We start from the raw sequence: 56,446 nt of genomic DNA, 5'->3' as shown, positions 1-56,446 counted from the left end.
CGCTAACCTGCCAGCGCCTGCTCCGGCTCCCCGCTCGCCCGCGGCTCCGTGACCTTCACCTCCGGGATGTCCCGGTGGGCCGGGTCCGTGACCTCGCCGACCAGGAGTTCCAGTACGTCCTCCAGGGCCACCAGGCCAAGGACCTTGCCGGAGGCGTCGGCGACCTGGGCCAGGTGGGTGGCGGCGCGGCGCATCACCGTCAGGGCGTCGTCCAGGGGGAGTTCGGAGCGCAGTGTCGTCATCGGCCGCCACAGCTGCTGCGGCACCGCGCGCTCCGAGTCCTCCAGGTCCAGTACGTCCTTGACATGCAGATAGCCCATGAAGGCGCCGTTCTCGGCCGCTATGGGGAAGCGGGAGTACCCGGTGCGCGCGGTGAGTTCGACGATGCGGCCCGGGGTGACCGACGGGGGCACCGTCACCAATGACTCACGCCGCAGGAGCACGTCCGTCACCGGGCGGGAGCCCAGTTCCAGGGCGTCCTCGAGGCGTTCCTGCTCCTCGGGGTCGAGCAGGCCCGCCTGGCCGGAGTCCTCCACCAGGCGGTTGAGCTGCTCGCTGGTGAAGACGGCCTCGACCTCGTCCTTCGGCTCGACCCTGAAGAGCCGCAGGATCGCCTGGGCGACGGCACCGAGGGCGACGGTGATCGGCTTGCAGACGCGGGCGAAGGCGACCAGGCCCGGGGCGAGCCACAGTGCGGCCTTCTCCGGGGCCGCCATCGCGAGGTTCTTCGGGACCATCTCGCCGATGACGAGGTGGAAGAAGACCACCGCGGCGAGCGCGATGACGTAACCCAGCGGGTGGATCATCCCGTCCGGGAGGTGGATCCACTCGAAGACCGGCTCCAGCAGGTGCGCGACGGTCGGTTCGGCGACCGCGCCCAGGGTCAGCGAGCAGACGGTGATGCCGAACTGGGCCGCGGCCATCATCTGCGGCAGCCGCTCCAGGCCGTAGAGGACCTGGCGGGCGCGGGCCGTGCCGAGCGGTTCGATCTGGCTGCGGCGTACGGACACGAGGGCGAACTCGGCGCCGACGAAGAAGCCGTTGGCGAGCACCAGCAGGCCGGCGAACAGGAGTTGGAGCACGCTCATCGGGCGACCTCCACGACCTGGCCGGTCCGTACCAGCCGGACCCGCTCGGCGCGGTAGTGGCCGACGCGGCGCACGGTCAGCCGCCAGCCGGGCAGTTCGGCCCTGTCGCCGACGGCCGGGATCCGGCCGAGGCGGTCGGCGACCAGGCCGGCGACGGTCTCGTACGGCCCCTCGGGCACGTCGAGTCCTATGCGCTGCAGGATGTCGACGCGGCAGCTGCCGTCGGCGTCCCAGGCGGGCCTGCCGTCCTCCGGCGGGGCGGCGGCGAGCTCGGGCACGTCCTGCCCGTCGTGCTCGTCGCGGACCTCGCCGACGATCTCCTCGACGATGTCCTCCAGCGTCACGACGCCCGCCGTGCCGCCGTACTCGTCGACGACGACGGCGATGGGCTGTTCTTTGCGCAGCTGGGCGAGGAGCGGCTGCACGGGCAGGGTCTCGGGGACGAGCAGCGCGGGACGGGCGATACGGCCCACGGGGGTGCGCAGGCGCTCGTGCACCGGGACCGCGAGGGCGTCCTTCAGATGGACCATGCCGACGATTTCGTCGATCCGCTCCTTGTAGACGGGGAAACGGGACAGGCCGGTGGCGCGGGTCAGGTTCACCACGTCCTCGGCGGTCGCCGTCGACTGCAGCGCGCTCACCTTCACCCGCGGGGTCATGACGTGCTGCGCGGTCAGCTCGGCGAGCGACAGGGTCCGTACGAAGAGGTCGGCCGTGTCCTGTTCCAGGGCACCGGCCTGTGCGGAGTGCCGGGCCAGGGACACCAGTTCGCCGGGGGTGCGGGCGGAGGCCAGCTCCTCGGCGGGTTCGACGCCCAGGGCGCGGACGAGGCGGTTGGCCACCGCGTTCAGCGCGGCGATCACCGGGCGGAACAGCCGGGCGAACCTGTGCTGCGGGCCGGCGACGAAGCGCGCGACCTGCATCGGCTTGGACACCGCCCAGTTCTTGGGCACCAGCTCGCCGATCACCATCTGCACGGCGGAGGCCAGCAGCATGCCGACGACCACCGCGACACCGGAGACGGCGCCTTCGGGGATGCCGATCGCGGTGAACGGGCCGTGCAGCAGCTGGGCGAGCGCGGGCTCGGCGAGCATGCCGACGACGAGGGAGGTGATGGTGATGCCGAGCTGGGTGCCGGAGAGCTGGAAGGACAGCTCCCTGAGCGACTCGGCGACCCTTCGGGCCCGTTTGTCGCCTTCGGCGGCGGCCTTCTCGGCGTCCGTCGACTCGACCGTGACCAGGCCGAACTCGGCGGCCACGAAGAAGCCGTTGGCCAGGATCAGCAGGAGGGCCGCTCCGAGGAGCAGCAGGGGGGTGGTCATGATGCCGCCGCCTCGGTATGTCGTGAGGTGGCGGCGCAGGTACTACAGGACGATCCGTCCATCGCTGGAGGGAGTCACTCCTCGGGTAGCAGGGGGCCTCTGAAGCCCGTCGGGAACTTCAGCGGCGGAGGCGCAACGAAAAACGCCTCCGCCAACAGATTAATCAAGACAGGGGCCGTTACGGCAGATCCCTTGTCGAGCGGGCCTCGGCGAGTGCCCGCAGGGTGCGCGCATCGGCGATGGCGCGCTCCTTGGCGATGCCCGGCTGGATGCCGAGCGCGGGCAGACTGGTGCCGTCGCTGAGGTTGAGGAAGACCCAGGGGTCGCCCGGGCGCAGGTTCACATGGAGGATCTCCGCCCACTCCAGGTGGCGCCGGCTGGCGATGTTGACGACGGTGACGCCTGTCTCGTCGGCGACGACCTTCACCCGGGCGAGCAGGGCAAGGACACCGAAGAGGACCGCTCCGGTGAAGACGAAGCTGAGCTTCTCGCCGGGGCTGAGCTGCTCCAGGAGCAGTGCGACGGCCGTGATCACCACGAAGATCACCGCGCCGGAGGTGAGCAGGACGGCCCGGGTGCGGCCCGGCCGGAACGTGACGGGGAGAGCGGGCAGGTCGGACATCTCTGTGTGCCTCTTCTTGTGCTCTCAGAGACGGCAGGCGTGGATGGCCGTGGTCAGGATGGCCCGGGCACCGATCGCGTACAGGTCGTCCATGATCCGCTGGGCGTCCTTGGCGGGCACCATGGCGCGGACGGCGACCCAGCCCTCGTTGTGCAGCGGCGAGACGGTCGGACCCTCCAGGCCGGGGGTGATGGCGACCGCTTCCTCCAGGTGCTCGGCGCGGCAGTCGTAGTCCATCATCACGTACGTCCGGGCCACCAGGACGCCCTGCAGCCGGCGCAGGAACTGCTGGACCTTGGGCTCCTCGCCGTTCTCGCCGGTGCGGCGGATGACGACGGCCTCGGACTTCATGATCGGCTCGCCGATGACCTCCAGGCCCGCGTTGCGCAGGCTGGTGCCGGTCTCGACGACGTCCGCGATGACCTCGGCGACGCCCAGCTCGATGGCGGTCTCGACGGCGCCGTCGAGGTGCACGACCGAGGCATCCACGCCGTTGTCGGCGAGGTGCTTGGCGACGATGCCCTCGTAGGAGGTGGCGACCGTCATGCCGCTGAGGTCCTCGACGCCGTTCGCCGTGCCCGGCTTGGTGGCGTAGCGGAAGGTGGAGCGGGCGAAGCCGAGCGGGAGGATCTCCTCGGCGTTGGCGCCGGAGTCGATCAGCAGGTCGCGGCCGGTGATGCCGATGTCGAGGCGGCCGGAGGAGACGTAGATCGCGATGTCGCGCGGGCGCAGGTAGAAGAACTCGACCTCGTTGGCCGGGTCGACGATCCTGAGCTCCTTGGACTCCCGGCGCTGCTGGTAGCCGGCCTCATGCAGCATCTCCGCCGCAGGGCCTGACAGGGAACCCTTGTTGGGGACGGCGATGCGCAGCATGAGGTCGGCTTCCTTTGTTCGTGCGTACGGGCGTGTGTGCGGGGTGTGGTGCGGCTGTGACGGCTCAGAGGTGGGCGTAGACCTCGTCCAGGGAGATGCCGCGGGCGACCATCATCACCTGGACGTGGTACAGCAGCTGCGAGATCTCCTCGGCGGCCGCTTCCTTGCCCTCGTACTCGGCGGCCATCCAGACCTCGGCGGCCTCCTCGACGACCTTCTTGCCGATGGCATGGACACCCTTGCCGACGAGTTCCGCGGTGCGGGAAGTGGCGGGGTCGCCGTGGGCGGCCTTGTGCTGGAGCTCGGTGAAGAGCTCCTCGAACGTCTTATTGGACATGGTGACGCTCAGCCTATGCCAAACCCCGTATACATCAGTGCCACGGTTCAGATACTGAGCGGAGGGTCGCCGCGGTCGCCACGGCCGCGGTCACCGCCTCGTGCCCCTTGTCCTCGTTGGAGCCCTCGATGCCGGCCCGGTCCAGGGCCTGCTCCTCGGTGTCGCAGGTGAGGACGCCGAAGCCGACGGGGACGCCGGTCTCGACGGAGACCTGGGTGAGGCCCTGGGTCACGCCCTGGCACACGTACTCGAAGTGCGGGGTGCCGCCGCGGATGACGACACCGAGGGCGACGATCGCGTCGTAGCCGCGGCCCGCGAGGACCTTGGCGACGACCGGGAGCTCCCAGCTGCCGGGGACCCTGAGCAGGGTCGGCTCGTCGATGCCCAGGTCGTGCAGGGCGCGCAGGGCGCCGTCCACCAGGCCGTCCATCACCTTTTCGTGCCACTGCGCCGCGATGACGGCGACCCGCAGGTCTCCGACGCCTCGTACGGACAGTTCCGGTGCGCCCTTGCCGCTCACGTTCTCTTGTCTCCTCGGTGTGCTCTGGTCTTACTGGGTGCTGCAGGTGGACACGGGGGCCGTGTCCAGCCAGGGCAGGTCGTGTCCCATCCGGTCCCGCTTGGTGCGCAGGTAGCGGAGGTTGTGCTCGCCCGCCTGTACGGGCATCGGCTCGCGGCCGGTGACCTTGAGACCGTGGCGGACGAGCGCGTCGGTCTTGTCGGGGTTGTTGGTCATCAGGCGGACGCTGCGGACACCGAGATCCTCGAGGATCTGGGCGCCTGCGCCGTAGTCCCGGGCGTCGGCGGGCAGGCCGAGCTCCAGGTTGGCGTCCAGGGTGTCGCGGCCGCGCTCCTGGAGCTCGTACGCCCGCAGCTTGGACAGCAACCCGATGCCGCGGCCCTCGTGGCCGCGCAGATAGACGACCACTCCCCTGCCCTCGGACTGGATGCGCTGCAGGGAGGCGTCCAGCTGGGGGCCGCAGTCGCAGCGCAGGGAGGAGAAGATGTCGCCGGTCAGGCATTCGGAGTGGACGCGGACCAGGACGTCCTCGCCGTCGCCGATCTCGCCGTGGACGAGGGCGACGTGCTCGACGCCGTCGACGGTGGAGCGGTAGCCGTAGGCCGTGAAATCGCCGTGGGCGGTGGGCAGTTGGGTCTCCGCCTCGCGACGGACGGTGGGCTCGGAGCTGCGGCGGTAGGCGATCAGGTCCTCGATGGAGATGATCGTCAGGCCGTGCTTGCGGGCGAAGGGGATCAGCTCGGGCAGGCGCAGCATGCGGCCGTCCTCGCCGGCGATCTCGACGATCGCGCCGGCCGGGCGCAGCCCCGCGAGGCGGGCGAGGTCGACGGCGGCCTCGGTGTGGCCGTCGCGCACGAGCACACCGCCGGACCTGGCGCGCAGCGGGAAGATATGGCCCGGGCGGACGAAGTCGTCGGCGTGGGTCTCTCCGCTCGCCAGCAGCTGGAGGGTGGTGGCGCGGTCGGAGGCGGAGATGCCGGTGGTCACGCCGTGCGCGGCGGAGGCGTCCACGGAGACCGTGAACGCGGTCTTCATCGACTCGGTGTTGTCCTCGACCATCTGCGGGAGCCTCAGCCGCTCCAGCTCCTCGGCCTCCATGGGCGCGCAGATCAGGCCGCGGCACTCGCTCATCATGAAGGCGACGATCTCGGGGGTGGCCTTCTCGGCCGCGATGACGAGGTCGCCCTCGTTCTCGCGGTCCTCGTCGTCGACGACCACGACCGGCCGGCCGGCCGCGATGTCGGCGATGGCCTGCTCGACCGGGTCGAGCGACCAGTCCTCGATGCCGTCGGTGCTGTACAGAACAGGTGCCGTGGTCATGCCGGCGCTCCTTCCAGGACGGGCTGCGACGCCTGACGGGAGCGCAGCCACCAGTCGCGCATGCCCCACAGGACGAGTGCGCCGTAGATGACGTAGACGAAGCCGGAGAAGGCGTAGCCGTTGGCGAAGTTGAGGGGGACGCCGACCAGGTCGACGAGGAGCCAGGCGATCCAGAACTCGGTCATGCCGCGGGCCTGGGCGTACATGGCGACGACGGTGCCGACGAAGATGTAGGCGTCCGGCCAGGGGTCCCAGGACAGGGACGGGTAGGCCTTGAAGAGCAGGGCGACGGCGACCGTGCCGACGGCCGCGGCGGCGACCATCGCGCCGCGCTCGCGCCAGGTGGCGAAGCGTGGGGCTATGTGACCGTCCGCCGCCTGCCCCTTGTTGCGGTTCCACTGCCACCAGCCGTACAGCGCCACGACCATGACGACGACCTGCTTGCCGGCGCTGCCGGCGAGATGGCCGTAGAAGGCGATGAACAGGATGAGGCCGGAGAGGAACTGCACCGGCCAGGTCAGCAGGGAGCGGCGCCAGCCGAGGGCCAGGGTGATCAGGCCGAGGATGTTGCCGATCATGTCCGACCAGATGATGCGCTGGCCGAGGAGGGTGAAGGCCTGCGAGTTCAGCCAGTTCACCGGTCCGCCCCCTGACCGGCCCCGAGCAGGCGCTCGACGTACTTGGCGACGACGTCCACCTCGAGGTTGACCGGGTCGCCGGGCTGCTTGATGCCCAGCGTGGTCAGGGCGAGGGTGGTGGGGATGAGGCTGACCGTGAAGTAGTCCGGTCCTGCGTCGACCACGGTGAGGCTGATGCCGTCGACCGTGATGGAGCCCTTCTCCACGACGTAGCGGGTCAGGTCCGCGGGCAGCGAGATCTTGATGATCTCCCAGTGCTCGGAGGGCTTGCGCTCCAACACCTGGCCGGTGCCGTCGACATGGCCCTGGACGATGTGGCCGCCGAGGCGGGCGCCCACGGCCATGGGGCGTTCCAGATTGACGCGGGAGCCGACGCCGAGGGCGCCGAGGCTGGAGCGGTCGAGGGTCTCCGCCATGACGTCGGCGGTGAACTCGTCGCCCTCGTGCTCGACGACGGTGAGACAGACACCGTTCACGGCGATGGAGTCGCCGTGCTTTGCGCCCTCGGTGACGACGGGGCCGCGCAGCCGGAAGCGGGAGGCGTCGCCGAGGTTTTCGACGGCCGTGATCTCGCCCAGCTCTTCGACGATTCCGGTGAACACTTCCCGGGTCCTCCTGCCTCTTCGGGCACGGACTCCGGGGCCTGTCGATGACGACAGAATGAACGAGCGAGGACACCGGGGGCGACGCCGGACGGGACCGCCCCGAGGACGAGCCCAGATACGGCGGCGCGCATACGTGGATGCCCGCCCGCCGCGCACTGCCTCCCATCCGGACTTTAACCGTCGGTCCAGGAATTTCACCTGGTCAACCGGCCGCTGGAAGCGGTCGGGTCGCGGACTGTAACCGCCGGTTCGGACTTTCACCGACCCCGGAGTGCGCTGCTTCTGGTACACGGTCAGTGTGCCACGCCTGATCGAGGTCCATACGGGCGAACGGTGTGGGTTGGCTCACAGGCACTGTCGATGGACTTCTCAACCCGGCCCCACTGGTGGACCCTTTGGTCTAGTCCTTTTCGGATCTTCGCGGACCGGCCTGGCGGTGGTGACGACGGCCCTTGCCCACCGCCGGGCCTCACAACTCCCCCGTGCACGGGCTCTGGCAGGGTGGTCCGCATGAGCAGCGCGACCGCCGACGAGTTCGAGACGCACCGCCCGCGGCTGTTCGGCCTGGCCTACCGCATGCTGGGCTCGGCCGAGGAGGCGGAGGACGCGGTGCAGGACGCCTATCTGCGCTTCAGCGGGGCCGACCGCACGGGCATCGAGTATCCGGCGGCCTGGCTGGCGAAGGTCGTCACCAACCTGTGCCTGTCCCGTCTGACCTCGGCCCGCGCCCGGCGCGAGCACTACGTCGGAACGTGGCTGCCGGAGCCCGTGATCACCTCGGACGGCACGCTCGGACCGTTGGAGTCGGCCGAGCAGCGCGATGCCGTGTCGATGGCGATGCTGATCCTGCTGGAGCGGCTCAGTCCGACCGAGCGTGCGGTGTACGTCCTGCGGGAGGCGTTCGGGTACGGCCACCGCGAGATCGCCGGCGTGCTCCACCTGAGCGAGGCGAACTGCCGGCAGCTGTACCGCCGGGCGGTGCAGCGGGTGGGCGAGGAGCGGTCCCGTTTCGAGGCGGTGCCCGAGCGGCAGGAGGAGCTCGTCGTGTCGTTCCTGACGGCGGCCCGGGACGGTGATCTGGCCGGGCTCGAGAAGCTGCTGACGGCGGACGTGGTCTGGTCGAGCGACGGCGGCGGCAAGGTCAGTGCGGCCCGGCGGCCGGTCGAGGGACTGGACAAGGTGGCGCGGCTCTCGGTGGGCGGCGCCGAGCGGTTCGCGGCCGGGCTGGACTTCACGGCGGCCGAGGTCAACGGCGAGACGGGGCTGGCCGCGTGGGCGGGCGACACGCTGGTCGGCATGGTGGCGTTCGAGGTGCGGGACGGTCGGATCGCCCACATCCGGGTCGTGGTGAACCCGGACAAGCTGGGCTTCGTACGGCGGCAGCTCACGCGGGCGGCCTAGTGGCTGTCACATTCCACGCGGCTGCTCCGTCTCAGCTGACGTAGGGCGCTCCACCTGGGAGCGCCCGGCGTCCGAAGGGGCTGAACAGCATGACCACGATCCTGGTGACCGGCGGCACCGGAACCCTCGGCCGGCTCGTCGCCGAGCGGCTGCGCGCGGATGGGCACGAGGTGCGGGTGCTCAGTCGGCACAGCCGGCCGTACGCCGTCGATCTGCGCGAGGGGGGCGCCGGGCTGGAGGCGGCGGTCGCGGGCGTGGACACCATCGTGCACTGTGCGACGACGCAGACCGGCGGTGACGACAAGGCGGCCGGGAACCTCGTCGCGGCGGCGCGGCGGGCCGGGGTGGGGCATCTGGTCTACATCTCGATCGTCGGCGTCGACCAGGTGCCGTTTCCGTACTACCGGACCAAGCTCGCCGTCGAGAAGCTGATCGAGGAGTCGGGTCTCGGCTGGACCGTGCTGCGCACGACCCAGTTCCACGACCTGCTCGTGATGGTGTTCAAGGCAATGGCCAAACTGCCGGTCATGCTGCTGCCGGCGCGGGCGAGCGACCAGCCGGTCGAGGTGGCGGAGGTCGCGGCGCGGCTTGCGGAACTGGCCGTCGGTGCTCCCGCGGGACGGGTCGAGGACATGGGCGGGCCGGAGATCCGGACGTTCGAGTCGCTGGCGCGGACCTATCTGAAGGCGACCGGGCGTCGGCGGGCAGTGGTGAACGTGCCGCTGTGGGGCAAGGCGTACCGGGGGTTCCTCGGCGGTGGACACCTCGCGCCCGAACACGCCGTCGGCAAGGGCACGTTCGAGGAGTACCTCGCCGGGCGACGCGGATGAGCCGGCTCGACGGGGTGCACCCCGGGCTCGGGGCGGGGGTGGTGCCGGCGGCACTGCCGTGGCCATCGGCCTGAGCGGCACCGGAGCCGCCGCACACCTCTCGGGAAGCGCGCACTACCGCCCGGGCGGCGCGAACAACTCCTCCTGAGCACGGTCCCGCGCGGTGAGCAGGGCTCCGCGGAGTACGGCACTGCCGCCGAGGGCGCCGGCCCGGACCTCGGTGGGGAGCGGAGACATACGGCGGACCCGTTCGGCCACGCGGGCGGCGAGTTCGGCGCCACCGGCCTGGCCGACCTCGCCGCCCAGGACGAGGCAGCCGGGGTCGAGGATCGCCACCACGGAGGCGACACCCACGGCAAGCCGATCGGCGAGGGCGTCGAGGAAACGGTCGGCGCACCGGGCATCGGGGACGCGCACCCCCTCGCGCGTCGGCGCTGCGCCCCTGGTGTCACCGGTCTCCCCGGCACGCTCGACGCCTCCGGCCGAAGCGGGCCCGGCCGCCCCTGCTTCGCCGCCGCGTACCGGCACCGCAGCGGCCTCCTCCGGCCCACCCACCCGGGCGTCGCCGCCACGCGACTCCGCCCCGGCACTCCCGTGCGATTGCCCGGATGCTGCCACCGCGCCATTCCCCGAAACCAGGGCAGCCGCCGTCCGCACCACCCCCGCAGCCACCGGTTCATGCAGCGCCCCCTCCGCCGTCAGACCGTGCTCCCGTGCCAACTGCACGATCGCTGCAGAACCCGCCAGGGAGTGGAAACCCCCCTCGCAGTCCGTCGCCGAAGGGAGGGCGGTCGTGCCCGGTACGGGCAGGAAGCCGATCTCGCCGGTGCCGCCGGAGGCCCCGCGGCGCAGGGCGCCGTCCAGGACCACGGCCGCGCCGGTGCCGTGGCCGAGCCACAGCAGGACGAAGGTGTCGCGGTCCTGGGCGGCGCCGTCGCGCTGTTCGGCGAGTGCCGCGAGGTTGGTCTCGTTCTCGACGCTGACGCGGGCCTCGGGGAGGCGCTCCTGGAGCGCGGCGACCAGGCGGCGGTGCCACTCGGGCAGGCCCGAGGAGTTGCGGAGTTCGCCGGTGGACGGGTCGATCAGACCGGGGGCGCCGATCCCGACGGTGTGGAGGCGGTCGGCGCCGGCCTCCTTCGCCACGCGTTCGACCAGCGCGACCGCCTGCTCCACCGCCGGGCCCGTCCCCGTGTCGCCGCCGATCGGCAGGGACGCCTCGGCGAGCACCCGGCCGAGCAGGTCGGAGACGACCACGGACACACCCTCGGTACGGACGTCCAGGGCGGCGAGATGCGCGCGGTCCGCGACGATCCCGTAGAGCTTCGCGTTCGGTCCGCGCCGCTGCTCCCCCGCCTCCCCGACCACGGTGATCAGGCCGGACGCGGTGAGGCGCTCCACCAGATCGGCGACCGTCGGCCGGGACAGGCCGGTCAGCTGCTTCAACTGGCCTGCCGTCAACGGGCCCTGCTGCTGCAGCAGACGCAGGGCGAGCCGGTCGTTGATGGCCCGGGCGGTGCTGGGGGATGCGGGCATGCCGGGATCCTTCCAGATCGGCGGGACCGGACCGAGGCGGGCGTGCGCCCGGGCGGCCGTAAATCCCCTATCTATCAGGCAGGGTTCCTGATAGTTTACGCGACGCCGAGGGGAACCGTGTGGGAGAGGGGTGGGGCCGAGAATGGGCGACGTGGTCTACGACCTGCGCGAGGTGAGGCACAGCCGGTACGCCGTGGCCGCCGTGTTCGCCGTGCACGGCGCCGTCACCGGTTCGTTCGCGACCCGTGTGCCATGGGTCCAGGACCATGCCTCGCTGAGTGCGGGACAGCTCGGCTTCGCCCTGGCCTTCACCGCGCTCGGCGCGTCCTGCGCCATGCCGCTGGCCGGGCGGATCAGTCACCGCTTCGGCAGCCGTACGGCCCTGCGCGGCCTGATCGCGCTGTGGACGCTGGCGCTCGTCCTGCCGTCGCTCGCGCCGAACATGCTCACGCTGTGTCTGGCGATGTTCCTGTACGGGGCGAGCGCGGGCATGGCCGACGTCGCGATGAACGCGCTCGGTGTCGAGGTGGAGCGGCTGCTCGACAGGTCGATCATGTCGAGCCTGCACGGCATGTGGAGCGCGGGTGCACTGATCGGCTCGGCGGCGGGCACACTCGCCGCGCACCTGGGTTCGGACGCGCGTCTGCACTTCGCGCTGGCGGCGGCCGCTCTCACCCTGCTCGGCGTACTGGCCTGCCGCTGGGTGCTCGACGTGCAGGCCGCCGAGGACGAGGAGCCGCCGCCGCGGTTCACACTGCCGCCGAAGTCAGCGCTGCTGATCGGCACCGTCGGCTTCTGCGCGGTCTTCGCCGAGGGCGCCAGTCTCGACTGGTCGGCGGTCTATCTGCGCGACCAGCTCGACACCTCGGCGGGCCTGGCGGCCGCGTGCACGACCGGTTTCATGCTGACCATGGCGGTGGCCCGGCTCGTGGGCGACGTGGTGGTCGACCGCTTCGGCGCGGTTCGCACCGTGCGGGCGGGCGGGGCGCTGGCGGTCCTGGGCGGGCTGCTCATCGTCGTCGCGGGCAGTCCGGCCGTGGCGATGGGCGGTTTCGCGCTGCTCGGCCTCGGTATCGCGGTCGTCGTGCCGCTGTGCTTCGCGGCGGCCGGCCGCAGCGGCCCGAACCCGAGTCAGGCCATCGCGGGCGTCGCGACCATCACGTACACCTCGGGCCTGATCGCACCCGGCCTCATCGGCGGGGTGGCGCAGGCGACGAGCCTGCTGGTGTCGTTCGTGCTGGTGACGGTCCTGGCGTGCGGTCTTGCGGCCTTCGCGGGCGTTCTGCGCACCGGCGACCGCAGCCGCGCGGAGGTCAGCCGTCGGAGCGCAGCAGTTCCCGACCCGCGACCCTGAACCGCTCGCTCCACGGCGCGGGCCGCATCGTCTCCGGGTCCAGCCGGACCAGCACCCGGAAGCCGTGCGCGTAGGTCACCGAGCCGTCCGGGGAGCAGAACCGGAAGCCGTAGGTCAGTCCGGTGGTGCCGAGCCTTTCCAGCCAGAGGTGGACGGCGTAGGCGCCCGGCCGGGTGACCGGGGCCTCGTAGCTGATCCGGAGTTCCTTGACCGCGTTGCAGGCGTCCCCCGCCGCGGCCCAGTCGCCCTCGAAGCCGAAGCCGTACTCCTGGAACAGTTCGGACCAGGCCCGTTCGACCATCAGCGGGTAGCGGGCGTTGTGAAGCAGGCCGAGGGCGTCCAGGTCGTCGAAGTGGACGGTGACGGGGATCAGCCGGCCGTAGGACAGGGCGGGGGCGATCGTGGCTTCGGCGGTCACGGGTGGGGCTCCTGGGCAGGGGACGAAGCGGTGGGGACACTCCATCCTAAGCGGACGCTCAGGAGCCCCGGTTGGGAGGGCCACTGGAAAGGACCTGGTCAGCCCGCTATCGAGTCCAGCTGCTCGGCTGCCGGACGCAGCGCCCAGAGGTCGCCGCCGGGCGGTGCCTCCAGCTGGGGGACGGCCTGCTGCGCCGCCTTGTCGCCCGCATCCGCCGCCGCGTGTACGACGTCGCTCGCCGCGTAGCGGTGGAACTCCAGCTCCGGGTGCGGCCATGCGAGGGAGCCGGTCGCGGCGGGCAGGAGGTAGTCGACGGCCTTGAACAGGCCCTGCCCGCCCGGACCTTGATAGGTCCACAGGTTCACGCCGACGTGCCGGCCGATCGCCGCGAGCCGGGTGTACGCGACCAGGTCGAAGGTCGAGTAGTGCCAGCTCCGCGTCCGCGCGAGCTCCTGCGGCTGGCTGCCGTCGGCGGCGATCTGCGCGTCGATGCGTCTGGTGCGCGCGTCGAGGACGGTTCGCCGGGCCAGCGCCCGGTCGCCGGTCGCGTAGGCGAGGGCGGCGAGCTGCATGTCGTAGAAGGTGCCGTGGTTGTTGGCCGCCGCGCCCTCCTCCTTGCCGAAGGCGCTGTTCTTCAGCCAGTCGAGGAAGTCGGCGTTCCACTTCGCCATCCCCGTCCGGTCGGTCTTCGTCCAGCCGGGGGCGCCCGTGCCGAGGATGGCCAGGGCGTCGACGACGCTGGTGTACGACTGCGAGAAGTCGATGATGCCGATGGCCCGGCCGTCGTACTTGCACGGGATGAACTGGGCGTGGTCGAGGTTGGGGTTCATACGTGTGGCCGGGTCGAGGAACCAGGTGCGCAGGACCTGGGCCGCCTTTTCGGCGTAGGCGCGCTTGCCGGTGTAGTACCAGGCCAGGGACAGGTCGTAGGTCGAGTCGAAGACCTTCTCGACGTCCTGGCGGTCGGTTCCCGAGTCGACCTCGGGGTTGCGCTGTCCGTCCCGCTGGACATACGGGCAACCCCACGGGTTGTCAGCCGTCGGGGTTCGGGTGGGCCACCAGTAGGGGGCCTGGCTGAGGTAGTCGTGGAGGTCGCCGCCGGGTGCCGGTCGGGGTTTGTCGACGACCGTCCAGGGGCCCTGCGTCAGCCAGTTGTCGGCGCGGGCCGTCAACTCCCATAGTGCGAGTTGGAGTTGCGGATCGCCCTGATCCAGGCGGAGCTTCGTCCGCTGCAGCCGGGCGCCGTCGAGGACGGCCGTGTCGGGGGCCCTGGGTGCCGCGTGCGCGGAGGGGACGAGGACGGCCGCGAGGGTCACCACAGCGGACAGCAGGACGGCGGCACGGGATCTTCCACTCATCGAGCACTCCGATCCATCGAACGAATGGTCAGGAATGTGAACGCAGTTCATGAGCAGGACCGTGCGAGCGTAGAGGCGCCAGGTAGCCGTGACAATGGTCCGGACAGCCTTCCATGTACAGAGAAAGAGAAACCCCGCCAGTGGTCGGCGATCGCGGCCGACGGCATCGGCTCCGTGCTGTCCACCGCGGTGGGCGGGCCGCCCAACACCACGTACTCCGAGAACATCGGTGTGATGGCCGCGACCCGCGTCTACTCACCCGCCGCGTACTGGGCCGCGGCCGGCTTCGCCCTCCTCTTCGGCCTCTGCCCGAAGTTCGGCGCGGTCGTGGCCGCGATCCCGGGCGGTGTCCTCGGCGGCATCACCGTGATCCTCTACGGCATGATCGGACTGCTCGGTGCGCAGATCTGGACCAACGCCCGGGTAGACCTGCGCAATCCGCTGAACCTGGTCCCGGCCGCGGCGGGCCTCATCATCGGGGTCGGCAATGTGCCGATGAAGTTCACCGAGCACTTCTCCCTCAGCGGCATCGCCCTCGGCACCCTGGTCGTCATCACCGGCTACCACGCCCTGCGTGCCTTCGCACCCGCGCATCTCAAGACTCAGCAGCCGCTCCTGGACGAGGGCACCTCCTCCTACGACGAGGCCAGGTCGTAGGCGTACGACGGGCTGAACGTGCCCGGGGCCCCCTTGCAGCCGTCCGACTCCCCCGGCAGCTTCACCCACAGATACGCGTCGATGCGTGCCTCACCGGTGGAGAGCGTGGGCGCCCGGCCGATCCTGCGGCCCGCCGGGTCGCACCACTCGCCGTCGGCGGGGGCGCCGTTGCCGTTGCGGCTGGTGTCGATGACGGCGCCCAGGCCCGCGGGTCCGCCGAGGCCGGCGAGGACCTGGCGGTCGTAGGCGATCTCGTCGGACGTCGTCTGGAAGTTGGAGACGTTGCTGAAGATCCCGTCGGAGGAGGCGGTCGAGGCGGCGCCCGCCTCCTTCAGCAGCGCGGCCTGCTGCGCGGCCGGGTTCCAGCCGGAGTGCCCGGCGTCGTAGTAGACCCGCGCCCTCGGGTCGGCCGTCTTCAGGACCCGGCCCGCGCGCGCCAGCGAGGCGAAGCGGTCGGCGCGGGCGCGGTCGGAGAGGCAACCGGACTGGGCTATGGAGTCGGGCTCCAGAACGACGACGACCTCGCCGGAGCCGAGCCCCGCCGCGAAGCCGTCGATCCAGGCGTCGTACGCGGCGAGATCGGGCGCCCCGCCCTGGGAGGCGCCCCCGCAGTCGCGGCCGGGTATCGCGTACGGAACGACGACGGGCACCCGGCCCTCGGCCGCGGCGTCCGAGGTGACCGCGCGGACGCGGGAGGTGATGGTCGCCGGCGTGTAGTCGGCGAACCACACGGCGGCCGGCTGGTCGGCTATCCGGGACTCGATGACCGGTGTGCGCGGATCGTCCGGATGGTCGCGGACCCAGTCGAGCACCTTGGAGTCGGCGTGCCGGTAGAGGAGGGCGGACACCGCGGCGGGCTGCCGCTTCGGCTCCGTTCCGGTCGGCGAAGGACCGGCCTTCGTGGGGGAACTCGACGGCGGGGACGCGGACTTGGTGGCCGTGGCCGATGCGGAGGGCACCACGGGCAGCTGCTCGAGCCGCGGCGAACTGGTCACCTCGGGCTTCGCCTGCTGCGCGCCGCGTCCGTCGTCGAGCGCCGACATCATGCCGGTCGCGGTGCCGACGGCGACCACGACCCAGGCCGCCGCGGCCATGGCGCCGCGCCGTTTGGCCCGTCTGCGCTCGGCCCTGCGTGCGGCCAGCCGCTGCGCGCGTAAGCCTGACACCGTGCTGCTCCCCCACTCCGTTCCCCCGTTCTGGGGAAGCGCCGGGCCCGCCGACACCCCCGTCAGCCTAGGACTGGGACCCTTCCCCCATGGCGCAATTGGAACAGTTCACCACTTCTGTAGACGCAGTCGTCTCCCGCATGCGCGCCCTCGACGCGACCCTGCCCGAACGGGACGGTGTCGCGGTCTTCAACCGCGTCTACCTCGCCGTCACCGAGGCCGTCGACCGCAGCATCGACGCCCATCGCTTCGCGGACGCGCGGGCGGCGACGACGCTGGACGTACGGTTCGCCGAGCGCTATCTCGCCGCCGTCGACGCGGTCACCGCCGAACGGCACCCGCCGGCCTGCTGGCGGCCCCTGTTCCAGCTGCGCCGCCATCCCGGAGTACGACCGCTGCAGTTCGCGCTGGCGGGCATCAATGCGCACATCGGGCACGATCTGGCGCTGGCCGTCGTGGACACCTGCCGTACGTTGGACTGCGAACCGGCCGCCCTGGAGGACGAGTTCGATCGCGTGGGCGACCTCCTCGTCTCGCTGGAGGAGCGCATCCGCGAAGATCTGATGCCGGGCCCCGACCTCCTCCAGATCGCCGACCCGCTCACCCATCTGCTCGGCGCCTGGAGCCTGGAGCGCGCCCGGGACGCCACCTGGACCGCGGCGCGGGCGCTGTGGGCCCTGCGCGGACTGCCCGAGGTCGCCGCCGAGTTCACCGAACGCCTCGACGCGGCGGTGGGCTTCGCCGGACGCATGCTGCTCACGCCGCTCCCGAGTTAAGTTGAGTGTTGAACCGACGCAAAGGAGCGGACGCATGGCCATTCGGCTGGGACTGAGCCTTCCTCAGGCGCGGCAGTACGACATCGGACGCGATGTGCCCGACGTGGCACGCACCGCCGAACAGATCGGCTACCAGAGCCTGTGGGTCTATGAGCGTGCCCTCTTCCCCGAACCCGCGACCCAGGGTCTGTACGGCGTCGAGGGCCTGCCGTGGCCCGACGTGTACCGGGGCGTGCCGGACCCCCTGGTGACGCTGACCCTGGCCGCCGCGGCGACCGACCGGGCCCGGCTCGGCACGAGCATCCTGGTGGCCCCGCTGCACAACCCCTTCCAACTGGCCAAGTCGCTCGCCACGCTGGACGCGGCGAGCGGCGGCCGGGTGCTGGCGGGCCTCGGCACCGGCTGGTCGCTCGACGAGTACGCGGCCGCGGGCGTGGCCCCCTTCGAGGAGCGGGGCCGGGTCCTGGACGAGATCATCGATGTCTGCCGGGCGGTGTGGGGCCCGGACCCGGTGACCTACGAGGGCCGGATCACCAAGATCGCCTCGGCCGTGGTCGGCCCCAAGCCCGCCCGTCCCATCCCGATCCTGCTGCCCACCAACAGCAGGAAGGCGATGACCCGGCTCGTCGACCGCGCCGACGGCTGGATGCCCATCGCCATGGGTGCCGGGCAACTGGCCGCGCAGTGGCGTCAGTTGCAGGACCTGGCGGCCGAGCGAGGCCGCACCGCGCCGATCGAGACGGTGGTACGGGTGAACGCCCGGTACACGCCCAAGGCGTACGACGGGGCCGACCGCTCCCCGTTCCAGGGCAGCGTCGCCCAGCTCGTCGAGGATCTCGCCGCCCATGCCGAAAGCGGCCTCGACGAGTTCTTCTTCGAGCTCCAGGGCGGCGCGCGGGACGCCCAGGAGCTGAAGGACGTGGCCGCCGAGCTCTACGAGTCCGTGCGCGCCGCCGGTCTCTAGGGCCTGTCGTCTGGATCGGGTCGGCTAAAGCCAATGGCGCTTTACGGCTGCCCCGAGCGGGGTCATGGGGTCCCCCCCGCTCGAGCGGAGCCGAGAGTGGGGGAGCGTGCAGCTGCAAGGCGGAGGAGGGAGTCGACGCGGAGCGTCGGCGAGTGACGACGACGCGGCGGATGGGCGTGCCAGGGCCCGCGACGCCGGGCCCTGATCCAGAGGACAGGCCCTAGTCCTCCGGCAGCTCGACCGGCGCGATCTCGTCGTACACGTCACCCGGCCCCGGGTTGGTCGCGTCGGTCGCGCCGCCGAAGTGGTGCATGACGCCCCAGACCGCGTTCAGCGCGGTCTGGATCGCGCCCTCGGCCCAGCCGGCCGTCCAGGAGATGTCGTCGCCGGCGAGGAAGATGCCCCGCTTGTCCTCGGGCAGCCGGTCCTGCATGAAGTGGGTGAACAGGCGCCGCTGGTAGCGGTAGTGGCCGGGCAGGTTGGCCTTGAACGCGCCCATGAAGTAGGGCTCGTTCTCCCAGGACACGGTCACCGGGCTGCCGATGATGTGCTTCCTGATGTCGACCTTCGGGTAGATCTCGCCGAGCGACTTCAGCATGACCTCCATCCGCTCGTTCGCGGACAGCGGCAGCCACTTCAGGCTGTCGTCGCACCAGGTGTAGGAGAGGCAGATGACGGCCGGCTTGTCGGGGCCGTCGTCGAGCAGGTAGGTGCCGCGGGTCATGCGGTCGGTGAGCGTCATCGACATGACGTCCCGGCCGGTCGGATTTCCCCTGTCGTCGACGGCCTTGTCGAGCCAGAAGGGGCGGTCGACGGGCACGAAGAGCTTGCTGGACTCCATGTAGTGGGTGCGCTCGATCGCCGTCCAGTGGTCGATCGGGAAGAGCGAGTCGTCGCAGGCGATCTTCGACAGCAGCATCCAGGACTGGGCGGTGAAGATCGCCGCCTGGTAGGTGCGGATGTCGCCGTTCGCGTCGGTCACGGTGATCCGGTTGCCCGCCGTGCGGTGCAGCCGGGTCACGGCCGGGCGGGGCTCGCCGTCCACGTGCAGGGACTTCAGGGACGTCCCGTACGGCCAGTGGACGATCTTCTCGGGCTCGCGCTCCCAGAGCCTGAGCGGGAGCTGCTGGCTGCCGCCGACGATGCCGCGGTGGTGGTCGTCGGCCTCGGTGTAGACGACCCGCAGGATCTCCAGGATGGAGTTGGGGAAGTCGGTGTCCCAGCCGCCCGTCCCGAAGCCGACCTGGCCGAAGATCTCGCGGTGGCGGAAGGACTTGAAGGCCTCGGAGTCGCAGAGGAAGCCGTAGAAGGTCTGGTTGTCGAGCTTCTCGACCAGCTTCGCCCAGATCTCGCGGATGCGCGGCACGTCACGCTCGCGCAGGGCACGGTTCATGTCGGAGAAGTCGGCGCCCTCTTCGAGGCACCTGTTCCACGCCTCGGCGACATCGCGGTAGACCTGCGGCAGGTCCTCGACCGTCTCGGCGTAGTGCGACTCGCCCTTGAGGTCGATGACGGTCGAAGGGGTCGCCTCCGCGAGGGGGTTGGGGAACGGCCGGGTCTCGAGTCCCACCAGGTCGATGTAGTGCTGCAGGGCCGTCGAGGACGGCGGGAAACGCATCGCGCCCATCTCGGCGGTGAGGGACGGGTCGCAGCCCTCGAAGCCCACGGTCCGCAGGCGCCCGCCGATCCGGTCGGCCTCGTACACGACCGGCTTGAGGCCCATCTTCATCAGCTCGTAGGCGGCCACGATGCCGGACAGCCCGCCGCCGATGACCGCGACCTCGGCGCCGTGCTCGGTCGCCGGTATCTGGCCGAGGCCCGCGGGGTGGGCGAGGAAGTCGTCGTACGCGTAGGGGAAGTCCGGGCCGAACATGGTGATCGGCGGCAACTGCTGCTCGTCTGCGTGCTCGACGGCGTTGGGCACGGTGGACGTCATGGGGTACGGACTCCTTGCACGGAAAGTACGAGTACGGGGTGAGGGGTTCAGACGAGGGACCCGTAGAGGCCGGGCCGGCGGTCCTTCAGGTACGGGTTCGCCTCGCGGGAGGCGGCGAGGAAGGCGGGGTCGGCATCGGCGAACACCAGCTCCTCGCCGCGTCCGGCGCGGGCGCGGGCGACCCCGTCCGGACCGGCCAGCGCGGAGAGCCCGACGAAGTCGAACTCCCCTTCCTGACCGACCCGGTTGACGTACGCGACGTACAGCTGGTTCTCCCAGGCCCGGACCGGGATCATCGACTCGGCGACGAACTGGAACGGATGCATCTGGGCCGTCGGCACGACGAGCAGGTCGGTGCCGGCCAGGGCGTGGGCGCGGACGTTCTCCGGGAACTCGACGTCGTAGCAGATCATGAGGCCGACGGTGAGCCCGCCGAACTCGGCCTGGACGACCGGCTGCTCGCCCGGCGTGAAGTGGTCGCGCTCGAAGCAGCCGAAGAGGTGGGTCTTGCGGTAGTTCGCAAGACGGATGCCCTCGGCGGAGATCATCTGCGCGGAGTTGAAGACGGTCTCCCCGTCCCGCTCCGGATACCCGTACGCGATCGCGAGCCCGTGCCGCCCGGCGATGTCGGCGATCGCGTCCGCGGACTCACCGTCGGCCGGCTCGGCGAGGCGGCCGATGTCGTCGCCGATCGCGTACCCGGTCAGGAACATCTCCGGCGCGGCCAGCAGCAGGGCACCCGCGGCAGCGGCACGCCCGGCAGCCGCGTCGAGCACCTTGAGGTTATCGCCGACGGACCCGGGACGACCGGAGCTCTGGAGCAGGGCGGTACGCATGCGTGTTCCTCAGCGATACGGAGGGGTTCGGGGGCCATTTAGACGGTACGGTCGCAGGGCCGGGCCCAGCAAGAAGAACCCGTTGCGCGCTGGTGAGCGGTTCGTTGCGTACACCACCACGCAGACGACGATTCGTTGCGCCCTTCTGCTGCCGGGCCCCTGAGCGCCCCTTCAGCCGCCGGGTCCTGCAGCTCCCGCAGGGGCGCGGGGAACTGCGTGACAAGCCACGACGCGCCCGCAGACAACGACGATCCCGCCCGCGCTAAAGCTCACGCAACCGCTCAATGATCTCCCGCAGCAATGCGGGATCATCCGCGGCCCCGCCCGCATCCACGCGCCGCGGCGCATCAACCCGCACAAGCCCGGCGGCGGCCAGATCCCCCAGCAACACCCGCAGCACCGTCAGCGGCAGATCCGCATCCGCGGCAAGCTCCACCACCGGCCGGGACCGACCCCGGACCAGCGCAAGCAGTGCGGCCCCGGCATGGTCGACCCCCGACCGCACCTCCCCGTCCACGGCGGTGACCCGTGCCATCAGGTCGATGCGATGCCCGTCGGAGGGGCGGGTCCGCCCCCTGGTGACGGTGTACGGCCGCACCATCGCCCCGGTCTCGTCCTCGTACCAGTGCTCGTCACTCACGGCAGGGACGCCCGCACCGCCACGCCCTCCTCCGCCAGCACGCCCTCCGGCAGGGTCACCACCGCCGTCGTCCCGCCGTACGGCGACGGGCCGAACGCCACCTCGATCCCGTGCCGGGCGGCGAGGCGCCCCACGACGTACAGCCCGAGCCTGTCGTGCCGGGTCGGGTCGAAACCGCCGGGATCCCCGATCGTCCGTTCCGCCTCCTCCAGCTGCCCGGCGTCGAACCCGAGCCCCCGGTCGTCGATCTGCAGGACGAAGCCGCCGTCGGCCCGGGCGGTGCGCATGGTCACACGGGTGTCCGGCGGTGAGAAGACCGTGGCGTTCTCGACGAGCTCGGCGATCAGATGCACGACGTCGGCGACGGCGTCCGCCGCGACGCCCACCGCGGGCGTCGGCGGCACCTCCACCCGGGCGTACGCCTCGATCTCACCGACCGCGGAGGCGACGACGTCGGCGACGGGCACCGGGCGCCGCCATCTGCGGCCGGGCGCCGAGCCGGAGAGGACGATCAGGTTCTCGGCGTGGCGCCGCATCCGGGTGGTGAGGTGGTCGATGCGGAAGAGCTGTTCCAGAACGTCCGGGTCGTCCGTGCGCCGCTCCAGCGTGTCGACGAGCTTCAGCTGCCGGTGCACGAGCGACTGGTTGCGGCGGGCGATGTTGAGCAGCACCGCGGAGAGCCCACGGCGCAGGTCGGCCTGCTGTACGGCCGCCTCGACGGCCGCGAGGCGCGCCGCGTTGAAGGACCGCCCCACGTCGCCGATCTCGTCGGCGCCCGCCTCCCCGTCGGCGAGCGGCGGCGCCTCGGTGACCGCGTCCACGTCCTCGCCCGCACTCAGCCTGGCCATGACGTCGGGCAGTTGGCTGGTGGCCAGCAGATCGGCGGCATCCCGCAGCGCCTCAAGGCGCCGCGAGATCCGCCGCGCACCCCGCACCGCGAACCACAGCGACAGCCCTACGGCAGCCAGTCCCACCACTCCGACCACGACGGCCCTCGTCAGCTGCCGGTAGGCGAACTCCCGCCCCCGCCCGGCGGAGTTCATGGCGGACCGGGTGCACAGCCGCATGTACTGCTTGACCGCCCGGTCGGTGGTGGAGCGCCAGGAGTCGGCCCCGACGGCGTCGCCCGCGCCCGCCGCTCCGGCCCGCAGCAGCGCGTCCTCGCTCGTCACCAGCCTTCGGTGCAGCTGCCCGCGCTGGAACGCCACGAACAGCGCCCGCGAGTCGCCCGGCAGGTCCGGCACATACGTCCGCTCGAAGACCCGCCGGTCCTCGACGGTCGCCGTGAGCATGTCGTACTGCCGGTCGGTCAGGGTCCCGGCGGCCCGCGCCCCGGCGACCAGCGCGTCCTCCCGCGAGACGAACTCCCGTACCCGGACCAGCTCGACGACGACCTGGGCCTCCCGCGCGAGCTGCCCGGCCTGCAGGGCGGTGAGCGTCGACTCGACGTCGAAGCCGGGTTCCACCAGCGCGCTGTACTCGCTCACCGCCCGGTCCCAGGAGATGTCCCGGGACAGCACCCGCTCCCGCAACCCCTCCAGCCTGCCGGCGGTCGTGACCATGGCGTCCAGCGCCTGCCGCTGCCGGGCGGAGAGCAGGCCGCGGTCCCCGGAGCGGATCGCGTCGCGCATGGCGTCCACGGCCCGGTCCGTACGGCGCTGCTGCTCCAGCAGGCCGGCGACGGGCGGCGTACGGCTGTCCGTGCCCAAGTACGCGGCGGACAGCCGCCGTTCGATCTGGATCTGCCCGATCGCCGTGTCGACGGGGGTGCCGAACTCCTCGTAGACGCCCTGCACCCGGACGAGCGCGCGCAGCTCCCCGGTGACGGAGACCATGGCGAAGCTCCACAGCACCAGCAGCGCCAGCGCGGGAGCGAACGCGAGCGCGACGATCCGGGCGCGTACCGTGCTGGGACGGCCGATGAGCCGGCGCATGCTCCCTCCCCCGGAGTTACTCGCCAGTGCTACCCGTCGGTAACGACGCCGCACAACCTACGGGAAGCTTCGCCGGGTCCGCAACGGCCACTTGAGCACCAGCAGCATCGCCGTCACCAGATAAGGCACCGCGAACAGCGCGAACGCGGTGCTGTGCGCGGCGCTCGTCTCGATCGCCGCGTAGCCGCCGTACGCCGCGACCGTGGCCAGGTCGTTGCCCAGGCCCGCGACCGAGGTCAGGGTGGCCCGGCGGGCGTCGTCGATGCGCTGCTGGAGGCGGACGTCGGCCAGTACGGTCGCCAGCTGGAAGCCGCCGAAGGCGAGGGCGAGCAGGACGAGGCCGCCCGGGGTACGGGCCGCGGCGCCCACCGCCATGGCGAGGGCGGCCACCACGAGGACAGCCGCCAGTCCCGCCGTACCCATGCGTTCCCAGGGCCCGGCCAGCACGCCCCCGGCGGTCGCTCCCGCCCAGATCAGCAGGAGCAGATAGGGGACCGTCGTCTCCGCCACGCCGGTGTCCCGCACCAGCAGCGGCGTGTACTCGTCGAGCGCCCCCCACACGGCCCCCACCGCCGGGACGAGCAGGAGCGCTCCGCGCAGCGACCGGTCGCTGCGGACCGCGGTGAGCCCCTGCCGCAGGGTCGTGGACCAGGCCTCCGCGTCGGCCTTCGGCACCGCCCGGTCCTCGGGGAACCGGGTCGCCGTCGCGGCGCTCGCCAGACAGGCCAGCACGCTCGCCGCTCCTACGGCGGGGTAGCCGCCCCAGGCGAACACCGGTCCCGCGAGCGCCATGGCCGCCATGATCGCGACATGTCCGGCAGCCCGTGCCCGGCCCATGATCCTGGCGTACCGGTCGGCCTCACCGAGCCGTTCCAGTCCCTCGTACACCAGCGCCTCCAGCGCACCGGAGCCGAGCGCTCCGCGGGCGCCCCACAGGACGAAGCCCAGGGCGAAGGCCCAGTACGACGGGGTGAGCACCCACAGGGTGAAGCCGGCCGCGGTCAGCAGCGGGCCGAGCCAGAGCAGCAGCCGCCGGGAGACGGCGTCGGCCCAGGCGCCGGAGGGCAACTCCAGAACGACGCCCGTGATCGACCAGAGGACGAAGAGGGAGGAGATCTGCCAGACGGACAGACCGGTGTCGCTGAACAGCAGCGTGTACACCGGGTAGAGCAGGACGAAGTCGTCGAGGAACGCGTAGCCGTACAGCGCGGCCGTGAGCCGGCGGACGCCGGCGGTGACGGGCACGCGCGCAGGTGAGAGTGTCATGAGGCCTTCCCGCAGGGACGGATCGGATGCCGGAGGTACGGCGTCCGAGGCGGCCCTCGGGAGGCACGGCTGGTGGATCAATGTCGCCAAGTCATGGCACCGATGGTAGGCGCCTGCGGCGATCCCGTCCGGTGATTAGGGCCTGTCGGCTGGATCAGGTCGGCTGTAGCCAACGGCACTTCCCGGCTGCCCCGAGCGGGGTCATGGGGGTCCCCCGCTCGAGCGAAGCCGAGAGTGGGGGAGCGAGCAGCTGCAAGGCGGAGGAGGGAGTAGACGCGGGGCGTCGGCGAGTGACGACAACGCCGCTGGGGGTCCCCCACGCCCTTAAGGCAGTGGCGGAGTGCGTGCCAGACCGCGCGACGCCGGGCTGATCCAAACGACGGGCCCTAAGTCGGCGACCCCGACGAGAAGCGGCGCAGCAGCGGCGACAGCACCAGCACGGACTTGGTGCGCTCGACGAACGGCTCCCCTGCGATGCGCTCCAGGACCCGTTCGAAGTGGCGCATGTCGGAGGCGAAGACCTGGACGATCGCGTCCGCGTCGCCGGTGACCGTGGAGGCGGCCACGACCTCCTGGTAGCGCTCCAGACCCCGCCGGATGACCTCCGGCGAGGTGTTGTGCCGGCAGTAGATCTCGACGAACCCCTCGGTCTCCCAGCCGAGCGCCCCCGGGTCGACCCGTACGGTGAAGCCGGTGATGGCGCCGGTGGCGCGCAGCCGGTCCACGCGCCGCTTCACGGCGGGCGCGGACAGGCCGACGAGCTGCCCGATGTCCGCGTAGGAGCGGCGGGCGTCCTCGGCGAGGGCGTGCACGATGCGTTCGTCGAGATCGTTCAGCACTGCTGGTGGTTCACTTCTCTGGAGTCGCGAGTACGTCTGGAGTTGCGAGTTCTGCTCGCGTGGCAAGACGGGAGCGGCGATAGCCGTACCCGAAGTAGAACACGAGCCCGACCGCCATCCAGACCCCGAAGACCACCCAGGTGACGGCGGACAGGCTGCCCATCATCCAGACGCAGAACGCGAAGCCCACGGCGGGCAGGACCGGGGAGAGCGGCACCCGGAAGGTACGGGGCATGTTCGGCCGGGTCCGGCGCAGCACCACGACGGCGATGTTGACCAGGGCGAAGGCGAAGAGGGTGCCGATGCTGGTGGCGTCGGCGAGCTGGCCGAGCGGGATGGCGGCGGCGAGGACTCCGCAGAACAGGGAGACGATGACCGTTCCGGCGCGGGGCGCTCCGGTCTTCGGGTGAACCTTGCCGAACACCTTGGGGACCAGCCCGTCCCGGGACATCGCGAAGAGGATGCGGGTCTGGCCGTAGAGCACGGTCAGCACGACGCTCGCGATGGCGATGACGGCGCAGGCGGCGAGCAGGGTGCCCCAGAAGGACTGGCCGGTGACGTCGCGCATGATCTGGGCGAGCGCGGCCTCCGAGTCGTTGAACCGGCGCCAGGGCTTGGCGCCGACGGCGACGGCGGCGACGAGCACGTACAGCGCGGTGACGATCACGAGCGACAGCATGATGGCCCGGGGCAGGTCCCGCTGGGCGTTCTTGGCCTCTTCGCCCGCGGTGGAGGCGGCGTCGAAGCCGATGTAGGAGAAGAAGAGCGTGGCACCGGCAGCGCTCACGCCCGCCATGCCGAGCGGCATGAAGTGCGCGTAGTTCCCGGACCTGAAGCCCTGGATGCCGATGGCGCAGAACAGCACCAGCGCGGCGATCTTCACACAGACCATGATCGTGTTGGCGCGGGCGGACTCCCGGGCGCCGCCCAGCAGAAATGCCATGGCCAGCAGCACGACGATCAGCGCGGGCAGGTTGAAGATGCCGCCGTCGCCGGGTGGGGCGGACAGCGCGGCCGGGATGGTGACGCCTATGGTCCCGTCCAGCAGTTCGTTGAGGTACTCGCCCCAGCCGACGGCCACGGCGGCGACCGAGACGCCGTACTCCAGGACCAGACACCAGCCGCAGATCCAGGCGATCAGCTCGCCCATCGTTGCGTATGCATACGAGTACGAGGACCCGGCGACCGGGATGCTGCCCGCCAGCTCGGCATAGGAGAGGGCCGAGAAGAGCGCGGTCAGACCGGCGATCACAAAGGACAGGGTGACGGCGGGACCGGCCTTGGGCACGGCCTCGCCGAGGACCACGAAGATGCCGGTGCCGAGGGTGGCGCCGATGCTGATCATGGTGAGCTGCCACAGCCCGAGGGAGCGGCGCAGGGCCCCTCCCTCGCCCTGGCCGCCCTCTGCGACCAGGCGTTCCACGGGCTTGCGACGCATGAGGCGCGCGCCGACGCCCAGCGGAGGTGGGGCGTTCGTGGTGCGGTCCTGCGGGGGTGCGCCTTGATCGAGCACGCGCTGACTCCTTCGTCACTGCGGTCAGGGCGGCGGGGACCGGCGGCATCCCTGCGCGAGCAGGGACCCACCGAGCGGGGTCCCTGCCACGCCACGTACAGGGCATGACCCTACGGGGCAGGCCTTCGCAGGCGAAATGCAGCAACCTTGCGCATACGTGCAAGTTCGTTGCGTGCATCGCATCCCGGCGGGCGTTCGTTGCACGGGGCTTGCCGAGCGTTGCGTACGGCTGCTCAGTGCAGCTCCTTCACCAGGAAGGTGCAGGCGTCGACGCACTCGCGCTCGGCGCCGTCCGCGTCGACGTACGTATAGCGGTCGAGGTAGTCCGTCACCGGGCGATACCCGAGCCGCGCGTACAGCGCGGCCGCCCGCGGGTTGTCCCTGCCGACACCGATGCCGACGACCGGCAGGGCCCGCTCCCGGGCCAACTCCTCGGCGGCTCGGATCAGTCGGGTGCCGATCCCGCGTGAGCGGAGGTGCTCGGGCCAGACACCCAGCCCGCCGATCTCGGGGCAGTCCACGGCGACTTCGGGCGCCTCGCAGCCGATCCAGCGCAGCTCCGTGTGCCCCACGGGCCGGCCCTCCAGCCAGGCGAGCAGATACGTGCAGTCACCCGCCTCCTGCCGGGCGAAGCGCCGAGCGTGGAAGGAGGTGAGTCCCGGCGAGGGCATGTACTCGTCGAGCAGCACCACATCGGCGGCCCGGCAGACTGTGATCTCCATGCCCTCGACGGTAGGGCCCGGACATGCCGACGGCCCCCGAATTTCAACGGGGGCCGTCGGCAAGGGACTTGGCTCAGCTCCAGCTGGCGTGCAGCGGCTTGCCCTCCGCGTAGCCGGCCGCGCTCTGGATGCCGACCACCGCCTTCTCGGCGAACTCCTGCAGGGAGTTCGCACCGGCGTAGGTGCAGGAGGAGCGGACGCCCGCGATGATCGAGTCGATCAGGTCCTCCACGCCGGGACGGGCCGGGTCGAGGAACATCCGGGAGGTGGAGATGCCCTCCTCGAACAGCGCCTTGCGGGCGCGGTCGTACGCCGACTCCTCCGACGTACGGTTGCGGACCGCCCGCGCGGAGGCCATGCCGAACGACTCCTTGTACAGGCGGCCGTTCGCGTCCTGCTGCAGATCGCCCGGGGACTCGTAGGTGCCCGCGAACCACGAGCCGATCATCACGTTCGACGCACCGGCCGCCAGGGCCATGGCGACGTCGCGCGGGTGCCGGACGCCGCCGTCGGCCCACACGTGCTTGCCGTACTTCCTCGCCTCGGCCGCGCACTCCAGGACCGCGGAGAACTGCGGGCGGCCGACACCGGTCATCATGCGGGTGGTGCACATCGCGCCGGGGCCGACACCGACCTTGATGATGTCCGCGCCCGCCTCGATCAGGTCGCGCACACCCTCGGCGGCGACGATGTTGCCGGCGACGATCGGGACCTGCGGGTCGAGGGCGCGCACCACCTTGATGGCGCTGATCATCGACTCCTGGTGGCCGTGCGCCGTGTCGATGACGAGCGTGTCCACGCCCGCGTCCAGCAGCTGCTTGGCCTTGCCCGCGACATCGCCGTTGATGCCCACGGCGGCGGCGATGCGCAGCCTGCCCTGCGCGTCGGTGGCGGGCGTGTACAGCGTGGCGCGCAGGGCGCCCTTGCGGGTGAGGATGCCGGCGAGCCTGCCGTCGGTGTCGACGGCGGGCGCGTAGCGGCGGTTGGCGTGGTCGAGCCGGTTGAACGCCTCACGCGGGTCGATGTCCGCGTCCAGGAGCAGCAGATCCCGGGACATGACGACCTCGAGCTGCGTGAAGCGGTCCACGCCGGTCAGGTCCTGGTCGGTGACGACGCCGACCGGCCGGCCGTCCTCGTCGACGACCACGCCGGCGTTGTGCGCACGCTTGGGCAGCAGGGCCAGCGCATCGGCGACGGTCTGGTGCGGGGCCAGCACGATCGGGGTGTCCAGGACGAGGTGGCGGCTCTTCACCCAGGAGACGACCTCGGTGACGACCTCGATCGGAATGTCCTGGGGGATGACGACGAGGCCACCGCGCCGGGCCATCGTCTCGGCCATGCGACGGCCGGCGATGGCGGTCATGTTGGCGACGACCAGCGGGATCGTGGTGCCCGTGCCGTCCGGGGAGCTGAGGTCCACACCCTGCCGCGAGCCGACCGCACTGCGGCTCGGGACCATGAAGACGTCGTCGTACGTCAGGTCGTACGCGGGCTGGATGTCGTTGAGGAAACGCACGTGCTGCACATCCCAGTCGATCAGAGGTGGCCCCCGGACAGGTCAGCCAGGGGGAAGAGCACGTACTTCATTGTCCCATGTCGACCGGAATGCGATACACGGGCAGATCATCCAGGCAGGTCACAGGGCCCTTAGGAGGTTCCTCCAAGGGCGAGTGCCACAGTGAGGGCCGGCATCCGGTCCATGGCCGCGGAGAACACCTCTCGCGCGGCCTCCCACTCCTTGGGGCGCACCTTCGCGTACGACTGCCAGTTCCGTACGACCACGAGCAGTCCGTCCGCTGCTCCCTCGGGCCAGACCGAGATGTCGCTGAGGCTGTCGACGAGCGCGTCCCAGTTGCGGCCGAACCAACCGGGCAGCCGGAGGGCGTCCACGCAGCGGTCCATCAGGCCCGCCTTGTCCGTGACCCCGTCGAGGTCCAGCGTGACCACGAGTTCCGCCATCTCAGTACCGCCCCGAACGGATCTTGGCACTTTCCCTGACCACCTGTCAGATCCCGTCCGGATCGGCCCTGTTGAGCGCCGGCTTCGGCGTCGGGCCCGCCGTCATCAGGACGTCCGCGGCCGATGTGTCCGTCACCAGGCTGGTGACCAGCCCGGAGCGCAGCACCGCGTCGATGGCGGACGCCTTGCGCGCCCCGCCCGCGATCGCGACGACCTCGGGGATACGGCGGAGCTGGTCGGCCTTGACGGTGATGCACCGCTCGCCGAGGTCCCGGCCGACCCGGCGGCCCTGGCCGTCGAAGAGGTGCGCGGACATCTCGGCGGCGACACCGAGCGAGGCGTAGTGCGCGCGCTCCTCGTCGCTGAGCATGTCGTGCACCGTCGAGATGCCGGGCTCCCAGGAGCCGATGGAGACGCAGGCGACGGTGACCTTGTCGAAGTACTCGAAGGCCCGGGCGATCCCGGTCTGGTTGCGCAGCGCGGCCGCGGTCGCCGCGTCCGGCAGCAGCATCGGGGCGTAGATGGGGTGGGCGTCGCCGCCGGAGACCTGGGCGGCGCGGCGCACGGCCTCGACGGAGCCGCGCTCGGCGGTCCCGGCGTCGTACACGCCCGTCAGCTGCACCACCGTGCACGGCGGCAGCCGGTCCAGGGCCGCGGCCATGTGGATGGTGGAGCGGCCCCAGGCAAGGCCCAGCACATCGCCCTCGTTGACGAGCTCGCCGAGCAGGTCCGCGGCCACCTCACCGAGGTTTTCCGGGTCGGGCGTCTCCTCGGCCTCGGCCGGGGACTCCACCACGACGGCGTGCCTGAGGCCGTAGCGGGCGCGCAGCGCGTCGGAGCGCTCGGCGTCCAGCTCGGCCGGGACGCGGATCTCGATGCGTACGAGATCCCGTTCGAGAGCCGTCTCCAGGACCCGGGCCACCTTGAAGCGGCTGACGCCGAACTCCTCCGCGATCTGGATCTTGGACTTGCCCTCGAGGTAGAAGCGGCGGGCCATGGCCGCCGCCTGCACCAGCTCAGCGGGTCCCATCCGCACTGCTGACCGGCCCGCCGACATACCCGACACGGCGATCTCCTCACTGCTGTTCACACTCTGGATTCGCCGTTCATCCTTGCAGATTCGGCGCACTTGATCCGCCCTGATGGGCGCCGTTCACGTTGTCTTGGCTCAGTGGTCGCACGCCCAGCTCGCCCTGGCGGTCACCGTCTCCGCCTGGGTGCGCAGTGCACGTACCGCGTGCGCCGGGTCCTCCGCTCCGTACACCGCCGAACCCGCGACGAAGACATCCGCGCCGGCCTCGGCGCAGCGCTCGATGGTGGAGGCGGAGACTCCGCCGTCCACCTGGAGCCACAGTTCGAGGCCGTGCTTGCTGATCAGCTCGCGGGTGCGGCGGATCTTGGGAAGCATGATGTCGAGGAACGCCTGCCCGCCGAAGCCAGGCTCGACCGTCATGATCAGCAGCATGTCGAGCTCGGGGAGCAGGTCCTCGTACGGCTCGATGGGCGTGGCGGGCTTCAGGGCCATGGAGGCGCGGGCGCCCTTGGCCCGGATCTCCCGGGCGAGCCGGACCGGCGCGGCGGCCGCCTCGACGTGGAAGGTGACGGAGGAGGCCCCCGCTTCGACGTACTGCGGGGCCCAGCGATCGGGGGCCTCGATCATCAGATGGCAGTCCAGAGGGGTGTCCGTCGCACGGGCCAGGGACTCTACGACCGGCACGCCGAGCGTGAGGTTCGGGACGAAATGGTTGTCCATGACGTCGACGTGGAGCCAGTCGGCTCCTTCGACCGCCTTCGCCTCGTCCGCGAGGCGGGCGAAGTCGGCGGACAGGATGCTGGGGTTGATCTGCACGGCCATGACCCAAGCCTGCCATGTCCGGGCACGTTTGTTCGCGCCGGTCCGGACCTGAGACGTTCATACGATGGTGAGGACGGCGCTCCGGGCAGCTTCATGGGCTGGCGGGGCCCCGTTCCGAGTCCTCGTCGTCTCCACCGCGGCCATCGCGCCGATCGCCCGTGCGGTCCCGCGCGGCGGCCCGGCCGAGCACGCGGGATCGGTCCGCTCCGAGCCGAACGCGCTGCGCGCCGCCCGTGGCCGGTACCGGCCGCCCGCGCCACCACGACGGCTCCGGGAAGTCAGCCGGTTCTCCGGATGAGCGCCAGATACATCGCGTCGGTTCCGTGCAGATGCGGCCACAGCTGTACGTCGGGGCCGTCACCGAGGTCCGGTACGCCCGGCAGCAGAGGCCGCGCGTCGATCAGCTCGGCCGCGGGGTGCTGCTTGAGCAGGTCGTCGACGACGGCCCTGGTCTCGGCGAGATGCGGCGAGCAGGTGGCGTAGCCGACGACACCGCCGACGCGTACGGCCTCCAGCGCGGTGCGCAGCAGGGCGCGCTGCAGCGGCCCGAAGCCGTCCAGGTCCTCGGGACGGCGCCGCCAGCGCGCCTCGGGCCGCCGGCGCAGCGCGCCGAGCCCGGTGCAGGGCACGTCCATCAGGACGCGGTCGAACGAGCCGGGCCGCCACGGCGGGCGGGTGCCGTCCGCGGCGATGACCTGGTACGGCCCGGGGTTGCCGCGCAGGGCCTTGGCCACCAGTCCGGCCCGGTGCGGCTGCTTCTCGGAGGCGAGCAGGGTCGCCCCCCGCTCGGCGGCCAGCGCACCGAGCAGCGCCGCCTTGCCGCCGGGTCCGGCACACCCGTCGAGCCACTTCTCGTCCGGGCCGTCCAGCGGAGCGTTGGCAAGGGCCAGGGCCACGAGCTGGCTGCCTTCGTCCTGTACGCCCGCGCGGCCTTCCCGGACGGCCTCGATCGCGCCGGGCTCACCGCCTTCGCTGAGCCGCACGGCATACGGCGACCAGCGCCCCGCGACGGCGGCCTCCTCCCGGAGCAGCTCCTCGGTCGTGGCCCGCCCGGGGCGCGCGACCAGGGTCACCTCGGGCCGCTCGTTGTCCGCCTCCAGCAGCCGCTCGATGCCGGCCCGGCCGCCGCCGAGGGAGTCCCACAGCGCGGAGACGACCCAGCGCGGATGCGAGTGCACGACGGCCAGATGATCCTCGGGGTCCTCGTCGTAGGGCGGCGCGACGCGCTCGATCCAGGTGTCCAGGTCGTCCTGCGCGACCTTCCGCAGCACGGCGTTGACGAACTTGGCCCGCCCGTCACCGAGCACCACCCGGGCCAGCTCGACGGAGGCGGAGACGGCGGCATGGGTCGGGATCCGCGTCCCGAGCAGCTGGTGCACGCCGAGACTCAGCACATCCAGCACGGGTGGGTCGACCTCGCGCAACGGCCGGTCCACACAGGCGGAGATGACGGCGTCGTACGTCCCCTGCCGCCGCAGCGTCCCGTACACCAGCTCGGTCGCCAGCGCCGCGTCCCGGCCGTCGAACTTGTCGGGTCCCTCCTTCTCCCGCGCCTTGCGCAAGAGCGGCGGCAGCACGAGGTTGGCGTACGCGTCCCGCTCGTCCACGGCCCTCAGCGCCTCGAAGGCGAGGATGCGGACGGGGTCCTTCTTGGGCCGACGGTAGGGCTTGCCGGGCTTGCGGGGCCCACGGGAGGTGTCGCTCACGAAAAAGGTGCTCCGGATGTCTGATGTGGATACGCACCAAGGGTACGTCCCGCTCGCCGGCCCGCTACCCGCCGAGCATCTCCCCCTCCGCGATCCGCACCCCGCGCGCCCAGTCCGCCGCCCGCATCGGCTTCTTGCCCTGGGCCTGCACCCACAGCAGCTCGACGGCGTGCGAACCGGTGCCGACGTGGACGCTGTTCTTGCCGACGGCCATCTGCGCCGGTGCGAGGTCGGTCCGGTCCGGGGCGGGCGTGACCTGGATGAGCTTGAGCCGCTCGCCGCGGAAGGTGGTCCAGGCGCCGGGCGCAGGAGTGCAGCCCCGCACCACCCGGTCGACGCGCAGCGCCGGGGCGGCCCAGTCGACCTGGGCGTCCTCGACGGTGATCTTCGGGGCGAGGGTGATGCCCTCGTTCGGCTGCGGTACGGCCTTGAGGGTGCCGTCCTCGATGCCGTCCATGGTCGCGGCCAGCAGCCCGGCGCCGGCGAAGGCGAGCCGGGTCAGCAGGTCGCCGCTGGTGTCGGTGTGCCGGATCTCCTCGGTGACGGTGCCGTAGACGGGCCCGGAGTCGAGCCCCTCCTCGATGAGGAAGGTGGACGCGCCGGTGATCTCGTCGCCCGCCATGATGGAGTGCTGCACCGGCGCCGCGCCCCGCCAGGCGGGCAGCAGCGAGAAGTGCAGATTGACCCAGCCATGGGCGGGGATGTCGAGCGCGACACGCGGCAGCAGCGCCCCGTAGGCGACGACGGGACAGCAGTCGGGCCCGATCTCCTGCAGCCGCTCGAGGAACTCCGGGTCCCGCGGCTTGAGCGGCCTCAGCACCTCGATCCCGGCCTCCTGCGCCCGCTGCGCCACGGGCGAGGCGACCAGCCTGCGCCCCCGCCCGGCCGGCGCGTCGGGCCGCGTGACGACGGCGGCCACCTCGTGCCGCCCGGAGGCGATGAGAGCGTCCAGAGCGGGAACGGCGACCTCGGGGGTACCGGCGAAGACGAGCTTCATGGGTGGGCGGGGCCTCTCGGACGGGGGCTGTTGTGGCAACGCACAAGTCTATGACCACGCACGGAAGAGCTCGACGCCTGCGCCCGAGGCGCGAACCTGCCTCTTGGGGGGCGTACGCATATGCCCCTACGCCCCCAGACCGTGACCCCCGAAGCAAAAACACGTTGGTCAAGAAAGAGTTGACCACAACGGGCCGCAATCGCGCGGCCCGGATCCTTTTCAACGCCGGTTCGAGAGGCTTGTTCATGGCCGACCACGCAACCCACGACGCCCAGGCTCGGGCCAGCCTGCACTTGCTGGTGCGGGACATCGAGCGGGTCCGCCGGCAGGTGGACGCACTGCGCACGCTCACGGCGCAGTTGGGGAATGTCTACCGCCCGCGCCGCTCCGGCCCCTCCACGGGCTTCGTCGTGTACGGGCGCGCTCCCGCCCCGACGGTCCGTCTCGCGCAGGAGCTGCGGGACAGTGTCGAGACACTCGTCACGGCTGCGGTCGATTTCGACCGCTCCCTCGGCTTCTCGTGGGACGCGGTGGGTTCCGCACTCGGAGTCACCAAGCAGGCGGTGCACCGCCGTTACGGTGCCCGTCGCGCCGCGGCCCAGGCGGCCGCCGAGACCGAGCGGGCCACCGAGCCGGCGGGCTCGCGGACGGTCAGCGTGAACACCGGCATCCCGACGGTGCCGACGGTCCCCGCCGCACGCTCCATGCCGACCCAGCCGACGGCCGGCAGCCCGTCCCTCCGCGACGAGGCCAGGCCCACAGCCTTCCCCGGCCCGCGCAACGGCTGAACCACCTCTCCCCCTGCCCTCCCGGCCCCGGGAGGGCAGTTGCATGTCGGGAAACGAATCGGGGGCGGGGTGGGGCGCGCCTCCGGAAAGGGGCCCACTCGGTCCGAGGCGGGCAGCCACACCCGCAGCGGGAGCTCTCAGGCCGTTCCCCCGCTGCCGGGCGGTCCCACCGAACGTCCCACAGCTTTGCCCAATGTCCGACGGCCACACCCGACCCGAGCCACTCGGCCTCAGCCGCTGTCCGGCGATCTCACCGACGTCACGCGGTTGCACCGCCCTTCAGCCGCACAGGGCACCCGGCCGCTGGACTCGCGGTCCAGTGACCCCGGCGCCGTACCACCCTCACCCGATGTCAGGCGGATCGATCCGCACCCGGACCAGGGCCTCGGCGGCCCCGCGTGCCATCCGCGCGGCCTGCGCGGCCTTCAGTGCCGAGGCCAGCGCGGCTCCGCGCCCGGGCGGTACGCGAACGAGTGCCCGCTCCCAGTGCTCCCCGGGCGGAGGCGCCCCCACCCGGCGCGGCCGGCCCGCTGCCGTGACCGGCAGTGGCACGGGTCCCAGCACCTCTGCCTCCCGGGGCAGTTCGGCCGTGCGCAGGAATTCGGCGACCGCCTCGCCGTCCCCGGACACCGCCGCCATCCGTGACACCGGCGGAAAGCCCAGCTCGGCCCGCTCGGCGAGCTCCCGCACCGCATGTCCGACGGGATCCCACCGCACCAGCGCCTGTACGGGCCGCAGAGTCGGCTCGGCGACGACCACCACCGTGCCGCCGGCACCCTGGGGCCGCACGAGGGCGGCGGCCGCGAGCCATCGCCGTAGCGCGTCCTCGCCGGCGCGTAGGTCGGGGCGGCCGAGCATCGCCCAGCCGTCCAGCAGCAGGGCCGCCGCATAGCCGCCCTCGGCGACGGGCTCGGCCCCCGGTGTGCTCACGACCAGCGCGGGCGCACCCGGCACGGTGTCCAGCACATGCTCACGCCCGGAGGTCCGCACCGGAACGGCGGGAAACGCCCGCCCCAACTCCTCGGCGGTGCGCCGCGCCCCCACGATCTGCGCCCGCAGCCGGAATCCGCCGCACTCCGGACAGTGCCAGCCGCTCTCGTCCCGCCCGCACCACCCGCACCGCAGCGCGGCCCCGGACTCCTGCCCCTCCAACGGGCCGGAGCAGTGCCGACACCGCGCGGGCGCCCGGCAGTTGGCGCACGCCATCCGAGGGACGTAACCCCGCCGGGGCACCTGCACCAGCACCGGCCCCTGCCGCAGCCCCTCCCGCACCGCCTGCCAGGCGAGGGTCGGCAACCGGGCGGCCCGGGCCGCCTCGTCCCGCGCGAGATCCGCGTCCCCCACGGTCCGCACCAGCGGCGCGGCGCCCCGCACCTGTTCCCGCCCGGCGACGAGCGGCCGGGCCCAGCCGCTCTCGACCAGCTGCGCCGCCTCGACGGTGCAGCTCCAACTGCCCAGCAGGAATGCGCACTTGTCCAGGGCAGCCCGCAGCAGCAGCACTTCCCTCGCATGCGGCTGCGGTGCGTGCTGCTCGCTGTGGCTGTCGTCCCCGTCGTCCCAGATGGCGACGAGGCCGAGATCCTGAACCGGGGCGAACATGGCGGCCCGTGTCCCGATGACCGCCCGGACGGCGCCCCGCCGCACGGCGAGCCACTCCCGGTACCGCTTCTCGGGGCCGGCGTCGGCGGTGAGCACCGCATGCCGCCCCTCCCCCAGCAGCGCGGTCAGCGCCGCGTCGACCCGGGCGACCGCCCGCCCGTCGGGCAGCACCACGAGCGCACCGCGCCCGGAGACCAGTGTCGCCGCCACGGCCCGCGCCAGCTCGTCGCTCCACTCGGGCCCCGGCAGCGCATTCCACACCGCCCGCGGCGCTCCCCCCGACGCGAGCGACTCCAAGAACGCGGCGCCCCGCTCGTACCGCGCCCAGGACGCCGCCTCCGGCATCGCCGGCGGCGGCAGCGGCTCGGGCGAGGGCCGCTGCTCGGCCCGCGCGCTGCGCGGCGGCACGGCGAGCTGGAGCACATCGGCAAGACTGCCCGCATACCGATCGGCAACGGCCCGGGCCAGCCCCAGCAACTCCTCGCTCAACACCCGCTCGGGAGACACGACCTGGGCCAACGCGGCAAGCGGACCGGAGTAGTCGGACTCGGCAAGCCTCTCGACGAGGAACCCGTCGATCAGCCCGCCGCCCTCGCGCCGCCCTTCCCGCACGCGATGCCGCCCGGCCCCGAACCGCACCCGCACCCGCACCCCGGGCTGAGCATCCGCATCGAGCTCCTCCGGCACCGCATAGTCGAAGTACCGGTCAAGGTGCAGCACTCCCTTGTCGACCAGCACCCGGGCGACCGGCAGCTCCTTGGCCAGCGCGGCCCCCCGCCAGGTCCGCGGCTTGGCCCTGGGCACCTCGGCCTTGCGCACGCTCTCCCTGATGAGCGCAAGCTGCTCGGGCGGCGCACCCTCCGCCCGGCCGTCCGTCCGCCCGTTCTCGCTGCTCACGCTTGCATTCTTACCAAACGCCACTGACAACCGACGCCGCCCGAGATCACCCCGGCCGCGGATCACGAACGCCGTCAGGCGCCTCCGCCTTGGGCCGCTCGGCCATACCGGTCCAAGACCGGCAGCAGGATTCGAACCTGCGAGGGGTCAACCCAGAAGTATCCGCAACCATCGCACCGGACCACGTCGGCTCTCCCGAGATCGGCACGGCAGCGGCATACGTTTCCAGAATCACCGCGCGCACGAAGCGCACTCCACCGAAGGAACCGCGGCCATCGCACCGGGAGATGATCAGCGTAGGCAGCGACCTGCACGGCGGGCGAGCGATTTACGACCGGAACGCACCGAGGCCCGGCTCCCCGAGGGAGCCGGGCCCGGTGAAGAACAGCGGAGCCTACAGCCCCGCCGCCTTGCGCAGCGCGTCCACGCGGTCCGTCTTCTCCCAGGTGAACTCGGGCAGCTCACGGCCGAAGTGGCCGTACGCCGCCGTCTGGGCGTAGATCGGTCGCAGCAGGTCGAGGTCACGGATGATCGCGGCCGGACGGAGGTCGAAGACCTCGTCGATCGCCTTCTCGATCTTCTCGTGGTCGATCTTGGCGGTGCCGAACGTCTCCACGAACAGACCGACGGGCTCGGCCTTGCCGATGGCGTACGCCACCTGCACCTCGCAGCGGGAGGCGAGGCCCGCGGCGACCACGTTCTTCGCCACCCAGCGCATCGCGTACGCGGCGGAGCGGTCGACCTTGGACGGGTCCTTGCCCGAGAAGGCGCCGCCGCCGTGGCGGGCCATGCCGCCGTAGGTGTCGATGATGATCTTGCGGCCGGTGAGGCCGGCGTCGCCCATCGGGCCGCCGATCTCGAAGCGGCCGGTCGGGTTGACCAGCAGACGGTAGCTGTCCGTGTCGAGCTTGATGCCGTCGTCCAGGAGCGCCTTCAGCTCGGCCTCGACGACGAACTCGCGGATGTCGGGGGCGAGGAGCGACTCCAGGTCGATGTCGCTCGCGTGCTGCGAGGAGACGACGACGGTGTCGAGGCGGACGGCCTTGTCGCCGTCGTACTCGATGGTGACCTGCGTCTTGCCGTCGGGGCGCAGGTAGGGGATGGTGCCGTTCTTGCGGACCTCGGACAGCCGGTTCGCCAGCCGGTGCGCCAGGAAGATGGGCAGCGGCATCAGGGTGGGCGTCTCGTCGGTCGCGTAACCGAACATCAGGCCCTGGTCGCCGGCGCCCTGGCGGTCCAGCTCGTCCTCGTCGCCCTCGACCCGGGACTCGTATGCCGTGTCGACACCCTGAGCGATGTCCGGGGACTGCGCGCCGATGGACACCGAGACACCGCAGGAGGCGCCGTCGAAGCCCTTCTTCGAGGAGTCGTAGCCGATCTCGAGGATCTTCTCGCGCACCAGCTGGGCGATCGGCGCGTAGGTCTTGGTGGTGACTTCACCGGCGACGTGCACCAGGCCGGTGGTGATCAGCGTCTCGACGGCGACCCGGGAGGTCGGGTCCTCGCGCAGAAGCGCGTCGAGAATGGTGTCGCTGATCTGGTCAGCGATCTTGTCGGGGTGACCCTCGGTCACGGACTCCGAGGTGAACAGGCGACGGGACACAACGCTCCCTGGGGTTGCAGCGGCTGCTGGCTGATCATTGGCGGACGGCCCGGAGGCTGCGCCCGTGGTCGTCCGAGAACAGTTTATCGGTCGTGCTCGGTCACCGACCCCCCTATCTCGCCCCTCGGGAGTGCTGTGACCTGCGGCACGGGCATTCTGCCCAATTCCGAGCGGCCTTGGCCAGGGTTGCCACGCCCTTGTCGCAGAGGTTTGAGGGGACCGAGAAGCGAATGAAACATTCAGTGAAGCCGCTCCGCCACCAGGTCCCAGACAGTTTCGGCCAGATGTTCCTTCGGCCCGTGCTGCACGGGGGTCTCGCTGCCGTCGGCGCCCAGCACCACTGCCTCGTTCTCCTCGGAGCCGAAGGTCTTGCGCTCCCCCACCTCGTTCACCACGAGGAGGTCACAGCCCTTGCGCTCCAGCTTGGTGCGGCCGTTGGCGAGGACGTCGTCGGTCTCCGCGGCGAAGCCGACGATCACCTGTCCGGGGCGGGCGCGCTCCGCCGAGATCTCCGCGAGGATGTCCGGATTCCGTACCAGCACGATGGGCTCCGGGTCCTGGCCGTCCTTCTTCTTGATCTTCCCGGCCGCGTAGTTCTGCGGCCGGAAGTCCGCCACCGCTGCGGCCATGACGACGGCGTCCGCGTCCGGGGTCGCCTTCAGCACCGCCTCGCGCAGCTGCACGGCCGTGCCCACCTGGACGACGTCCACGCCCGCCGGGTCCGGCAGGCCGGTGTTCGCGGCGATGAGCGTGACGCGGGCGCCGCGCGCGGCCGCGGTGCGGGCGAGGGCGTAGCCCTGCTTGCCGGAGGAGCGGTTGCCGAGGAAGCGCACCGGGTCCAGGGGTTCGCGGGTGCCGCCGGCGCTGACGACGACGTGCCGCCCCTTGAGGTCGGGTTCGGTGACGCCTCGGGACAGCACGCGGCGGCAGATCGCGTAGATCTCCGTCGGGTCGGGCAGGCGGCCCTTGCCGGTGTCGACGCCGGTCAGACGGCCGACGGCCGGTTCGATGACGAGGGCGCCGCGGCGGCGCAGCGTGGCCACGTTCTCCTGGGTGGCCGGGTGTTCCCACATCTCCGTGTGCATGGCGGGTGCGAAGACGACGGGACAGCGGGCGGTCAGGAGCGTGTTCGTGAGCAGGTCGTCGGCCAGGCCGTGGGCGGCCTTGGCGAGGATGTCGGCGGTCGCCGGGGCGACGACGACAAGATCGGCGTGCTGCCCGATGCGGACGTGCGGGACCTCGTGGACGTCGTCCCAGACCTCCGTGGAGACGGGGTTGCCGGAGAGGGCGGACCAGGTGGCGGCGCCGACGAAGTGCAGCGCGGAGGCGGTGGGCACCACGCGTACGTCATGGCCGGACTCGCTCAGTCTGCGCAGCAGCTCACAGGCCTTGTAGGCGGCGATGCCACCGCTGACCCCCAGCACGACCTTGGGCTTGTCCACCGTCTCTCCCCGGCTCGGCACCATACGAGTCCATCAACGACTCCATCACACACCACAGGCCCGACAGTCGCGCTGTCGGGCCTGTGGAAAAGCCAACTGCAATACGAAAGTACTACTGCGCCGGGCCCTCGATGGCCTCGGACGTCAGCAGACCGGCGTTGATCTCGCGCAGGGCGATCGAGAGCGGCTTCTCGTGGACGTGGGTGTCGACGAGCGGACCGACGTACTCGAGGAGGCCCTCGCCGAGCTGCGAGTAGTACGCGTTGATCTGGCGGGCACGCTTGGCCGCGTAGATCACGAGGCTGTACTTCGAGTCGGTGGCCTCGAGGAGCTCGTCGATCGGCGGGTTGATGATGCCCTCGGGCGCGGAGATGGAAGAGGACACGCTCTACCTTCCGATGGATGGGAAAAGATCGGTCGTGATCACATCACTCGTGATCACAGGACATCCATCAAGGCTAGCAGCTCGCGAGCCACGTCCTCGACGGAGGTGTTGACCAAGGTCATGTCGAACTCCGGCTCGGCCGCCAGCTCGATCTTGGCTGCGTCGAGACGGCGCTCGATCACCTCTGGCGGCTCGGTCCCCCGGCCGGTGAGTCTGCGCACGAGCTCCTCCCACGAGGGCGGAGCCAGGAACACCAGCCGGCCGTCCGGCATGGTCTCGCGGACCTGCCGGGCGCCCTGGAGGTCGATCTCCAGGAGGACCGGGACGCCGTCCTCCAGGTGCTCCAGCACGGCCGCACGCGGCGTGCCGTAGCGGTTGCCGGCGAACTCGGCCCACTCCAGCAGCTCGCCGTTGGCGATCAGCTTGTCCATCTCCTCGTCGGTGACGAAGAAGTAGTGGACTCCGTGCTTCTCGCCGGGGCGGGGCCTGCGGGTCGTCGCCGACACCGAGAGCCAGACCTCGGGGTGTTCCTTGCGCATATGAGCGACGACCGTGCTCTTGCCGACCCCGGAGGGGCCGGAGAGCACGGTCAGCCGCGGACGTACGTCCGGGGGCTCGGGGGTCGTCCCCCGGAATGTTGCAGCCATGCAGCGATTATTCCAGCAATCCCGGAGTGCCCGGGACCCCCGGTCCGCAGCGGCCGGACTCAGGAGCCGGTGCTGCCGAACTCACGCTCCAGGGAAGCAATCTGGTTGGAACCGAGGCCGCGTACCCGGCGGCTCTCGGAGATGCCCAGACGCTCCATGATCTGCTTGGCGCGGACCTTGCCCACGCCAGGCAGGGACTCGAGCAGGGCGGAGACCTTCATCTTGCCGATGACGTCGTTCTCCTGGCCCTGCTTGATGACCTCGTGCAGGGAGGCGCCGGAGTGCTTGAGTCGATTCTTGACCTCGGCCCGCTCCCGGCGAGCCGCGGCGGCCTTTTCGAGCGCGGCTGCGCGCTGTTCAGGGGTAAGGGGCGGAAGAGCCACGCCTACGTCACCTCGGATGTCGAACTGTCGGATACGGACCGGTGAGGAACCTAGTCGCCCCACACCTGGGGAGCCACGAGCAACACGCTTGCCCTTTGACTCTCGTCGGAGACTAGCGGGCGAGCGCGCCAGAGTCAGCGAGAACAGCGGAAAAGTCCTGGTCAGCCTCTGTCAGGCCGGACATTTAGGACATAATGCCCCGGATTTGAGGATGTATTCAGACTCAAGCGGGCCCGGAAGCACCCGGCAAGCACTCATCGGAGGACTCGCGCGAGCGCCTCGAACACCCGCTACGACCGTCGCGAAAGCCTCATACGGCTCCCACCGCGGCCCTGATCTCCTCCGCGAAGCGCTCCGCAGCCGCCCGCAGCCTCCCGGCGTCGGGACCGTGCCGCAGCACCCCCCGGCTGACGTTCGGCACGACGTTGCGGACCGCGCTGCCGAAGACGGCGGGAAGGTCGGCCGCGGTCGCGCCCTGGGCGCCGATGCCGGGTGCCAGGAGCGGCCCGTTGATGTCCAGGTCGTACGACGACAGGTCGCCCAGCGTGGCGCCGACGACGGCCCCGAACGACCCCAGGGGCTCCTCCCCCGCGTTCTCGGCGGCGAGGTGCCCCAGCATCGTCGCCCCGATGTTCCGTCCGTCGGTGCGCACCGCGTGCTGCACCTCGCCGCCCTCCGGGTTTGAGGTCAGCGCGAGCACGAACAGACCGGTGCCGCTCTCCCGGGCGAGCGCGACGGCCGGGGAGAGGGAGCCGTAGCCGAGATAGGGCGAGACGGTGAGCGCGTCCGAGAAGAGCGGGGAGTCCTTGTGCAGGAAGGTCTCGGCGTACGCCGCCATGGTCGAGCCGATGTCGCCGCGCTTGGCGTCCATCACCACCAGCGCTCCGGCCGCCCGCGCCTGAGCCACCGACTTCTCCAGGACCGCGATGCCGCGCGAGCCGAAGCGCTCGAAGAACGCGCTCTGCGGCTTGAGCACGGCGACCCGGTCGGCCATCGCCTCGACGACCGTGCGGCTGAACCGCTCCAGACCGGCGACGTCGTCGTTCAGGCCCCACTCGGCCAGCAGGGAGGCGTGCGGGTCGATGCCGACGCAGAGCGCCCCGCGCTCGTCCATGGCGCGGCGAAGGCGTGCGCCGAAGGGTTCGAGAGAGCTCATGCCGTCTTCCTCACGTCGGCGCCGACCGCGTCGGCGAGGGTGGCGTACGGGCTGGTGCCCAGGCGGGCGGCGAGGCCCTTGTGGATGGCACGGCCCCAGAAGGGCCCTTCGTAGATGAAGGCGCTGTAGCCCTGTACCAGCGTGGCGCCGGCCAGGATGCGCTGCCAGGCGTCCTCGGCGTTCTCGATGCCGCCGACGCCCACGAGCGTGATGCGGTCGCCCACGCGCGCGTAGAGGCGGCGCAGCACCTCCAGGGAGCGGGCCTTCAGGGGAGCGCCGGACAGTCCGCCGGTCTCCTTCACCAGCGAGGGTTCTGATTTCAGACCGAGGCCCTCGCGCGCGATGGTGGTGTTCGTGGCGATGATCCCGTCCAGGCCGAGCTCGACGGCCAGGTCGGCGACCGCGTCGACGTCCTCGTCCGCGAGGTCGGGCGCGATCTTCACCAGGAGGGGCACCCGGCGGTGGGCGACGATACGGTCGGCGGCCTCGCGGACGGCGCTCAGGAGCGGCCGCAGCGCCTCGGTGGCCTGCAGGTTGCGCAGGCCGGGCGTGTTCGGGGAGGAGACGTTCACGACCAGGTAGTCGGCGTACGGTGCCAGCCGCTCGGTCGACTTCACGTAGTCGGCGACGGCCTCCGCCTCGGGGACGATCTTGGTCTTGCCGATGTTGACGCCCACGACGGTCCTGAAAACCGGCTCACGGGACGCGAGACGGGCCGCGACGGCCAGCGAGCCCTCGTTGTTGAAGCCCATGCGGTTGATCAGCGCACGGTCCTTCACGAGCCGGAACAGGCGCTTCTTGGGGTTGCCGGGCTGTGCCTCCCCGGTGACCGTGCCGATCTCGACGTGGTCGAAGCCGAGCATCGACATGCCGTCGATCGCGACCGCGTTCTTGTCGAAGCCGGCGGCGAGCCCGAAGGGCCCGTGCATCCGCAGCCCGAAGGCCTCCGTACGCAGCTCCTTGTAGCGGGGCGCGAGGGCGGCGGCGACGAAGGTGCGCAGCACGGGGATGCGGACGGCGAGGCGGATCCAGCGGAAGGCCAGGTGGTGGGCCTGCTCCGGGTCCATCCGTTTGAAAACCAGACGGAAGAAAAGCTTGTACATGTCGGTGTCCTCTTGAAGCGTCGACGAGCCTCATGAAGAGGGGGACACCGTTTCCGGTGTCCCCCTCAGGGCTGCTAGTCGCGGGCCGCGGTCAGGTGTTCCGCGTGTTCCTGGAGCGAACGGACGCCCACGTCGCCGTGGTTGAGGGCGTCGATGCCCTGGACGGCTGCGGCGAGCGCCTGCACCGTCGTCAGGCACGGCACCGAACGCGCCACGGCCGCCGTACGGATCTCGTAGCCGTCGAGGCGGCCGCCGGTGCCGTACGGGGTGTTGACGATGAGGTCGACCTCGCCGTCGTGGATGTGCTGGACGATGGTCTTCTCGCCGTTCGGGCCGGTGCCCTCGGACTGCTTGCGCACGACGGTGGCGTTGATGCCGTTGCGCTTGAGGACCTCGGCGGTGCCGGAGGTGGCGAGCAGCTCGAAGCCGTGGGCGACGAGTTCGCGCGCCGGGAAGATCATCGAGCGCTTGTCGCGGTTGGCGACCGAGATGAACGCCCGGCCCTTGGTGGGCAGCGGGCCGTAGGCGCCCGCCTGCGACTTGGCGTACGCCGTGCCGAAGACGGAGTCGATGCCCATGACCTCGCCGGTGGAGCGCATCTCCGGGCCGAGGACGGTGTCGACGCCGCGGCCGTGGATGTCCCGGAAGCGGGACCACGGCATGACGGCCTCCTTGACGGAGATCGGCGCGTCGAGCGGGAGCTCGCCGCCGTCGCTGTTCGCCGGCAGCAGGCCCTCGGCGCGCAGTTCGGCGATGGTCGCGCCCAGCGAGATCCGGGCGGCGGCCTTCGCGAGCGGCACCGCGGTGGCCTTCGAGGTGAAGGGGACGGTGCGGGAGGCGCGCGGGTTGGCCTCCAGGACGTAGAGGATGTCCCCGGCCATCGCGAACTGGATGTTGATCAGACCGCGGACGCCGACGCCCTTGGCGATGGCCTCCGTGGAGGCGCGCAGCCGCTTGATGTCGAAGCCGCCGAGGGTGATCGGGGGCAGGGCGCAGGCCGAGTCGCCGGAGTGGATGCCGGCCTCCTCGATGTGCTCCATGACACCGCCGAGGTAGAGCTCCTGGCCGTCGTAGAGCGCGTCGACGTCGATCTCGATGGCGTCGTCGAGGAAGCGGTCGACGAGGACCGGCCGGGAGGGGCTGATCTCGGTCGACTCGGCGATGTAGGTCGACAGCCGGGTCTCGTCGTAGACGATCTCCATGCCGCGTCCGCCGAGTACGTACGAGGGTCGCACCAGGACCGGGTAGCCGATCTCGTCGGCGATGGCCTTGGCCTCGGCGAAGGTGGTGGCGGTGCCGTGCTTGGGGGCCGGCAGTCCGGCCTCGGCGAGCACGCGCCCGAAGGCGCCGCGGTCCTCGGCGGCGTGGATGGCCTCCGGCGAGGTGCCCACGATCGGCACGCCGTTGTCCTTCAGCGCCTGCGAGAGGCCCAGCGGGGTCTGGCCGCCGAGCTGGACCACCACGCCCGCCACCGGGCCCGCCTGCTGCTCGGCGTGGACGATCTCCAGCACGTCTTCCAGCGTCAGCGGCTCGAAGTACAGGCGGTCGGAGGTGTCGTAGTCCGTGGAGACGGTCTCCGGGTTGCAGTTGACCATCACCGTCTCGTAGCCCGCGTCGCTCAGCGCGAAGGAGGCGTGGACGCAGGAGTAGTCGAACTCGATGCCCTGGCCGATGCGGTTGGGGCCGGAGCCCAGGATGATGACCGCGGGCTTCTCGCGGGGTGCGACCTCGGTCTCCTCGTCGTAGGAGGAGTAGAAGTACGGCGTCTTCGCGGCGAACTCGGCGGCGCAGGTGTCGACCGTCTTGTAGACCGGGCGGATGCCCAGCGCGTGCCGGACCTCGCGCACGACGTCCTCGCGCAGGCCGCGGATCTCGGCGACCTGCTGGTCGGAGAAGCCGTGCCGCTTGGCCTCGGCCAGCAGCTCTCGGGTCAGCTCGGGCGCCTCGGCGAGCTCGTCCGCGATCTCCTTGATGAGGAAGAGCTGGTCGACGAACCAGGGGTCGATCTTCGTGTACTCGAAGACCTCCTCCTGGGTGGCGCCGGCGCGGATGGCCTGCATGACGGTGTTGATCCGGCCGTCGGTCGGGCGGACGGCCTCTTCGAGCAGCTGTGCCTTGTCGCCGGGGTCGCCGACGAAGGTGAACTGGCTGCCCTTCTTCTCCAGCGAGCGCAGCGCCTTCTGGAAGGCCTCGGTGAAGTTGCGCCCGATCGCCATGGCCTCGCCGACCGACTTCATGGTGGTGGTCAGCGTGGAGTCGGCCTGCGGGAACTTCTCGAAGGCGAACCGCGGGGCCTTCACGACCACGTAGTCGAGCGTCGGCTCGAAGGAGGCCGGCGTCTCCTGGGTGATGTCGTTCGGGATCTCGTCGAGGGTGTAGCCGACGGCCAGCTTGGCGGCGATCTTGGCGATCGGGAAGCCGGTCGCCTTGGAGGCGAGCGCCGAGGACCGCGACACGCGCGGGTTCATCTCGATGACGATCACGCGGCCGTCCTCGGGGTTGACCGCGAACTGGATGTTGCAGCCACCGGTGTCGACGCCGACCTCGCGGATGACCGCGATGCCGATGTCGCGCAGGATCTGGTACTCGCGGTCGGTCAGCGTCATCGCGGGCGCGACGGTGATCGAGTCGCCGGTGTGCACGCCCATGGGGTCGAAGTTCTCGATGGAGCAGACGACCACGACGTTGTCGTGCTTGTCGCGCATCAGCTCCAGCTCGTACTCCTTCCAGCCGAGGATGGACTCCTCCAGGAGCACCTCGGTGGTCGGCGAGAGCGTGAGGCCCTGGCCTGCGATGCGGCGCAGCTCCTCCTCGTCGTGCGCGAAGCCGGAGCCGGCGCCGCCCATGGTGAAGGAGGGGCGGACGACGACCGGGTAGCCGCCGAGCGTCTCGACGCCCGCGAGGACGTCGTCCATGGAGTGGCAGATGACCGAGCGGGCGGACTCGCCGTGCCCGATCTTCTGGCGGACGGCCTCGACGACCTCCTTGAAGAGGTCACGGTCCTCGCCCTTGTTGATGGCCTCGACATTGGCGCCGATCAGCTCGACGCCGTACTTGTCGAGGGTGCCCGCCTCGTGCAGCGAGATGGCCGTGTTGAGGGCCGTCTGGCCGCCCAGGGTGGGCAGGAGCGCGTCGGGGCGCTCCTTGGCGATGATCTTCTCGACGAACTCCGGGGTGATCGGCTCGACGTACGTGGCGTCGGCGATCTCCGGGTCGGTCATGATCGTCGCCGGGTTGGAGTTGACGAGGATGACCCGCAGGCCTTCGGCGCGCAGGATGCGGCACGCCTGGGTGCCGGAGTAGTCGAACTCGGCGGCCTGGCCGATGACGATCGGGCCGGAGCCGATGACCAGGACGGACTGGATATCGGTGCGCTTAGGCACGCTGGCCCTCCATCAGGGTTACGAAGCGGTCGAACAGGTAGGCGGCGTCGTGCGGGCCGGCGGCCGCTTCGGGGTGGTACTGGACGCTGAAGGCGGGCTGGTCGAGCAGCTGGAGGCCCTCCACCACGTCGTCGTTCAGGCAGACGTGGGAGACCTCCGCCCGCCCGAACTTCGTCTCGCTGACCTTGTCGAGCGGCGCGTCCACGGCGAAACCGTGGTTGTGCGCGGTGACCTCGACCTTGCCGGTCGTGCGGTCCTGCACCGGCTGGTTGATGCCGCGGTGGCCGTACTTGAGCTTGTACGTGCCGAAGCCGAGCGCGCGGCCCAGGATCTGGTTGCCGAAGCAGATGCCGAACAGCGGGGTCCTGCGCTCCAGCACGCCCTGCATGACGGAGACGGCGTGGTCGGCGGTGGCCGGGTCACCGGGACCGTTGGAGAAGAACACACCGTCGGGGTTGACGGCGTACACGTCCTCGACGGTCGCGGTGGCGGGCAGCACGTGCACCTCGATGCCGCGCTCGGCCATGCGGTGCGGGGTCATGCCCTTGATGCCGAGGTCGATGGCAGCCACGGTGAACTTCTTCTCACCGATCGCCGGGACGACGTACGCCTCCTTGGTGGCGACCTCGGCGGAGAGGTCGGCGCCCTTCATCTCGGGGGCCTGGCGGACCTCGGCGAGCATGGTGCCCTCGTCGGGCAGCGCGTTGCCGGAGAAGATGCCCACCCGCATGGCCCCGCGCTCGCGCAGATGACGCGTGAGCGCGCGCGTGTCGATGCCGGAGATCCCGACGACGCCCTGGTGGCGCAGCTCCTCGTCGAGCGAGCGGCGGGAGCGCCAGTTGGACGGCACGCGCGCGGGGTCGCGCACGACGTATCCGGCGACCCAGATCCGCTTGCTCTCCGGGTCCTCGTCGTTGACGCCGGTGTTGCCGACGTGCGGGGCGGTCATCACGACGACCTGGCGGTGGTACGAGGGGTCGGTCAGGGTCTCCTGGTAGCCGGTCATGCCGGTCGAGAAGACCGCCTCGCCGAAGGTCACCCCCACGGCCCCGTAGGCGCGACCGCGGAAGATCCGGCCGTCCTCCAGGACGAGTACGGCGGGAACCTTGGCGGCTCCCCTGGTGGAGGTTGTCATCGTGCGCCTTCCGTCTTGTTGATCATCAGGTTCAGGGCCTCGACCCATTCGGTGTGCTCGGCCGCGCGGTCCGAGCGGAAGCCGGAGTCGATCAGCCGTTCGCCGTGCGCCCAGGTCACCACGAGCAGCCCGCCTTCGGTCAGGACCTTGCCGGCGATGCCCTTGTCGAGCCGGGCCTCGCGCAGTTGCGCGGCCGGGACGAAGAAATCGCTCGCACCGGGGCGTACGACATCCAGTCCCCCGTCCGTCAGGGTGAGCTCGACCCGGCTGCGGGTGCCGAGGCCGTGCGCGACGATGCGGTCCAGCCACTGCCCGGCGGTGGTGGAGCCGTGATAGCGGCCACTCATCGTCAGTCTCGCCTCGCCCGGCTCGTCCGGCGCGCCGGGCAGCTCCGGCAGGTCACCCTGGAGCGTGCCGCGCCACTTCCAGCCCTCGCGCATCAGCCAGTAGACGAGCGCGATGAACAGGGCGAGCCCGACGAGCCAGCCGATCCGGGCGGCCCAGTCGGTGACCTCGGCCGACTTCTTCTCGGCTGCGAGCAGGATTACAGATGTCACGTGAGCTTCCCGTCGACGAGCGTGGCCTTGCCCCGGAGCCACGTGTGCGTGACACGGCCCGGCAGCTCACGCCCCTCGTACGGAGTGTTGCGGCTGCGCGAGGCGAAGCCCGCGGGGTCCACGGACCCACGGTATTGCGTGTCGACGAGCGTGAGGTTGGCGGGCTCACCAGCCGAGACGGGACGCCCGTGTCCCTTGGCCTGCCCGATCCGGGCGGGCGTGAAGGACATGCGGTCGGCGACCTCGGCCCAGTTGATCAGCCCGGTGTCCACCATGGTCTCCTGCACCACTGACAACGCGGTCTCCAGGCCGACCATCCCCATGGCGGCGGCGGCCCACTCGCAGTCCTTGTCCTCGTGCGGGTGCGGTGCGTGGTCGGTGGCGACGATGTCGATCGTGCCGTCGGCGAGCGCCTCACGCAGGGCGAGGACATCGCGCTCGGTGCGCAGCGGCGGGTTCACCTTGTAGACCGGGTTGTACGTCCGCACCAGCTCGTCGGTGAGGAGCAGGTGGTGCGGGGTGACCTCGGCGGTGACGTCGATGCCGCGGGACTTGGCCCAGCGGACGATCTCGACGGACCCGGCGGTCGACAGATGGCAGATGTGGACGCGGGAGCCGACGTGCTCGGCGAGCAGGACATCCCGGGCGATGATCGATTCTTCGGCCACCGCGGGCCAGCCGCCGAGGCCCAGCTCGGCGGAGACGATGCCCTCGTTCATCTGGGCGCCCTCGGTCAGCCGCGGCTCCTGCGCGTGCTGGGCGACGACCCCGCCGAAGGCCTTCACGTACTCCAGCGCCCGGCGCATGATCACGGCGTCGTCGACGCACTTGCCGTCGTCGGAGAAGACGGTGACACCGGCGGCCGACTCGTGCATGGCGCCCAGCTCGGCGAGCTTCTTGCCCTCCAGGCCGACGGTGACGGCGCCGATGGGCTGCACATCGCAGTAGCCGTGCTCCTGGCCGAGCCGGTAGACCTGCTCGACGACGCCGGCGGTGTCGGCGACCGGGAAGGTGTTGGCCATGGCGAACACGGCCGTGTAGCCGCCGCTCGCCGCCGCGCGCGTGCCGGTCAGCACCGTCTCGGAGTCCTCGCGGCCCGGCTCGCGCAGATGGGTGTGCAGGTCGACCAGCCCCGGCAGCAGCACCTTGCCGGCCGCCTCGACGACCTCGGCGCCCTCGTCACTGAGACCGACGCCCACCTCGGCGATCGTCGTGCCGTCGATCAGCACGTCCTGCGGCTCGCCGCCGAGCACCTTCGCACCACGGATCAGGATCTTGCTCATCTGTGCTTACTTCTCCTCGGAACCGGTGGGGCGGGTGTGGGTGACGGCGGGCTCGTTTCCACCGAGCAGCAGATACAGAACGGCCATCCGGATGGAGACTCCGTTTGCGACCTGCTCGACGACGGTGCAGCGCTCGGAGTCGGCGACCTCGGCGGTGATCTCCATGCCGCGGACCATCGGGCCGGGGTGCATCACGATGGCGTGCTCGGGCATCCGCGCCATCCGGTCTCCGTCGAGGCCGTAGCGCCGCGAGTACTCGCGCTCGGTCGGGAAGAACGCGGCGTTCATGCGCTCTCGCTGCACGCGCAGCATCATCACCGCGTCGGACTTGGTCAGGGTGGAGTCGAGGTCGTAGGACACCTCGCAGGGCCAGGTCTCGACGCCGACCGGCACCAGCGTGGGCGGCGCGACGAGGGTGACCTCGGCGCCCAGCGTGTGCAGCAGGTCGACGTTGGAGCGGGCGACCCGGCTGTGCAGCACGTCGCCGACGATCGTGATCCGCTTGCCGGACAGGTCCTGCCCTATCCCGGCGTCCCGGCCGACCAGGCGGCGGCGCATGGTGAACGCGTCGAGCAGGGCCTGGGTGGGGTGCTGGTGGGTGCCGTCGCCGGCGTTGATGACGGCCGCGTCGATCCAGCCGGAGTTGGCGAGGCGGTAGGGGGCCCCGGAGGCGCCGTGCCGGATGACCACGGCGTCGACGCCCATGGCCTCCAGGGTCTGGGCGGTGTCCTTCAGGGACTCGCCCTTGGAGACGCTCGACCCCTTGGCGGTGAAGTTGATGACGTCCGCGGACAGGCGCTTCTCCGCGGCTTCGAAGGAGATACGCGTGCGCGTGGAGTCCTCGAAGAAGAGGTTCACCACGGTACGGCCGCGCAGGGTCGGCAGTTTCTTGATCGGCCGGTCGGCGACCCGGGCCATCTCCTCGGCGGTGTCGAGGATCAGGACGGCGTCGTCGCGGGTGAGGTCGGCGGCCGAGATGAGATGACGCTGCATCTGTCAGGCTCCGTAAGGCAGTTCAGGGAGATTTCGGGCATACGGGCGCGCAGTTGCGCACTCGGAGTCGTACGGCCGAGTGCTACTGCTGCTCGCCCGGGGCGGCCGGCTTCGCACCGAGCAGCACGGTGTCGCGACCGTCCTCCTCGGCGAGCTGGACCTTGACCGTCTCCCGCAGCGACGTGGGGAGGTTCTTGCCGACGTAGTCGGCGCGGATGGGCAGTTCGCGGTGGCCGCGGTCGACGAGGACGGCGAGCTGCACCGCGCGCGGACGCCCGATGTCGTTCAGGGCGTCCAGGGCCGCGCGGATGGTGCGACCGGAGAAGAGCACGTCGTCGACGAGGACGACCAGGCGGCCGTCGATGCCGTCACCGGGGATCTCGGTCCGGGCCAGCGCACGCGGCGGATGCATGCGCAGGTCGTCGCGGTACATGGTGATGTCGAGCGAACCGACCGGGATCTTCCGGTCGGTGATCTCCTCCAGCTTGGCGGCGAGCCGCTGGGCAAGGAAGACCCCTCGGGTCGGAATGCCGAGGAGCACCACGTCGTCGGCGCCCTTGGCGCGCTCGACGATCTCGTGGGCGATGCGGGTCAGCACCCGCGCGATGTCGGGGCCTTCGAGAACCGGCCGCGCATCGGACGCCGGATTCCCGGATGTGTCCTGCTTGTCCATACGAAACGGACCTCCTTCTCCGCCTCACGGGACGGACCTTAAAGGACGTCGGATTTGCGCCATCCACGGTAGCAGGCCCGGGCGGCGCCCCTGATCACCCCCATGGCGTAATCGGCCACCGCGGCCACGGAAGAGTCGGTGTGGACCATTCGGCTTGACGCAGAAGAGTCACGCTGCGTAACCTCACAGTGAGTTACCAGACGCGCGGCTCGGAACCTCTGCAGCCGCGTCGACACAGTGTCCGGGGAGCTATATGTCCAGCGAATACGCCAAACAGCTCGGGGCCAAGCTCCGGGCCATCCGCACCCAGCAGGGCCTTTCCCTCCACGGTGTCGAGGAGAAGAGTCAGGGACGCTGGAAGGCGGTCGTGGTCGGTTCGTACGAGCGCGGCGACCGTGCCGTGACCGTACAGCGCCTCGCCGAACTGGCGGATTTCTATGGGGTCCCGGTGCAGGAGCTCCTGCCGGGCACCACCCCGGGCGGCGCCGCCGAGCCGCCGCCGAAGCTGGTCCTGGACCTGGAGCGGCTGGCGACCGTGCCGGCCGAGAAGGCGGGCCCGCTGCAGCGCTATGCGGCGACGATCCAGTCGCAGCGCGGTGACTACAACGGCAAAGTGCTGTCGATCCGCCAGGACGACCTGCGCACACTCGCCGTCATCTACGACCAGTCCCCCTCGGTCCTCACCGAGCAGCTGATCAGCTGGGGCGTGCTGGACGCGGACGCGCGCCGCGCGGTCGCCCACGAGGACGCCTGACATGGGCTGACCGCCCTGAGCAGAAACGTGCCGCCGGGGTGGCCGGAACTACACGGTTCCGGCCACCCCGGCGGCTTTCTGCGGCCCTCGAGGACCATGCAGGCACGGCAACGCCAGGGGGCCCGCAGCAGTCACGCTGCGGGCCCCCTGGCGATACCTGCCTCTTACGCCTCGTCGCGGCGCAGTGAGGGCTTCAGCTCCTTGAGCCGGCCCAGCAGGCCGTTGACGAACGCGGGCGACTCCTCGGTGGAGAACTCCTTCGCCAGCTGCACCATCTCGTCCAGCACGACGGCATCCGGGATCTCGTCGGCCCAGATCAGCTCGTAGGCGCCGAGACGCAGGACGTTGCGGTCCACGACCGGCATCCGGTCGAGCGTCCAGCCGACCGAGTACTGCGCGATCAGCTCGTCGATGCGCTTCGCGTGCTTCGCGTAGCCCTCGACCAGCTGCATCGTGTACTCGCTGACCGGCGGCTGCCGGGTGTCGTCCCGGGACAGCCGGATCCAGTCCGCGAGGACCGTCAGGACGTCGGCGCCGCGCTGGTCGCCCTCGAAGAGGATCTGGAAGGCGCGCTTGCGGGCCGTGTTGCGGGCAGCCACGGTTAGCTGTTCACCCGGCCGAGGTAGTCGCTCGTACGGGTGTCGACCTTGATCTTCTCACCGGTGGTGATGAAGAGCGGGACCTGGATCTGGTGGCCGGTCTCCAGCGTGGCGGGCTTGGTGCCGCCGGTGGAGCGGTCACCCTGCAGGCCCGGCTCGGTCTCCTGGACGACGAGCTCGACGGCGGCCGGGAGCTCGACGAAGAGCACCTCGCCCTCGTGCTGCGCGACGGTGGCCGTGAAGCCCTCGATGAGGAAGTTGGCGGCGTCGCCGACAGCCTTGCGGTCGACCATGAGCTGGTCGTAGGTCTCCATGTCCATGAAGACGAAGTACTCGCCGTCCATGTACGAGAACTGCATGTCGCGCTTGTCGACAGTGGCCGTCTCGACCTTGACGCCGGCGTTGAACGTCTTGTCGACGACCTTGCCGGAAAGCACGTTCTTCAGCTTGGTGCGCACGAAGGCCGGGCCCTTGCCGGGCTTGACGTGCTGGAACTCGACGACGGACCACAGCTGGCCGCCTTCGAGCTTGAGCACCAGGCCGTTCTTGAGGTCGTTCGTGGAAGCCACGGTTGCGGAATCTCCTGGACTGACGTGGACGACCCCGGCGCACGCACCTGCCTAGAGTGCGAGCAGCTCCTTGGTCGTGATGGTGAGTAGCTCGGGTCCGCCGTCCGCCTCGGGGCGGACGACGAGCGTGTCATCGATCCGGACGCCGCCCCGGCCCGGGAGGTGGACCCCCGGTTCGACGGTGACCGGCACGCAAGCGTCCAGTTTACCCATGGCCGCAGGGGCCAGCTGCGGGTCCTCGTCGATTTCGAGCCCCACGCCGTGCCCCGTCAGGGCCGGGAGCCCCTGCGCGTACCCCGCGGAATCCAGCACCTGACGTGCGGCGCGGTCCACATCGCGGCAGGCCGCGCCGGGCACCAGCGACTCCCGTCCGGCGCGCTGGGCGGCGAAGACGAGGTCGTACAGCTCGATCTGCCAGTCAGCGGGAGACGTGCCGATGACGAAGGTGCGACCGATCTCGCAGCGGTAGCCGCGGTAGGCGGCGCCCAGACATACGGAGAGGAAGTCGCCCTCCTCGACACGGCGGTCGGTGGGCCGGTGGGCACGTCTGCCGGCGTTGGGGCCGGTGGCGACGGAGGTCGGGAAGGCGGGACCGTCGGCGCCGTGGTCGACGAGACGCCGTTCCAGCTCCAGGGCGAGATGCCGTTCCGTGCGGCCGACGAGGATGGACTCCAGGAGTTCGCCGAGGGCCTGATCGGCGATCTCGGCGCCGATGCGCAGGCAGGAGATCTCCTCCTCGTCCTTGACGACCCTGAGCTGCTCCACGGCACCGGCGAGGTCGGTCAGGCGCAGGCGTGGCACGACCGAGCGGATCTCCCGGTGCCGGGCCACCGTGAGGTGGTGTTCCTCCACGGCGAGGGTGTCGGCGCGCTGGGCCTCGGCGAGGTCGGCGGCGGCCACCGCGGGATCGCCCGCGGTGCCGGGCAGGGTCTGCACGCGCAGCGCCTCGTCCGGTCGGCCCTCGGCCGGCCGGTCGTCCGGCGGGCCGGCGCAGAGCAGCAGGTCGTCGGTCTTGCCCAGGAGCAGGACGGCGCCCCGCGGGGCGGTGCCCGCGAGGTAGCGGACATTGGCGGGCCGCGAGATCAGCGCGGCCTGGCTGCCGCCGGCCTTGCAGCGGTCTCGCAGCCTTGCTCGGCGGAGTGCGTACACCTCTGACATGAGATGAGCGTAGGAGCGGTGGGGGAATTGTGCCGGTTGGGGTGTCGTTCGGGGGACGGGGTGCGGCTTCAGGTCGTATGCCCGGTGCGGGTCGGTGGGGTTGATCGCGCTCACGCGGCGGAGCCGCAGATCGATACAGCCCCGCGCCCCTGAAAGCCGCATTCCCCAGCGGTTACCAGTTCGGGGGGCTTGCGATGGACCTTGCGAGTACGTCGTCCAGGACCCGTGCCGTCTGCGGTACGTCCAGTTGGCTGTTGTCGATGATCGGGAGGCCCGAGCCGTACCAGCCCGCCATGCGGCCGTGGATGCGGGCGACCTCCTCGTCGGTGAGGCGGCGGTTGCCGGAGCGTTCCGCATTGCGTTCCAGGACGATCTCCAGGCCGGGAAGCAGCACGACCGGGAGGAGACCGGGGCCCACGTGGCGCTTCCAGCCGCCGAGGCCGACGACCGGGCGGTCGGGGAAGACGGCGTCGTCGAGGATGCAGGAGATGCCGTTGGCCAGGAAGTTCCGGGCGGCGAAGCCGCAGGTGCGGCGGGCCAGGCGGTACTGCGCCTCCGAGTGGTCGTTCCACCCCGACTGCGGGTCGGCGAAGCCGGAGCGGACCCATTCGCGTACGTCGTCGAGGCTGATGTGGGCGGTGGGGGCCCGGCGGTGGTCCGCCCAGTACTTGGCGACGCTCGTCTTGCCGGCGCCCGCGGGGCCGATGAGCAGCACCGCGAGGGTCGTGGCGGTGGGGTCGGGCGCGCTGGTGGCGGGCGGCGCGCTGGGCATGGCGACGGGGCCGCCGGGTGGCAGCGGGACGTGGCCGGTGGTGTCCGGGGCCGGTGGGGCCGGGGCGTGCTGCGGTGCGGGCGGGACCGGGGGCGAGGGCGCCCCGGGGTAGCCCGGTGCGGGGGGCGGCGGGGGCACGGGGACGGAGCCCTGGTGCGGGCCCGCCTGGTGCGGACCCGGCTGGTGTGCGGCCGGCGACCAGCCTCCGGCCGGTCCGTGCCCCGGCTGATGGGGCGGCGGCAGCGGAGAACCCACTGCGTGCTGCATCCGGTGCCACTCCGTCTCGTTCTTTGGGCGGTCCACCTCCGGGGCGCTGCAGCCGATCTCGAGAGCCCGACCGTGCTCAGCCCTTCGGGCCTCCGCGCCCTCGACCTCTCGACACCGGCGCGCCCCTTCGGCTCACTCGCCGCAGGCAATTGGCGCTGGCAGCGGGGCCCGAGGCCCGCTCCCTACCGAACGGTACCTGCCCCGGCCGCCGTTTGGTGAACGGCCGGGGCCGGCCCGAAGTGCCCATGTCCGTAAGGCGAATCGGACGGATGACGCTCCGGCGGACTTACTCGCCCACTTCGCCGTACGCGGCCA

At 71.1% G+C, this 56,446-nt stretch carries 54 protein-coding genes and 1 riboswitch (1 of these 55 running past the window's edge); of the genes, 8 read left to right on the top strand and 46 right to left on the bottom strand.

The window, feature by feature from the left end:
- Positions 1-2: 2 nt before the first annotated feature.
- The 9 genes from ABD355_RS38930 to ABD355_RS38890 all read right to left on the bottom strand — a co-directional run bounded on the left by ABD355_RS38930 (position 3) and on the right by ABD355_RS38890 (position 7,322).
- Positions 3-1,088 carry a hemolysin family protein gene (locus ABD355_RS38930; RefSeq protein ID WP_344405837.1) on the bottom strand — a complete coding sequence of 362 codons (1,086 nt, stop codon included), beginning with the start codon at positions 1,086-1,088 and terminating at the stop codon, positions 3-5.
- On the bottom strand, positions 1,085-2,410 hold the full coding sequence (locus tag ABD355_RS38925) for a hemolysin family protein (protein WP_344405835.1): 1,326 nt from the start codon (positions 2,408-2,410) through the stop codon (positions 1,085-1,087). Before ABD355_RS38925 ends, ABD355_RS38930 begins: the two co-directional genes overlap by 4 nt.
- A gap of 178 nt (positions 2,411-2,588) precedes the next feature.
- Positions 2,589-3,032 carry a PH domain-containing protein gene (locus ABD355_RS38920; RefSeq protein ID WP_344405834.1) on the bottom strand — a complete coding sequence of 148 codons (444 nt, stop codon included), beginning with the start codon at positions 3,030-3,032 and terminating at the stop codon, positions 2,589-2,591.
- Positions 3,033-3,056: 24 nt separating this feature from the next.
- Complete coding sequence (hisG, locus tag ABD355_RS38915; RefSeq protein ID WP_344405832.1) at positions 3,057-3,905, bottom strand: ATP phosphoribosyltransferase; 849 nt, start codon at positions 3,903-3,905, stop codon at positions 3,057-3,059.
- A 64-nt stretch (positions 3,906-3,969) separates the two neighbouring features.
- The gene (locus tag ABD355_RS38910) at positions 3,970-4,242 is read right to left on the bottom strand and encodes a phosphoribosyl-ATP diphosphatase (RefSeq protein WP_344405831.1); all 273 of its coding nucleotides are present in this window, start codon (positions 4,240-4,242) and stop codon (positions 3,970-3,972) included.
- 34 nt (positions 4,243-4,276) lie between these two features.
- Positions 4,277-4,762, bottom strand: a complete 486-nt coding sequence (ribH, locus tag ABD355_RS38905) for a 6,7-dimethyl-8-ribityllumazine synthase (RefSeq protein WP_344405830.1) — start codon at positions 4,760-4,762, stop codon at positions 4,277-4,279.
- A 30-nt stretch (positions 4,763-4,792) separates the two neighbouring features.
- Positions 4,793-6,082 (bottom strand): bifunctional 3,4-dihydroxy-2-butanone-4-phosphate synthase/GTP cyclohydrolase II, encoded by a 1,290-nt coding sequence (locus ABD355_RS38900; RefSeq protein ID WP_344405829.1) that lies wholly within the window; start codon positions 6,080-6,082, stop codon positions 4,793-4,795.
- Entirely contained in the window at positions 6,079-6,720 is a 642-nt protein-coding gene (pnuC, locus tag ABD355_RS38895) for a nicotinamide riboside transporter PnuC (protein WP_344405828.1), read from the bottom strand. Before pnuC ends, ABD355_RS38900 begins: the two co-directional genes overlap by 4 nt.
- Positions 6,717-7,322, bottom strand: coding sequence for a riboflavin synthase (locus ABD355_RS38890; RefSeq protein WP_344405827.1), 606 nt, complete (start codon positions 7,320-7,322; stop codon positions 6,717-6,719). Before ABD355_RS38890 ends, pnuC begins: the two co-directional genes overlap by 4 nt.
- Positions 7,323-7,473: 151 nt before the next feature.
- Positions 7,474-7,604, bottom strand: a riboswitch (FMN riboswitch).
- A 231-nt stretch (positions 7,605-7,835) separates the two neighbouring features.
- On the opposite strand from ABD355_RS38890, the gene ABD355_RS38885 reads away from it, so the two are divergent.
- Positions 7,836-8,726, top strand: coding sequence for an RNA polymerase sigma-70 factor (locus ABD355_RS38885; protein ID WP_344405826.1), 891 nt, complete (start codon positions 7,836-7,838; stop codon positions 8,724-8,726).
- 89 nt (positions 8,727-8,815) lie between these two features.
- Complete coding sequence (locus ABD355_RS38880; protein WP_344405824.1) at positions 8,816-9,556, top strand: SDR family oxidoreductase; 741 nt, start codon at positions 8,816-8,818, stop codon at positions 9,554-9,556.
- A 114-nt stretch (positions 9,557-9,670) separates the two neighbouring features.
- Here the strand turns inward: ABD355_RS38880 and ABD355_RS38875 are convergent, their stop codons facing one another.
- A complete protein-coding gene (locus tag ABD355_RS38875; RefSeq protein ID WP_344405823.1) occupies positions 9,671-11,089 on the bottom strand; it encodes an ROK family transcriptional regulator in 1,419 nt (472 codons plus the stop codon).
- A 142-nt stretch (positions 11,090-11,231) separates the two neighbouring features.
- Between ABD355_RS38875 and ABD355_RS38870 the strand changes: the two genes are divergently transcribed.
- Positions 11,232-12,443, top strand: coding sequence for an MFS transporter (locus ABD355_RS38870; protein WP_344405822.1), 1,212 nt, complete (start codon positions 11,232-11,234; stop codon positions 12,441-12,443).
- Here ABD355_RS38870 and ABD355_RS38865 read toward each other — a convergent pair.
- Both ABD355_RS38865 and ABD355_RS38860 read right to left on the bottom strand, forming a co-directional pair.
- Complete coding sequence (locus tag ABD355_RS38865) at positions 12,403-12,861, bottom strand: acyl-CoA thioesterase (RefSeq protein WP_344405821.1); 459 nt, start codon at positions 12,859-12,861, stop codon at positions 12,403-12,405. The two genes, ABD355_RS38870 and ABD355_RS38865, sit on opposite strands and share 41 nt — an antisense overlap.
- A gap of 98 nt (positions 12,862-12,959) precedes the next feature.
- Entirely contained in the window at positions 12,960-14,219 is a 1,260-nt protein-coding gene (locus ABD355_RS38860; RefSeq protein ID WP_344405820.1) for an alginate lyase family protein, read from the bottom strand.
- Between the two features lie 24 nt (positions 14,220-14,243).
- Between ABD355_RS38860 and ABD355_RS38855 the strand changes: the two genes are divergently transcribed.
- Positions 14,244-14,876, top strand: a complete 633-nt coding sequence (locus ABD355_RS38855) for a solute carrier family 23 protein (protein WP_344405818.1) — start codon at positions 14,244-14,246, stop codon at positions 14,874-14,876.
- On the opposite strand, the gene ABD355_RS38850 is transcribed toward ABD355_RS38855, so the two are convergent.
- Positions 14,855-15,970 (bottom strand): glycoside hydrolase family 6 protein, encoded by a 1,116-nt coding sequence (locus tag ABD355_RS38850; protein ID WP_344405905.1) that lies wholly within the window; start codon positions 15,968-15,970, stop codon positions 14,855-14,857. The genes ABD355_RS38855 and ABD355_RS38850 overlap by 22 nt on opposite strands.
- Positions 15,971-16,131: 161 nt before the next feature.
- Here ABD355_RS38850 and ABD355_RS38845 point away from each other — a divergent pair, with 161 nt between their 5' ends.
- Complete coding sequence (locus ABD355_RS38845; RefSeq protein WP_344405817.1) at positions 16,132-16,818, top strand: DUF5995 family protein; 687 nt, start codon at positions 16,132-16,134, stop codon at positions 16,816-16,818.
- Between the two features lie 34 nt (positions 16,819-16,852).
- The gene (locus tag ABD355_RS38840; protein WP_344405816.1) at positions 16,853-17,782 is read left to right on the top strand and encodes an LLM class F420-dependent oxidoreductase; all 930 of its coding nucleotides are present in this window, start codon (positions 16,853-16,855) and stop codon (positions 17,780-17,782) included.
- 220 nt (positions 17,783-18,002) lie between these two features.
- Here ABD355_RS38840 and ABD355_RS38835 read toward each other — a convergent pair whose 3' ends face one another.
- The 14 genes from ABD355_RS38835 to fmt form a co-directional block, all read right to left on the bottom strand.
- Positions 18,003-19,718, bottom strand: a complete 1,716-nt coding sequence (locus tag ABD355_RS38835) for a flavin monoamine oxidase family protein (RefSeq protein ID WP_344405815.1) — start codon at positions 19,716-19,718, stop codon at positions 18,003-18,005.
- A 47-nt stretch (positions 19,719-19,765) separates the two neighbouring features.
- Positions 19,766-20,554, bottom strand: a complete 789-nt coding sequence (locus tag ABD355_RS38830) for a carbon-nitrogen hydrolase family protein (RefSeq protein WP_344405814.1) — start codon at positions 20,552-20,554, stop codon at positions 19,766-19,768.
- Positions 20,555-20,816: 262 nt separating this feature from the next.
- Positions 20,817-21,194, bottom strand: coding sequence for a DUF742 domain-containing protein (locus tag ABD355_RS38825; RefSeq protein ID WP_344405813.1), 378 nt, complete (start codon positions 21,192-21,194; stop codon positions 20,817-20,819).
- Complete coding sequence (locus ABD355_RS38820; protein WP_344405812.1) at positions 21,191-23,128, bottom strand: sensor histidine kinase; 1,938 nt, start codon at positions 23,126-23,128, stop codon at positions 21,191-21,193. The genes ABD355_RS38825 and ABD355_RS38820 overlap by 4 nt, the downstream gene beginning before the upstream one ends.
- Before the next feature lie 57 nt (positions 23,129-23,185).
- Positions 23,186-24,394, bottom strand: coding sequence for an MFS transporter (locus ABD355_RS38815; protein ID WP_344405811.1), 1,209 nt, complete (start codon positions 24,392-24,394; stop codon positions 23,186-23,188).
- Between the two features lie 386 nt (positions 24,395-24,780).
- Positions 24,781-25,233, bottom strand: a complete 453-nt coding sequence (locus ABD355_RS38810) for an Lrp/AsnC family transcriptional regulator (protein ID WP_030946804.1) — start codon at positions 25,231-25,233, stop codon at positions 24,781-24,783.
- 10 nt (positions 25,234-25,243) lie between these two features.
- A complete protein-coding gene (locus ABD355_RS38805; protein WP_344405809.1) occupies positions 25,244-26,746 on the bottom strand; it encodes an amino acid permease in 1,503 nt (500 codons plus the stop codon).
- A 233-nt stretch (positions 26,747-26,979) separates the two neighbouring features.
- Positions 26,980-27,468: a GNAT family N-acetyltransferase gene (locus ABD355_RS38800; protein WP_344405808.1), complete on the bottom strand. Its 489-nt coding sequence runs from the start codon at positions 27,466-27,468 to the stop codon at positions 26,980-26,982.
- Positions 27,469-27,541: 73 nt separating this feature from the next.
- Positions 27,542-28,984 carry a GuaB1 family IMP dehydrogenase-related protein gene (locus tag ABD355_RS38795; protein WP_344405904.1) on the bottom strand — a complete coding sequence of 481 codons (1,443 nt, stop codon included), beginning with the start codon at positions 28,982-28,984 and terminating at the stop codon, positions 27,542-27,544.
- 131 nt (positions 28,985-29,115) lie between these two features.
- Positions 29,116-29,427, bottom strand: coding sequence for a barstar family protein (locus ABD355_RS38790; protein ID WP_344405807.1), 312 nt, complete (start codon positions 29,425-29,427; stop codon positions 29,116-29,118).
- Between the two features lie 46 nt (positions 29,428-29,473).
- Complete coding sequence (locus ABD355_RS38785) at positions 29,474-30,517, bottom strand: sugar-binding domain-containing protein (RefSeq protein ID WP_115909369.1); 1,044 nt, start codon at positions 30,515-30,517, stop codon at positions 29,474-29,476.
- Positions 30,518-30,595: 78 nt separating this feature from the next.
- Complete coding sequence (rpe, locus tag ABD355_RS38780; RefSeq protein ID WP_344405806.1) at positions 30,596-31,282, bottom strand: ribulose-phosphate 3-epimerase; 687 nt, start codon at positions 31,280-31,282, stop codon at positions 30,596-30,598.
- A 278-nt stretch (positions 31,283-31,560) separates the two neighbouring features.
- The gene (locus ABD355_RS38775) at positions 31,561-32,988 is read right to left on the bottom strand and encodes an RsmB/NOP family class I SAM-dependent RNA methyltransferase (RefSeq protein WP_344405805.1); all 1,428 of its coding nucleotides are present in this window, start codon (positions 32,986-32,988) and stop codon (positions 31,561-31,563) included.
- Positions 32,989-33,052: 64 nt separating this feature from the next.
- Positions 33,053-33,985, bottom strand: coding sequence for a methionyl-tRNA formyltransferase (gene fmt, locus ABD355_RS38770; RefSeq protein WP_344405804.1), 933 nt, complete (start codon positions 33,983-33,985; stop codon positions 33,053-33,055).
- Positions 33,986-34,230: 245 nt separating this feature from the next.
- Between fmt and ABD355_RS38765 the strand changes: the two genes are divergently transcribed.
- Positions 34,231-34,773 carry a hypothetical protein gene (locus ABD355_RS38765; RefSeq protein ID WP_099927436.1) on the top strand — a complete coding sequence of 181 codons (543 nt, stop codon included), beginning with the start codon at positions 34,231-34,233 and terminating at the stop codon, positions 34,771-34,773.
- Between the two features lie 342 nt (positions 34,774-35,115).
- On the opposite strand, the gene ABD355_RS38760 is transcribed toward ABD355_RS38765, so the two are convergent.
- The 14 genes from ABD355_RS38760 to pyrR form a co-directional block, all read right to left on the bottom strand.
- The gene (locus ABD355_RS38760) at positions 35,116-37,269 is read right to left on the bottom strand and encodes a primosomal protein N' (RefSeq protein ID WP_344405802.1); all 2,154 of its coding nucleotides are present in this window, start codon (positions 37,267-37,269) and stop codon (positions 35,116-35,118) included.
- 394 nt (positions 37,270-37,663) lie between these two features.
- Positions 37,664-38,872, bottom strand: a complete 1,209-nt coding sequence (metK, locus tag ABD355_RS38755) for a methionine adenosyltransferase (RefSeq protein WP_344405800.1) — start codon at positions 38,870-38,872, stop codon at positions 37,664-37,666.
- Positions 38,873-39,111: 239 nt separating this feature from the next.
- Positions 39,112-40,314 carry a bifunctional phosphopantothenoylcysteine decarboxylase/phosphopantothenate--cysteine ligase CoaBC gene (gene coaBC, locus ABD355_RS38750; RefSeq protein ID WP_344405799.1) on the bottom strand — a complete coding sequence of 401 codons (1,203 nt, stop codon included), beginning with the start codon at positions 40,312-40,314 and terminating at the stop codon, positions 39,112-39,114.
- Positions 40,315-40,426: 112 nt separating this feature from the next.
- A complete protein-coding gene (gene rpoZ / locus ABD355_RS38745) occupies positions 40,427-40,699 on the bottom strand; it encodes a DNA-directed RNA polymerase subunit omega (protein WP_003977348.1) in 273 nt (90 codons plus the stop codon).
- 53 nt (positions 40,700-40,752) lie between these two features.
- Positions 40,753-41,346 carry a guanylate kinase gene (gene gmk, locus ABD355_RS38740; RefSeq protein WP_344405798.1) on the bottom strand — a complete coding sequence of 198 codons (594 nt, stop codon included), beginning with the start codon at positions 41,344-41,346 and terminating at the stop codon, positions 40,753-40,755.
- Between the two features lie 59 nt (positions 41,347-41,405).
- Positions 41,406-41,729, bottom strand: a complete 324-nt coding sequence (locus ABD355_RS38735; protein WP_003977346.1) for an integration host factor — start codon at positions 41,727-41,729, stop codon at positions 41,406-41,408.
- A gap of 310 nt (positions 41,730-42,039) precedes the next feature.
- A complete protein-coding gene (pyrF, locus tag ABD355_RS38730; protein ID WP_344405796.1) occupies positions 42,040-42,885 on the bottom strand; it encodes an orotidine-5'-phosphate decarboxylase in 846 nt (281 codons plus the stop codon).
- Entirely contained in the window at positions 42,882-43,988 is a 1,107-nt protein-coding gene (locus ABD355_RS38725; protein ID WP_344405795.1) for a quinone-dependent dihydroorotate dehydrogenase, read from the bottom strand. The genes pyrF and ABD355_RS38725 overlap by 4 nt, the downstream gene beginning before the upstream one ends.
- A gap of 74 nt (positions 43,989-44,062) precedes the next feature.
- Positions 44,063-47,371 (bottom strand): carbamoyl-phosphate synthase large subunit, encoded by a 3,309-nt coding sequence (gene carB, locus ABD355_RS38720; protein ID WP_344405794.1) that lies wholly within the window; start codon positions 47,369-47,371, stop codon positions 44,063-44,065.
- Positions 47,364-48,506, bottom strand: a complete 1,143-nt coding sequence (gene carA / locus ABD355_RS38715; RefSeq protein WP_344405793.1) for a glutamine-hydrolyzing carbamoyl-phosphate synthase small subunit — start codon at positions 48,504-48,506, stop codon at positions 47,364-47,366. The genes carB and carA overlap by 8 nt, the downstream gene beginning before the upstream one ends.
- On the bottom strand, positions 48,503-49,063 hold the full coding sequence (locus tag ABD355_RS38710) for a PH-like domain-containing protein (protein ID WP_344405792.1): 561 nt from the start codon (positions 49,061-49,063) through the stop codon (positions 48,503-48,505). Before ABD355_RS38710 ends, carA begins: the two co-directional genes overlap by 4 nt.
- Positions 49,060-50,346, bottom strand: coding sequence for a dihydroorotase (locus ABD355_RS38705; RefSeq protein ID WP_344405790.1), 1,287 nt, complete (start codon positions 50,344-50,346; stop codon positions 49,060-49,062). The genes ABD355_RS38710 and ABD355_RS38705 overlap by 4 nt, the downstream gene beginning before the upstream one ends.
- Positions 50,347-50,352: 6 nt before the next feature.
- Positions 50,353-51,339 carry an aspartate carbamoyltransferase catalytic subunit gene (locus tag ABD355_RS38700; protein ID WP_344405789.1) on the bottom strand — a complete coding sequence of 329 codons (987 nt, stop codon included), beginning with the start codon at positions 51,337-51,339 and terminating at the stop codon, positions 50,353-50,355.
- Positions 51,340-51,421: 82 nt separating this feature from the next.
- Positions 51,422-52,012, bottom strand: coding sequence for a bifunctional pyr operon transcriptional regulator/uracil phosphoribosyltransferase PyrR (pyrR, locus tag ABD355_RS38695; protein WP_344405788.1), 591 nt, complete (start codon positions 52,010-52,012; stop codon positions 51,422-51,424).
- Positions 52,013-52,265: 253 nt separating this feature from the next.
- On the opposite strand from pyrR, the gene bldD reads away from it, so the two are divergent.
- On the top strand, positions 52,266-52,766 hold the full coding sequence (gene bldD / locus ABD355_RS38690) for a transcriptional regulator BldD (RefSeq protein WP_099927449.1): 501 nt from the start codon (positions 52,266-52,268) through the stop codon (positions 52,764-52,766).
- Positions 52,767-52,930: 164 nt separating this feature from the next.
- Here bldD and nusB read toward each other — a convergent pair whose 3' ends face one another.
- The 5 genes from nusB to aroB form a co-directional block, all read right to left on the bottom strand.
- Positions 52,931-53,365: a transcription antitermination factor NusB gene (nusB, locus tag ABD355_RS38685; RefSeq protein WP_344405787.1), complete on the bottom strand. Its 435-nt coding sequence runs from the start codon at positions 53,363-53,365 to the stop codon at positions 52,931-52,933.
- A 2-nt stretch (positions 53,366-53,367) separates the two neighbouring features.
- Complete coding sequence (gene efp / locus ABD355_RS38680; protein ID WP_020117452.1) at positions 53,368-53,934, bottom strand: elongation factor P; 567 nt, start codon at positions 53,932-53,934, stop codon at positions 53,368-53,370.
- Between the two features lie 51 nt (positions 53,935-53,985).
- Positions 53,986-55,092 carry an aminopeptidase P family protein gene (locus tag ABD355_RS38675; protein WP_344405786.1) on the bottom strand — a complete coding sequence of 369 codons (1,107 nt, stop codon included), beginning with the start codon at positions 55,090-55,092 and terminating at the stop codon, positions 53,986-53,988.
- Between the two features lie 172 nt (positions 55,093-55,264).
- Entirely contained in the window at positions 55,265-56,131 is an 867-nt protein-coding gene (locus ABD355_RS38670) for a Pro-rich N-terminal domain-containing protein (protein WP_344405785.1), read from the bottom strand.
- 286 nt (positions 56,132-56,417) lie between these two features.
- A protein-coding gene (gene aroB, locus ABD355_RS38665; RefSeq protein ID WP_344405783.1) for a 3-dehydroquinate synthase crosses the window boundary here: on the bottom strand, positions 56,418-56,446 show its 3' end. 1,618 nt of this gene lie beyond the right edge of the window; only the last 29 of its 1,647 coding nucleotides appear in the window; the start codon falls outside the window, past its right edge — the gene reads right to left on this strand; the stop codon is at positions 56,418-56,420.

Source organism: Streptomyces longisporus (assembly GCF_039532765.1).
GTDB lineage: Bacteria > Actinomycetota > Actinomycetes > Streptomycetales > Streptomycetaceae > Streptomyces > Streptomyces longisporus.
The sequence above is the reverse complement of the archived record's forward strand: the minus strand, read 5'-3'. Positions and strand labels throughout refer to the sequence as shown.

Bases quoted from the DNA above. Each gene is read 5' to 3' on its own strand.
- ABD355_RS38900 (WP_344405829.1), bottom strand. From the start codon at position 6,082: ATGACCACGGCACCTGTTCTGTACAGCACCGACGGCATCGAGGACTGG.
- carA (WP_344405793.1), bottom strand. From the start codon at position 48,506: ATGACAACCTCCACCAGGGGAGCCGCCAAGGTTCCCGCCGTACTCGTC.
- ABD355_RS38840 (WP_344405816.1), top strand. From the start codon at position 16,853: ATGGCCATTCGGCTGGGACTGAGCCTTCCTCAGGCGCGGCAGTACGAC.
- rpe (WP_344405806.1), bottom strand. From the start codon at position 31,282: ATGGCCGTGCAGATCAACCCCAGCATCCTGTCCGCCGACTTCGCCCGC.
- ABD355_RS38855 (WP_344405818.1), top strand. From the start codon at position 14,244: ATGGTCAGGAATGTGAACGCAGTTCATGAGCAGGACCGTGCGAGCGTA.
- ABD355_RS38675 (WP_344405786.1), bottom strand. From the start codon at position 55,092: ATGTCAGAGGTGTACGCACTCCGCCGAGCAAGGCTGCGAGACCGCTGC.
- ABD355_RS38920 (WP_344405834.1), bottom strand. From the start codon at position 3,032: ATGTCCGACCTGCCCGCTCTCCCCGTCACGTTCCGGCCGGGCCGCACC.
- pyrR (WP_344405788.1), bottom strand. From the start codon at position 52,012: ATGGACAAGCAGGACACATCCGGGAATCCGGCGTCCGATGCGCGGCCG.
- ABD355_RS38800 (WP_344405808.1), bottom strand. From the start codon at position 27,468: ATGGAGATCACAGTCTGCCGGGCCGCCGATGTGGTGCTGCTCGACGAG.
- ABD355_RS38705 (WP_344405790.1), bottom strand. From the start codon at position 50,346: ATGAGCAAGATCCTGATCCGTGGTGCGAAGGTGCTCGGCGGCGAGCCG.
- pyrF (WP_344405796.1), bottom strand. From the start codon at position 42,885: ATGAGCTCTCTCGAACCCTTCGGCGCACGCCTTCGCCGCGCCATGGAC.
- bldD (WP_099927449.1), top strand. From the start codon at position 52,266: ATGTCCAGCGAATACGCCAAACAGCTCGGGGCCAAGCTCCGGGCCATC.
- ABD355_RS38725 (WP_344405795.1), bottom strand. From the start codon at position 43,988: ATGTACAAGCTTTTCTTCCGTCTGGTTTTCAAACGGATGGACCCGGAG.
- ABD355_RS38860 (WP_344405820.1), bottom strand. From the start codon at position 14,219: ATGAGTGGAAGATCCCGTGCCGCCGTCCTGCTGTCCGCTGTGGTGACC.
- ABD355_RS38670 (WP_344405785.1), bottom strand. From the start codon at position 56,131: ATGCAGCACGCAGTGGGTTCTCCGCTGCCGCCGCCCCATCAGCCGGGG.
- ABD355_RS38870 (WP_344405822.1), top strand. From the start codon at position 11,232: ATGGGCGACGTGGTCTACGACCTGCGCGAGGTGAGGCACAGCCGGTAC.
- hisG (WP_344405832.1), bottom strand. From the start codon at position 3,905: ATGCTGCGCATCGCCGTCCCCAACAAGGGTTCCCTGTCAGGCCCTGCG.
- ABD355_RS38850 (WP_344405905.1), bottom strand. From the start codon at position 15,970: ATGGCCGCGGCGGCCTGGGTCGTGGTCGCCGTCGGCACCGCGACCGGC.
- ABD355_RS38790 (WP_344405807.1), bottom strand. From the start codon at position 29,427: ATGGCGGAACTCGTGGTCACGCTGGACCTCGACGGGGTCACGGACAAG.
- gmk (WP_344405798.1), bottom strand. From the start codon at position 41,346: ATGGCTGCAACATTCCGGGGGACGACCCCCGAGCCCCCGGACGTACGT.
- ABD355_RS38875 (WP_344405823.1), bottom strand. From the start codon at position 11,089: ATGCCCGCATCCCCCAGCACCGCCCGGGCCATCAACGACCGGCTCGCC.
- ABD355_RS38815 (WP_344405811.1), bottom strand. From the start codon at position 24,394: ATGACACTCTCACCTGCGCGCGTGCCCGTCACCGCCGGCGTCCGCCGG.
- ABD355_RS38910 (WP_344405831.1), bottom strand. From the start codon at position 4,242: ATGTCCAATAAGACGTTCGAGGAGCTCTTCACCGAGCTCCAGCACAAG.
- ABD355_RS38820 (WP_344405812.1), bottom strand. From the start codon at position 23,128: ATGCGCCGGCTCATCGGCCGTCCCAGCACGGTACGCGCCCGGATCGTC.
- ABD355_RS38835 (WP_344405815.1), bottom strand. From the start codon at position 19,718: ATGACGTCCACCGTGCCCAACGCCGTCGAGCACGCAGACGAGCAGCAG.
- ABD355_RS38880 (WP_344405824.1), top strand. From the start codon at position 8,816: ATGACCACGATCCTGGTGACCGGCGGCACCGGAACCCTCGGCCGGCTC.
- ABD355_RS38830 (WP_344405814.1), bottom strand. From the start codon at position 20,554: ATGCGTACCGCCCTGCTCCAGAGCTCCGGTCGTCCCGGGTCCGTCGGC.
- ABD355_RS38925 (WP_344405835.1), bottom strand. From the start codon at position 2,410: ATGACCACCCCCCTGCTGCTCCTCGGAGCGGCCCTCCTGCTGATCCTG.
- ABD355_RS38930 (WP_344405837.1), bottom strand. From the start codon at position 1,088: ATGAGCGTGCTCCAACTCCTGTTCGCCGGCCTGCTGGTGCTCGCCAAC.
- ABD355_RS38885 (WP_344405826.1), top strand. From the start codon at position 7,836: ATGAGCAGCGCGACCGCCGACGAGTTCGAGACGCACCGCCCGCGGCTG.
- fmt (WP_344405804.1), bottom strand. From the start codon at position 33,985: ATGAAGCTCGTCTTCGCCGGTACCCCCGAGGTCGCCGTTCCCGCTCTG.
- ABD355_RS38765 (WP_099927436.1), top strand. From the start codon at position 34,231: ATGGCCGACCACGCAACCCACGACGCCCAGGCTCGGGCCAGCCTGCAC.
- ABD355_RS38845 (WP_344405817.1), top strand. From the start codon at position 16,132: ATGGCGCAATTGGAACAGTTCACCACTTCTGTAGACGCAGTCGTCTCC.
- ABD355_RS38700 (WP_344405789.1), bottom strand. From the start codon at position 51,339: ATGCAGCGTCATCTCATCTCGGCCGCCGACCTCACCCGCGACGACGCC.